Source organism: Streptomyces sp. NPDC093094 (genome assembly GCF_044754345.1).
Taxonomy (GTDB): domain Bacteria; phylum Actinomycetota; class Actinomycetes; order Streptomycetales; family Streptomycetaceae; genus Streptomyces.
In genome coordinates, this window is record NZ_JBIVOX010000003.1 from 166,197 (window position 1) to 221,329 (window position 55,133).

53 protein-coding genes and 1 pseudogene are annotated in these 55,133 nt (G+C 73.2%); 27 read left to right on the top strand and 27 right to left on the bottom strand.

Annotated features, from left to right (window positions below; genetic code table 11):
• Positions 1-14 precede the first annotated feature (14 nt).
• On the bottom strand, positions 15-311 hold the full coding sequence (locus tag ACIQGV_RS06795; protein WP_402491491.1) for a hypothetical protein: 297 nt from the start codon (positions 309-311) through the stop codon (positions 15-17).
• 119 nt (positions 312-430) lie between these two features.
• On the opposite strand from ACIQGV_RS06795, the gene ACIQGV_RS06800 reads away from it, so the two are divergent.
• The gene (locus ACIQGV_RS06800; RefSeq protein WP_402491493.1) at positions 431-1,366 is read left to right on the top strand and encodes an oxygenase MpaB family protein; all 936 of its coding nucleotides are present in this window, start codon (positions 431-433) and stop codon (positions 1,364-1,366) included.
• Here ACIQGV_RS06800 and ACIQGV_RS06805 read toward each other — a convergent pair.
• On the bottom strand, positions 1,313-1,837 hold the full coding sequence (locus ACIQGV_RS06805) for a PadR family transcriptional regulator (protein WP_402491496.1): 525 nt from the start codon (positions 1,835-1,837) through the stop codon (positions 1,313-1,315). The genes ACIQGV_RS06800 and ACIQGV_RS06805 overlap by 54 nt on opposite strands.
• A 184-nt stretch (positions 1,838-2,021) precedes the next feature.
• Between ACIQGV_RS06805 and ACIQGV_RS06810 the strand changes: the two genes are divergently transcribed.
• The gene (locus tag ACIQGV_RS06810) at positions 2,022-2,777 is read left to right on the top strand and encodes an alpha/beta fold hydrolase (protein ID WP_402491499.1); all 756 of its coding nucleotides are present in this window, start codon (positions 2,022-2,024) and stop codon (positions 2,775-2,777) included.
• 3 nt (positions 2,778-2,780) lie between these two features.
• On the opposite strand, the gene ACIQGV_RS06815 is transcribed toward ACIQGV_RS06810, so the two are convergent.
• The gene (locus tag ACIQGV_RS06815) at positions 2,781-3,380 is read right to left on the bottom strand and encodes a class I SAM-dependent methyltransferase (RefSeq protein ID WP_402491502.1); all 600 of its coding nucleotides are present in this window, start codon (positions 3,378-3,380) and stop codon (positions 2,781-2,783) included.
• 152 nt (positions 3,381-3,532) lie between these two features.
• Between ACIQGV_RS06815 and ACIQGV_RS06820 the strand changes: the two genes are divergently transcribed.
• The 5 genes from ACIQGV_RS06820 to ACIQGV_RS06840 all read left to right on the top strand — a co-directional run bounded on the left by ACIQGV_RS06820 (position 3,533) and on the right by ACIQGV_RS06840 (position 8,687).
• Positions 3,533-4,309, top strand: a complete 777-nt coding sequence (locus tag ACIQGV_RS06820) for an MHYT domain-containing protein (RefSeq protein ID WP_402491505.1) — start codon at positions 3,533-3,535, stop codon at positions 4,307-4,309.
• A gap of 50 nt (positions 4,310-4,359) precedes the next feature.
• The gene (locus ACIQGV_RS06825) at positions 4,360-6,960 is read left to right on the top strand and encodes a nitrate- and nitrite sensing domain-containing protein (RefSeq protein WP_402491508.1); all 2,601 of its coding nucleotides are present in this window, start codon (positions 4,360-4,362) and stop codon (positions 6,958-6,960) included.
• Positions 6,957-7,394: a roadblock/LC7 domain-containing protein gene (locus ACIQGV_RS06830; protein WP_402491511.1), complete on the top strand. Its 438-nt coding sequence runs from the start codon at positions 6,957-6,959 to the stop codon at positions 7,392-7,394. Before ACIQGV_RS06825 ends, ACIQGV_RS06830 begins: the two co-directional genes overlap by 4 nt.
• Before the next feature lie 22 nt (positions 7,395-7,416).
• Complete coding sequence (locus ACIQGV_RS06835; protein WP_402491514.1) at positions 7,417-7,830, top strand: DUF742 domain-containing protein; 414 nt, start codon at positions 7,417-7,419, stop codon at positions 7,828-7,830.
• Positions 7,831-8,081: 251 nt separating this feature from the next.
• Entirely contained in the window at positions 8,082-8,687 is a 606-nt protein-coding gene (locus ACIQGV_RS06840) for a GTP-binding protein (protein ID WP_402491516.1), read from the top strand.
• 14 nt (positions 8,688-8,701) lie between these two features.
• On the opposite strand, the gene ACIQGV_RS06845 is transcribed toward ACIQGV_RS06840, so the two are convergent.
• Positions 8,702-9,130, bottom strand: coding sequence for a PPOX class F420-dependent oxidoreductase (locus tag ACIQGV_RS06845; RefSeq protein ID WP_402491519.1), 429 nt, complete (start codon positions 9,128-9,130; stop codon positions 8,702-8,704).
• Between the two features lie 94 nt (positions 9,131-9,224).
• On the opposite strand from ACIQGV_RS06845, the gene ACIQGV_RS06850 reads away from it, so the two are divergent.
• Both ACIQGV_RS06850 and ACIQGV_RS06855 read left to right on the top strand, forming a co-directional pair.
• Positions 9,225-9,638: a roadblock/LC7 domain-containing protein gene (locus ACIQGV_RS06850; RefSeq protein ID WP_402491522.1), complete on the top strand. Its 414-nt coding sequence runs from the start codon at positions 9,225-9,227 to the stop codon at positions 9,636-9,638.
• Between the two features lie 125 nt (positions 9,639-9,763).
• Positions 9,764-10,666 carry a DUF6397 family protein gene (locus ACIQGV_RS06855; RefSeq protein WP_402491525.1) on the top strand — a complete coding sequence of 301 codons (903 nt, stop codon included), beginning with the start codon at positions 9,764-9,766 and terminating at the stop codon, positions 10,664-10,666.
• On the opposite strand, the gene ACIQGV_RS06860 is transcribed toward ACIQGV_RS06855, so the two are convergent.
• On the bottom strand, positions 10,653-11,519 hold the full coding sequence (locus ACIQGV_RS06860; protein ID WP_402491528.1) for an acyl-CoA thioesterase: 867 nt from the start codon (positions 11,517-11,519) through the stop codon (positions 10,653-10,655). The genes ACIQGV_RS06855 and ACIQGV_RS06860 overlap by 14 nt on opposite strands.
• Positions 11,520-11,538: 19 nt before the next feature.
• Positions 11,539-14,052, bottom strand: a complete 2,514-nt coding sequence (locus tag ACIQGV_RS06865; protein WP_402491531.1) for a DEAD/DEAH box helicase — start codon at positions 14,050-14,052, stop codon at positions 11,539-11,541.
• A 145-nt stretch (positions 14,053-14,197) separates the two neighbouring features.
• On the opposite strand from ACIQGV_RS06865, the gene ACIQGV_RS06870 reads away from it, so the two are divergent.
• A complete protein-coding gene (locus tag ACIQGV_RS06870; protein WP_402491534.1) occupies positions 14,198-14,992 on the top strand; it encodes a metal-dependent hydrolase in 795 nt (264 codons plus the stop codon).
• A 98-nt stretch (positions 14,993-15,090) separates the two neighbouring features.
• On the opposite strand, the gene ACIQGV_RS06875 is transcribed toward ACIQGV_RS06870, so the two are convergent.
• From ACIQGV_RS06875 to ACIQGV_RS06890, 4 genes are all read right to left on the bottom strand, one after another.
• Positions 15,091-15,354 carry a type B 50S ribosomal protein L31 gene (locus ACIQGV_RS06875; protein ID WP_402491537.1) on the bottom strand — a complete coding sequence of 88 codons (264 nt, stop codon included), beginning with the start codon at positions 15,352-15,354 and terminating at the stop codon, positions 15,091-15,093.
• A gap of 54 nt (positions 15,355-15,408) precedes the next feature.
• Entirely contained in the window at positions 15,409-15,876 is a 468-nt protein-coding gene (locus ACIQGV_RS06880; RefSeq protein ID WP_402491540.1) for a DUF5709 domain-containing protein, read from the bottom strand.
• A 543-nt stretch (positions 15,877-16,419) separates the two neighbouring features.
• Positions 16,420-18,447: an ABC transporter ATP-binding protein gene (locus ACIQGV_RS06885; protein ID WP_402491543.1), complete on the bottom strand. Its 2,028-nt coding sequence runs from the start codon at positions 18,445-18,447 to the stop codon at positions 16,420-16,422.
• Positions 18,444-20,276, bottom strand: coding sequence for an ABC transporter transmembrane domain-containing protein (locus tag ACIQGV_RS06890; RefSeq protein ID WP_402491546.1), 1,833 nt, complete (start codon positions 20,274-20,276; stop codon positions 18,444-18,446). The genes ACIQGV_RS06885 and ACIQGV_RS06890 overlap by 4 nt, the downstream gene beginning before the upstream one ends.
• Before the next feature lie 175 nt (positions 20,277-20,451).
• Here ACIQGV_RS06890 and ACIQGV_RS06895 point away from each other — a divergent pair, with 175 nt between their 5' ends.
• Positions 20,452-22,107: a peptide-N4-asparagine amidase gene (locus ACIQGV_RS06895; RefSeq protein WP_402491549.1), complete on the top strand. Its 1,656-nt coding sequence runs from the start codon at positions 20,452-20,454 to the stop codon at positions 22,105-22,107.
• A gap of 106 nt (positions 22,108-22,213) precedes the next feature.
• Here the strand turns inward: ACIQGV_RS06895 and ACIQGV_RS06900 are convergent, their stop codons facing one another.
• Positions 22,214-22,675, bottom strand: a complete 462-nt coding sequence (locus tag ACIQGV_RS06900) for a MarR family winged helix-turn-helix transcriptional regulator (RefSeq protein WP_402491552.1) — start codon at positions 22,673-22,675, stop codon at positions 22,214-22,216.
• Between the two features lie 125 nt (positions 22,676-22,800).
• Between ACIQGV_RS06900 and ACIQGV_RS06905 the strand changes: the two genes are divergently transcribed.
• Together ACIQGV_RS06905 and mltG are read left to right on the top strand one after the other, a co-directional pair.
• On the top strand, positions 22,801-24,609 hold the full coding sequence (locus ACIQGV_RS06905) for an ABC transporter ATP-binding protein (RefSeq protein ID WP_402491555.1): 1,809 nt from the start codon (positions 22,801-22,803) through the stop codon (positions 24,607-24,609).
• Positions 24,610-24,652: 43 nt separating this feature from the next.
• Complete coding sequence (gene mltG, locus ACIQGV_RS06910; protein WP_402491558.1) at positions 24,653-25,495, top strand: endolytic transglycosylase MltG; 843 nt, start codon at positions 24,653-24,655, stop codon at positions 25,493-25,495.
• A 12-nt stretch (positions 25,496-25,507) separates the two neighbouring features.
• On the opposite strand, the gene ACIQGV_RS06915 is transcribed toward mltG, so the two are convergent.
• Positions 25,508-26,587, bottom strand: a complete 1,080-nt coding sequence (locus ACIQGV_RS06915) for an NAD(P)-binding domain-containing protein (protein ID WP_402491561.1) — start codon at positions 26,585-26,587, stop codon at positions 25,508-25,510.
• 115 nt (positions 26,588-26,702) lie between these two features.
• On the opposite strand from ACIQGV_RS06915, the gene ACIQGV_RS06920 reads away from it, so the two are divergent.
• The gene (locus tag ACIQGV_RS06920; RefSeq protein WP_402491564.1) at positions 26,703-27,125 is read left to right on the top strand and encodes a secondary thiamine-phosphate synthase enzyme YjbQ; all 423 of its coding nucleotides are present in this window, start codon (positions 26,703-26,705) and stop codon (positions 27,123-27,125) included.
• A 167-nt stretch (positions 27,126-27,292) separates the two neighbouring features.
• Here ACIQGV_RS06920 and ACIQGV_RS06925 read toward each other — a convergent pair.
• Positions 27,293-27,657: pseudogene (locus ACIQGV_RS06925) on the bottom strand (IS5/IS1182 family transposase); the annotation flags it as partial.
• A gap of 12 nt (positions 27,658-27,669) precedes the next feature.
• Entirely contained in the window at positions 27,670-27,837 is a 168-nt protein-coding gene (locus ACIQGV_RS06930) for a hypothetical protein (RefSeq protein ID WP_402491567.1), read from the bottom strand.
• A 492-nt stretch (positions 27,838-28,329) separates the two neighbouring features.
• On the opposite strand from ACIQGV_RS06930, the gene ACIQGV_RS06935 reads away from it, so the two are divergent.
• The 4 genes from ACIQGV_RS06935 (at position 28,330) to ACIQGV_RS06950 (ending at position 32,620) form a co-directional block, all read left to right on the top strand.
• Positions 28,330-28,821 (top strand): sortase, encoded by a 492-nt coding sequence (locus ACIQGV_RS06935; protein WP_402491570.1) that lies wholly within the window; start codon positions 28,330-28,332, stop codon positions 28,819-28,821.
• A 108-nt stretch (positions 28,822-28,929) separates the two neighbouring features.
• Positions 28,930-29,601, top strand: coding sequence for a class F sortase (locus ACIQGV_RS06940; protein ID WP_402491572.1), 672 nt, complete (start codon positions 28,930-28,932; stop codon positions 29,599-29,601).
• 343 nt (positions 29,602-29,944) lie between these two features.
• The gene (locus tag ACIQGV_RS06945; protein WP_402491576.1) at positions 29,945-30,841 is read left to right on the top strand and encodes an MBL fold metallo-hydrolase; all 897 of its coding nucleotides are present in this window, start codon (positions 29,945-29,947) and stop codon (positions 30,839-30,841) included.
• 294 nt (positions 30,842-31,135) lie between these two features.
• Positions 31,136-32,620 carry an MFS transporter gene (locus ACIQGV_RS06950; protein ID WP_402492401.1) on the top strand — a complete coding sequence of 495 codons (1,485 nt, stop codon included), beginning with the start codon at positions 31,136-31,138 and terminating at the stop codon, positions 32,618-32,620.
• Between the two features lie 27 nt (positions 32,621-32,647).
• Here ACIQGV_RS06950 and ACIQGV_RS06955 read toward each other — a convergent pair whose 3' ends face one another.
• Together ACIQGV_RS06955 and ACIQGV_RS06960 are read right to left on the bottom strand one after the other, a co-directional pair.
• Positions 32,648-33,559 (bottom strand): peptidoglycan-binding protein, encoded by a 912-nt coding sequence (locus ACIQGV_RS06955; RefSeq protein ID WP_402491579.1) that lies wholly within the window; start codon positions 33,557-33,559, stop codon positions 32,648-32,650.
• Positions 33,560-34,301: 742 nt separating this feature from the next.
• On the bottom strand, positions 34,302-34,694 hold the full coding sequence (locus ACIQGV_RS06960; RefSeq protein WP_402491582.1) for a DUF5997 family protein: 393 nt from the start codon (positions 34,692-34,694) through the stop codon (positions 34,302-34,304).
• Between the two features lie 58 nt (positions 34,695-34,752).
• Between ACIQGV_RS06960 and ACIQGV_RS06965 the strand changes: the two genes are divergently transcribed.
• Entirely contained in the window at positions 34,753-35,538 is a 786-nt protein-coding gene (locus tag ACIQGV_RS06965) for a LysR substrate-binding domain-containing protein (RefSeq protein ID WP_402491585.1), read from the top strand.
• A gap of 212 nt (positions 35,539-35,750) precedes the next feature.
• Here the strand turns inward: ACIQGV_RS06965 and ACIQGV_RS06970 are convergent, their stop codons facing one another.
• Complete coding sequence (locus tag ACIQGV_RS06970; protein WP_402491588.1) at positions 35,751-36,227, bottom strand: Lrp/AsnC family transcriptional regulator; 477 nt, start codon at positions 36,225-36,227, stop codon at positions 35,751-35,753.
• A gap of 259 nt (positions 36,228-36,486) precedes the next feature.
• Between ACIQGV_RS06970 and ACIQGV_RS06975 the strand changes: the two genes are divergently transcribed.
• Together ACIQGV_RS06975 and ACIQGV_RS06980 are read left to right on the top strand one after the other, a co-directional pair.
• Positions 36,487-38,001 (top strand): FUSC family protein, encoded by a 1,515-nt coding sequence (locus ACIQGV_RS06975; protein WP_402491591.1) that lies wholly within the window; start codon positions 36,487-36,489, stop codon positions 37,999-38,001.
• A gap of 122 nt (positions 38,002-38,123) precedes the next feature.
• Complete coding sequence (locus ACIQGV_RS06980) at positions 38,124-39,146, top strand: lactonase family protein (RefSeq protein WP_402491593.1); 1,023 nt, start codon at positions 38,124-38,126, stop codon at positions 39,144-39,146.
• Between the two features lie 168 nt (positions 39,147-39,314).
• Here the strand turns inward: ACIQGV_RS06980 and ACIQGV_RS06985 are convergent, their stop codons facing one another.
• The 4 genes from ACIQGV_RS06985 to ACIQGV_RS07000 all read right to left on the bottom strand — a co-directional run bounded on the left by ACIQGV_RS06985 (position 39,315) and on the right by ACIQGV_RS07000 (position 43,201).
• Positions 39,315-40,238: a sirohydrochlorin chelatase gene (locus ACIQGV_RS06985; RefSeq protein WP_402491596.1), complete on the bottom strand. Its 924-nt coding sequence runs from the start codon at positions 40,236-40,238 to the stop codon at positions 39,315-39,317.
• Between the two features lie 138 nt (positions 40,239-40,376).
• Positions 40,377-41,375, bottom strand: a complete 999-nt coding sequence (locus ACIQGV_RS06990; protein ID WP_402491599.1) for an N-acetylglucosamine kinase — start codon at positions 41,373-41,375, stop codon at positions 40,377-40,379.
• On the bottom strand, positions 41,372-42,049 hold the full coding sequence (locus tag ACIQGV_RS06995; RefSeq protein WP_402491601.1) for a uracil-DNA glycosylase: 678 nt from the start codon (positions 42,047-42,049) through the stop codon (positions 41,372-41,374). The genes ACIQGV_RS06990 and ACIQGV_RS06995 overlap by 4 nt, the downstream gene beginning before the upstream one ends.
• Before the next feature lie 66 nt (positions 42,050-42,115).
• Complete coding sequence (locus ACIQGV_RS07000) at positions 42,116-43,201, bottom strand: WD40/YVTN/BNR-like repeat-containing protein (protein WP_402491604.1); 1,086 nt, start codon at positions 43,199-43,201, stop codon at positions 42,116-42,118.
• A 315-nt stretch (positions 43,202-43,516) separates the two neighbouring features.
• On the opposite strand from ACIQGV_RS07000, the gene ACIQGV_RS07005 reads away from it, so the two are divergent.
• Positions 43,517-44,116, top strand: a complete 600-nt coding sequence (locus tag ACIQGV_RS07005; protein ID WP_402491607.1) for a hypothetical protein — start codon at positions 43,517-43,519, stop codon at positions 44,114-44,116.
• A gap of 459 nt (positions 44,117-44,575) precedes the next feature.
• Here the strand turns inward: ACIQGV_RS07005 and ACIQGV_RS07010 are convergent, their stop codons facing one another.
• Entirely contained in the window at positions 44,576-46,255 is a 1,680-nt protein-coding gene (locus ACIQGV_RS07010) for a DNA alkylation response protein (RefSeq protein ID WP_402491610.1), read from the bottom strand.
• A gap of 104 nt (positions 46,256-46,359) precedes the next feature.
• Between ACIQGV_RS07010 and ACIQGV_RS07015 the strand changes: the two genes are divergently transcribed.
• Positions 46,360-47,115, top strand: a complete 756-nt coding sequence (locus ACIQGV_RS07015) for a PaaX family transcriptional regulator C-terminal domain-containing protein (protein WP_402491612.1) — start codon at positions 46,360-46,362, stop codon at positions 47,113-47,115.
• A gap of 105 nt (positions 47,116-47,220) precedes the next feature.
• On the opposite strand, the gene ACIQGV_RS07020 is transcribed toward ACIQGV_RS07015, so the two are convergent.
• Both ACIQGV_RS07020 and ACIQGV_RS07025 read right to left on the bottom strand, forming a co-directional pair.
• Positions 47,221-48,012 carry a pectate lyase gene (locus ACIQGV_RS07020; protein ID WP_402491615.1) on the bottom strand — a complete coding sequence of 264 codons (792 nt, stop codon included), beginning with the start codon at positions 48,010-48,012 and terminating at the stop codon, positions 47,221-47,223.
• A gap of 518 nt (positions 48,013-48,530) precedes the next feature.
• Positions 48,531-49,139 carry a TetR/AcrR family transcriptional regulator gene (locus ACIQGV_RS07025; RefSeq protein ID WP_402491618.1) on the bottom strand — a complete coding sequence of 203 codons (609 nt, stop codon included), beginning with the start codon at positions 49,137-49,139 and terminating at the stop codon, positions 48,531-48,533.
• Between the two features lie 144 nt (positions 49,140-49,283).
• On the opposite strand from ACIQGV_RS07025, the gene ACIQGV_RS07030 reads away from it, so the two are divergent.
• The gene (locus tag ACIQGV_RS07030) at positions 49,284-50,090 is read left to right on the top strand and encodes an alpha/beta fold hydrolase (protein ID WP_402491621.1); all 807 of its coding nucleotides are present in this window, start codon (positions 49,284-49,286) and stop codon (positions 50,088-50,090) included.
• Entirely contained in the window at positions 50,087-50,299 is a 213-nt protein-coding gene (locus ACIQGV_RS07035) for a DUF4287 domain-containing protein (protein WP_402491624.1), read from the top strand. Before ACIQGV_RS07030 ends, ACIQGV_RS07035 begins: the two co-directional genes overlap by 4 nt.
• Before the next feature lie 150 nt (positions 50,300-50,449).
• Here ACIQGV_RS07035 and ACIQGV_RS07040 read toward each other — a convergent pair whose 3' ends face one another.
• The gene (locus ACIQGV_RS07040) at positions 50,450-51,529 is read right to left on the bottom strand and encodes an NADH:flavin oxidoreductase/NADH oxidase (RefSeq protein WP_402491626.1); all 1,080 of its coding nucleotides are present in this window, start codon (positions 51,527-51,529) and stop codon (positions 50,450-50,452) included.
• 98 nt (positions 51,530-51,627) lie between these two features.
• Here ACIQGV_RS07040 and ACIQGV_RS07045 point away from each other — a divergent pair, with 98 nt between their 5' ends.
• A complete protein-coding gene (locus ACIQGV_RS07045) occupies positions 51,628-51,987 on the top strand; it encodes an ArsR/SmtB family transcription factor (protein ID WP_402491628.1) in 360 nt (119 codons plus the stop codon).
• Here ACIQGV_RS07045 and ACIQGV_RS07050 read toward each other — a convergent pair whose 3' ends face one another.
• On the bottom strand, positions 51,988-53,313 hold the full coding sequence (locus ACIQGV_RS07050) for an FAD-dependent oxidoreductase (protein WP_402491631.1): 1,326 nt from the start codon (positions 53,311-53,313) through the stop codon (positions 51,988-51,990).
• 216 nt (positions 53,314-53,529) lie between these two features.
• Here ACIQGV_RS07050 and ACIQGV_RS07055 point away from each other — a divergent pair, with 216 nt between their 5' ends.
• The gene (locus ACIQGV_RS07055; protein WP_402492402.1) at positions 53,530-54,276 is read left to right on the top strand and encodes a DUF6214 family protein; all 747 of its coding nucleotides are present in this window, start codon (positions 53,530-53,532) and stop codon (positions 54,274-54,276) included.
• 18 nt (positions 54,277-54,294) lie between these two features.
• Here the strand turns inward: ACIQGV_RS07055 and ACIQGV_RS07060 are convergent, their stop codons facing one another.
• Complete coding sequence (locus ACIQGV_RS07060; protein WP_402491633.1) at positions 54,295-54,954, bottom strand: DUF305 domain-containing protein; 660 nt, start codon at positions 54,952-54,954, stop codon at positions 54,295-54,297.
• Positions 54,955-55,133: the final 179 nt, after the last annotated feature.

Here is a 55,133-nt window from a genome sequence, read left to right on the forward strand (position 1 = left end):
CGTCACCGGCCGCCTCACGCCGCCGGCAGCCCCAGCAGCGAGCGCGCCACCGTGCCCGGCGACTCGTCGCGTTCCCGCGCGAGCGCTATCACCGCGCGGCACGCCAGCTCGTTCACCCCGAACGACAGCGCCTCCGGCGACACCCACCCGGACGCCTCGTCGATCCGGTCCTGGTCGTCCTCCGCGCAGGCGGTCACATACACCGCCGCCGCCTCGAAGAGGTTGTGCGAGCGTGTGTCCCTGTGACCCTGCCGCTCCGCGCGCGGCGTCGCGAAAAGTCGTGTCCATGCCTTGCGGATCCTGTCGAACATACTGACCGCCTTCCCCCTGTGTCGATTGTGCCGATGTGCTTCAGCCTGCCCCGACGATCATTCATCTACGGCTGCTCGAAGTAGAGTTGAGACCTTGATCGCACCAGAAGGAGAGTACGGTGAAGCGCTACGCGCGGCTGGAGGAGATCCGGCGGATGGACCCGTACGGGGACGCCTCGGAGATCTACCGGCTCAGCTCGGCCTTCGAGTTCCCCTGGGACTACACCCGCGCCCTCGAACTGGCCCTGTACCGCACCTACGCCGTCCCCTCCATCGGCCGGCTGCTGGCCAAGACCGCCGAGCTGACCGACCGCACCCAGAAGCGCTACGACGACACCTCCCTGCTGCTCGACACCGTCGTCGAGCACGGCTTCGGCGACGAGCGGGCCCGCACCGCGATCCGCCGCATCAACCAGATGCACCGCAGCTACGACATCAGCAACGACGACATGCGCTACGTCCTGAGCACCTTCGTCGTGATGCCCAAGCGATGGATCGACGCCTACGGCTGGCGCAGGCTGTCGCGCCACGAGACGGTGGCCTCCGTCGAGCACTACCGCACCCTGGGCCGGCACATGGGCATCAAGGACATCCCCGAGACGTACGAGGAGTTCGAAGCCTGCCTCGACGACTACGAGGCCGCCCACTTCGCCTGGGACGAGAGCGCGCGCGGGGTCTCCGACGCCACCCTCGAACTGATGGTCTCCTGGTATCCGCGCCCCCTGGCGCCGCTGCTGCGCACCGCCACGCTCGCCCTGCTCGACGACTCGCTGCTGCGGGCCTTCCGCTACACACCTCCCTCCGCCGCCACGCGTGCGCTCGTGCGCCGGACGGTACGGCTGCGCGGGCGTGCCGTCAGGCTGCTGCCCCCGCGCCGCGCACCCCATCACGCGCGGCAGAACTGGGAGATCAGGAGCTATCCGGACGGCTACGAGGTGAACGGACTGGGCACCTGGCCGGTTCCCGGACCGGGCGGCTGCCCGGTCCGGCACCCGGACACCTCAGGCGCCCAGCGAGCCGAGGGTGGTGCGCAGCCAGGAGAGTTCGGCCCGTGACGTGGCCCGGGCGATGGTGAGGACCCCGCGCCGGAAGGGATCGTCCAGCTCCTCGGCGGGCAGCGGCCGGTCCCCGTCGTAGAAGAAGCTCGCGGGTTCCTCCAGGAAGGAGAGCCTGCGCCGCAGCACGGCGGCCTGGGCGTCGCTGTCGTCCAGGTGCCGCAGGAAGGCGAGCACCGTGAACCAGCGGTTCTCGTCGGTGATGTCGAGGCGGTCGGGCTCCGCGAGCCGGTGGCGCAGTTCCGCGCGGCCCGTCTCGGTCAGGGACAGGACGTGCCGCGGGGCCGCCCCGGCGCCGGGTTCCGTGGTGCGCCCCAGCAGTCCCGCCCTCTCCAGGCGCTTGATCGCCGGATACAGCGTGCTCTCCGCCACGGGCCGGACGTGTCCGGTCAGCGCCGTGATGCGTTTGCGCAGCTCGTAGCCGTGCAGCGGGGCGTCGTACAGAAATCCGAGGATGGCGAGCTCCAGCATGTCCGCATTCTCGCACCCGCTGTACCTCGGCAGAGCGATATGTCGACAAGGATGTACGACGATGAAGAGGCATATCGGAGCAGCTGTACTTCGACGCATCAATACATCGGTGGCGAAGTACTACGTCACCGATGTATCTTCCTTGTGAGGCGGGGCGGAATGCGCCAGGAAGGGGAGCGGTGCGATGCGGCAGGCGGAGTTCGACGGCAGGGGAAGTCACATCCGGTGGACGGAGGTGCCGGGGGAGGAGCCCGCGCGTGTGTATGTGCACGGGCTGGGATCGATGTCCTCGGTGTACCACGCGCATGTGGCCGCGCGGCCCGAACTCTCGGGGCGGCGCAGCCTGTTCGTGGACCTGCCCGGGCACGGGATCAGCGACCGCCCGGAACGGTTCTCCTACACCCTGGAGGCTCATGCCGACGCCCTCGCGGCGGCCTTGGACGCGGCGGGTCTCGGCGGCGCCGAGCTGATCGCGCACAGCATGGGCGGCGCCGTGGCGATCGTCCTCGCCCGCCGCCGGCCCGACCTCGTCCGCCGGCTCGTGCTCACCGAGGCCAATCTCGACGCCCACCCGCCGCTCACGGCCGGCAGCAGCGGCATCTCCGCCTGGGAGGAGGACGCCTTCGTGGATCACGGCCATGCACGTGTGCTGGAGAAGGTCGGACCGACCTGGGCGGCGACGATGCGGCTGGCCGACCCGCGCGCCCTGCACCGCACGGCGGTGGGTCTCGTGGGCGGATCGACCCCCGTCATGCGCGAGATCCTGGAGGCCGTCCCGGTCGAACGTGTCTACCTCCAGGGCGAACTGAGCGGAGAACTGGAGGGCCGGAAGGCGCTGGAGGCGGCCGGCGTGCACGTGGTGACGGTTCCCGGCGCGGGCCACAACGTCATGTTCGACAACCCGGCGGTGTTCGCGGACGCCGTCGCCGGACGCGTCTGAGACTCAGTCCGCGCGGACCGCCAGCGCCAGGAAACGGGCGTCCTCGTCGACGTACGACGTCATGTGCCAGCCCGAACGCTCCAGCAGAGGACGCAGGTTGGGCTCGGCCCGCAGGTCGCCGGGGGTGATCCGCCTGCCCTGCCGGGCGGCGAGCGCGGCCCGGCCGATCGGGTGGAACAGGGCCAGGGTGCCGCCCGGACGCACCACCCGCGCCAACTCCCGCAGGCCGGACTCCGGTTCGGGCAGATGGGCGATGAGGCCCGCCGCGAACACCGCGTCGAGCGACCGGGAGCGCAGCGGCAGTGCGGCGACGTCGGCGAGCAGCAGCTGCCCGTCCCGGTCCCGTCCGGCCGTCACGGCCGCCTCCAGCATGGCCGGGGTCAGATCGGCTCCCACGACCACTCCCGAGGCCCCCACGGCCGCGCGCAGCGGCGGCAGCGCGCGGCCCGTGCCGCAGCCCGCGTCGAGGACCCGCTCTCCCCCGCGCAGACCGAGCCCGGCGACGGCGGCCGCGTAGGCGGGGCCGTCGTCGGGGAAGCGGCGGTCCCAGTCGGCGGCACGCGCCGTGAAGAACTCCTGGACGTGTGTGTGGTCATCGCTCATGATCCGCATGATCCCGCACCGACGCGGACAGCGTCGCGGTGTGCACGTTCGGGCGCGACGCGATCGTCTCGGAACATCTCCGCATCACATTCCGTCACCTTTCGAAATGCGCCCCCTTTGTGCGCCCGTGCCCCCGCTAGCGTCCCGGGGCCATGGGACACCTGGACCACGCCACTTTCGGCTGGCTGACCCCCGTGCTGTCGTATGCGATGGCCTGCACGGGCGCCGCGCTCGGGCTCCGATGCACCGTGCGCGCCCTCGGTGCCACCGGTCGCTCGCGCCGCAACTGGCTCTTGACCGCGGCCTCCGCCATCGGTACGGGCATCTGGACCATGCACTTCGTGGCCATGCTCGGTTTCGGTGTACACGGCACCGACATCCGCTACGACGTGCCGCTGACCATCCTCAGTCAGCTCGTCGCCATGATCGTCGTCTGCGCCGGGGTGTTCGCCGTCGGCTACGGCCGTGACCGGGGCCGGGTCCGGGCGCTGCTGATCGGCGGCCTGACCACCGGCCTCGGCGTGGCGAGCATGCACTACCTCGGCATGGCGGCGGTGCGGCTGCACGGCGACGTGACCTACGACCCGGTCATGGTGGGACTCTCCGTCCTGATCGCCGTCGTCGCCGCGACGGCCGCGCTGTGGGCGGCGCTGAACATCAGGTCGCCCGCCGCGGTCACCGTCGCATCCCTCGTCATGGGCGCGGCGGTCAGCAGCATGCACTACACCGCCATGTTCGCGGTGCACGTGCGCGTGACGCCCTCCGGTGAAGTGCTGCCCGGGGCCACGGCGATGCAGTTCATCTTCCCCCTCGCCGTCGGCCTCGGGTCCTACCTCTTCCTGACCTCGGCCTTCGTCGCCCTGTCGCCGACGGCGGGGGAGCGCGAGGCGACCGCGTCGGCCCAGCGGCCGGTGGGACTCGCCGGCTGACCGGTCCGCCCTCCCGCGGCACGCCCCGAACCCTTCCGAGTGAGGACGCCATGCGCACACCCCGCACCACCTCCGCCGAAGGCGCCGAGCCGCAGCCCTCACCGCCGACGCGCGGACGCCGCGCCCACGCCGGACTGCCGGCCGACGAAGGCTCCGCGGACTTCTCGGGCGGCGCGGCCCCGCGGGCGGGACGCCGGCCGGCCCGACCGCGCACCGTACGCGCCAAGATCGTCTGCCTGCTGATGGTGCCGGTGGTGTCGCTGCTGGCCCTGTGGGCGTACGCCACGGTGACCACGGCCCAGGACGTCTCCCGGCTGCGGCAGCTGCAACGCGTGGACACGGAGGTGCGCGGCCCCGTCGCGGCCGCGGTCGCCGCGCTCCAGGCCGAGCGCGCCGAGGCCGTGCGCCGAGCGTCGGCCCCGTCCGTGGACCACGGGGACGAACTCGGCCGACTCGCCCGCACCACGGACCGCGCGGTGGCCCGGCTGCGGCTCGGCGACCACAGCACCGTCGCCGACGGCCAGGAACTGCCCGCCGGAGTCGCCCGGCGTCTGGAGACCTTCGTCACCGGCGCGGAGAGGCTGCGCGGGCTGCGCACCGACCTGGAGGAAGGACGCGCCGACTGGCGCGAGACGTACGAGCGCTACACCGGTGCCGTCGCGGACGCCTTCGCCGTCGGCGGCGCGCTCAGCGGCATCCAGGACGCCGAGCTCGGCTCCGACACACGCGTGCTGCTGGAGTTCTCCCGCGCGGGCGAGGCGCTGGCCCGCGAGGACGTCCTGCTGTCGAGCGCGCGCCTGGCCGAAGGGCTCTCCGGTGAGCGGCTGCGCCTGTTCACCGGGTCCGTGGACATCCGCCGCACCCTCACCGAGTCCGCTGCCGCCGATCTGCGCGGCCCGGAACGCGCCGCCTGGCGCGAGCTGGCCGAGAGCGACGCCTACGCGGACGTCACCGCGCTGGAGGACGCGCTCCTCACCGGCGGTCCGAAGGCCCTGGGCGCGGCGCCCGAGGCCGCCTGGATCACGGCCCACGCGCGCGTGCGGGACACCATGCGGACCATCGAACAGGACGCGGCCCGGGACGTGGCGGACAGCGCCGACCCGTTCACCCGCGGACTGCTCACCCCCGCCGGCGCGGCCGTGCTGTTCGGACTCGCGGCCGTCGCCGCCTCCCTGGTCATCTCGGTGCGCATCGGCCGCGGCCTCGTCGTCGAGCTGGTGAGCCTGCGCAACGGCGCACTGGAGATCGCCCGCCGCAAACTCCCCGACGCCATGCGCAGACTGCGGGCGGGCGAGGAGATCGACATCCGCGCGGAGGCCCCGCCCGGACCGCCCGCGGAGGACGAGACGGGACAGGTCGCCGAAGCCCTCGGCACGGTGCACCGGGCCGCCCTGCACGCCGCCGTGGAGCGCGCCGAACTCGCCGGCGGCATCTCCGGCGTCTTCGTCAACCTCGCCCGGCGCAGCCAGGTCCTCGTCCACCGGCAGCTCGGCCTGCTGGACAGCATGGAACGCCGCTCGGACGACCCGAACGAGCTGAGCGACCTCTTCCGCCTCGACCACCTCACCACCCGCATGCGGCGCCACGCCGAGAGCCTCATCATCCTCTCCGGCGCCGCCCCCGGCCGGGCCTGGCGCAAGCCGGTCTCCCTGACGAACGTGATCCGCGCGGCTGTCTCCGAGATCGAGGACTACGCGCGTGTGGAGGTACGGCAGCTCCCCGAGACGTCCGTCGCCGGCGCGGCCGTCGCCGACCTCACGCACCTGCTGGCCGAGCTCGTCGAGAACGCCGCCCAGTTCTCCCCGCCCCACACACGCGTACGCGTCACCGGCGAACCCGTCGGCAACGGCTACGTCGTCGAGATCGAGGACCGCGGCCTCGGCATGGGCAAGGAGACCCTCGCCGAGGCCAACCGGCGCATCGCGCAGTCCGAGGCCCTCGACCTGTTCGACAGCGACCGGCTCGGCCTGTTCGTGGTGAGCCGGCTCGCCGCCCGGCACAGCGTCCGGGTCCACCTCAGGCCCTCGCCCTACGGAGGCACCACGGCGGTCGTCCTGCTGCCTCTCCCCCTGCTGCACACCACGGCGACGGAACGATCCGCCGACGAGACCGCCGACCCACCCCGGCCCGCCGAACGCGAGTACGCGCGCGTCGGCCCCGCGCGGCAGGAAGCCCCTGACGGCGCAGTCATGGCCCACCGCGGCCCCGGCGACCGCGGCCCCGGCGACCGCGGCCCCGGCGACCGCGGCCCCGGCGACCGCGGCCCCGGCGACCGCGGCCCCGGCGACCGCGGCCCCGGTCGTCCGGGTCCGGCCCTGCCGGTGCCCGCCGAGACCATGACCGACACCACGCCGCCGGGGGTGACCGCCCTGCGTCCGCACCGCACGCCCGAACAGCCCGAGCCGTCCGACGACCTGCCGCGCCGGGTCCGCCAGGCATCTCTCGCCCCACAACTGCGCGAGGTCCGTGCCGAGGAACCCGCCCGGCCGTCCGGACCCCGCGCCGACGACCACCGCACACCCGAACTCGTGCGGGACCGCATGGCCGCCTACCGCGACGGCTGGGCCCGAGGCGGCGGCAGGCGGCCCGGCCGCGGCACCACCCCGGCCGGCCGGGCGGCCGACGACAGCAGCGAAGGAGACCCCGCATGACCCAGGACCCGAACCGGAGAACCCCTCAGCGCTCCGGTGAACTCGACTGGCTGCTGGACGACCTGGTGACACGGGTGCGCGAGGTGCGCCACGCCGTGGTGCTCTCCAACGACGGACTCGCCGTGGGCGCCTCCGGCGACCTCCGCCGCGAGGACGCCGAACATCTCGCCGCGGTCTCCTCCGGCTTCCACAGCCTCGCCAAGGGCGTGGGCCGGCACTTCGGCACCGGAGGCGTGCGCCAGACCATGGTGGAGATGGACGACGGCTTCCTGTTCGTGGCCGCCGCGGGCGACGGCTCCTGCCTCGCCCTGCTCACCGCCGTCACGGCGGACATCGGTCTGGTGGCCTACGAGATGGCCCGCCTGGTCCGCCGCGTGGGCGAGCACCTCCACACGCCGCCGCGCTCCGCCGCCCGGCCGCCCGCGGCGGGATGAACGCGCAGAGCGGGCCGTGACGATGACCGACGACGCAGAGGACACCCCACGCGAACAGGGCAGCCAGTGGTACGACGGCGAGGCAGGACCTCTCGTCCGCCCGTACGCCATGACCGGCGGCAGGACCCGGCCCGGACCCACCGGAGTGCGCTTCGACCTGATCGCCCTCGTCACCCTCGGCCCCGGCGCGGCCGGCATCGAGGACGACACCGCGCTCGGGCCGGAACACCGGACCCTGGCGGACCTGTGCCGTCCGGAGACGCAGTCCGTCGCCGAGCTCGCCGCGGGCGCCGACCTGCCCGTGGGGGTCGTCCGGGTGCTCCTCGGCGACCTCCTGGAGATCGGGTGCGTCACCGTCACCCGTCCGGTGCCGCCCGCACAGCTTCCCGACGAGCGGATCCTGCGTGAGGTGATCGCGGGACTGCGGGCCCTGTAGACGAGCTTTCGGAAGCACCCGGGCGCACAACGTCGCCGATCTGTCCAACAACCGTGCAACGAAAGGGCCCGATCCGGTCACATCGGTCATATAGCGGTCCAACCCCGCGAACGGGGCCCGTCCTTGTCATCATGCTGGCTTCGCACCGCCGAGCTCGCACACCCGTACCGAAACCGTGCGCCTGCACCCTGTCCGGGCGCCGGACATCCCCCCACGTCGCCCGTTTCCGGCACTCCCGAGAGAAGTGATCCATGGTCTCCGAACCATCCGACACCACCGGCGACACGACAGCCGCACTGGCGTTGAAGATTCTGGTCGCCGGAGGATTCGGCGTGGGCAAGACCACCCTGGTGGGCGCGGTCAGCGAGATCAGGCCGCTGCGCACCGAGGAACTGCTCAGCCAGGCCGGTCAGCTGGTGGACGACACCGACGGTGTCGACCAGAAGGTCACCACCACCGTGGCCATGGACTTCGGACGCATCACCATCCGCTCCGGGCTGTCCCTCTATCTGTTCGGCACCCCGGGCCAGGACCGCTTCTGGTTCCTGTGGGACGAACTGGCGCAGGGCGCGCTCGGCGCGGTCGTCCTCGCCGACACACGGCGCCTGGAGGACTGCTTCCCCGCGGTCGACTACTTCGAGCACCGGCACATCCCGTTCGTGGTGGCCGTCAACTGCTTCGCCGGATCCCGCACCCACGCCGCCGACGACGTCCTGAACGCCCTCGACCTCGACCGGGGCACACCGGTCGTGCTGTGCGACGCCCGTGACCGCGACTCCGGGAAGGAGGTGCTGATCCGCCTCGTCGAGTACGCCGGGCGGATGCACACCGCCCGGCTGCTCGACTCCGTGAGCTGAGAGCCGCGAACGTCTCAGCCGGAGACGGCCTTCTCGGAGATCACCTTGTCGATCGGCACCCGGACCAGAAGCTCCCCCGGCACGCCGTTGCGCGCACCGAACTCCTCCGCCCGCTCCTCGCCCATGTACCGCGCCCCGAGACGCGCCGCCCAGCGACGCAGGTCCGCCAAGTCCTCCGACACCCTGGCGCGGCCCTGCAGCACCACGAAGCCGAACGGCGGCCGGTCGTCGTCCACGCACAGCGCGACCCGGCCGTCACGCACCAGATTCCGCCCTTTGACGGTGTTTCCGCCGGTGGTGAACACCAGCTCGTCCCCATCGAGCAGGAACCAGACCGGCGCCACATGAGGGCTGCCATCGGCCCGGACGGTGGACAGCTTGCCGGTGCGGGTGCCGTGCGAGACGAACGCCCGCCATTCGTCGTCGGTCATCTTCTGTGCCATGGCCACATCCTCCTTGCCCGCACGCCGCTGGTGGGGAAGGCTGACGGGGAAGTTCCTCCGACGTGGGGGAGACGTCACACGGGGAGACCGGAACATGGCCCAGAACCAGGGACTCGGCTGGCTGCTGGACGATCTGACCGAACGCGTCGACCACGTGAGGCACGCGCTGGTGCTGTCCAACGACGGCCTGGTCGCCGGAGCGAGCACCGGGCTGCGGCGCGAGGACGCGGAGCACCTCGCCGCGGTCGCCTCCGGACTGCACAGTCTCGCCAAGGGCTCCGGACGCCACTTCGGCGCCGGCCAGGTCCGCCAGACGATGGTCGAGTTCGACGACGCGGTCCTCTTCGTCACCGCCGCGGGAACCGGAAGCTGTCTGTGCGTGTTCAGCGGCACCGAGGCGGACATCGGGCAGATCGGGTACGAGATGACGCTGCTCGTCAACCGGGTCGGCGAGCACCTCGGCGTGGACGCCCGGCACCCCGAGCGAACCCCGTCCATAGACCTCTGACCTGCATTTTCTCCCTTGCCTGCAAGGTTTTCCACAGGCTCGCCACGAGATCGGCCGCAGCCGATACGGTCTTTCCACGGGTCACGCGACACAGCGTGAGCCACCGACCACGGGGGAGACCGACCATGTCCCACGACGCCGTCGCACGATCCGACCGGCCTGACCGGCCCGCCTTCGCGCCGAGCCGGGCCGCCCGCGAACTGCACCTCGAGCGCAGCGAGTTCGAGCTCGCCGTGCACCTGGGACGTATCCGTACCGTGCCCGACGAAGGCGGCGGGGGCCGCCGCGTCCCGCACGCCGAGATCGACCGTCTGCGCGCCGAACCGGACTTCCCCGAAGCCCTGCGGGCCGAGGTGCGCGTCGTGGGGACGAGGGCGGGGGCCGCCCTCATGGACGTGTCTCCCGCCCGGTTCACCCGGCTCGCCCGCCTGGGCCTGGTGGTTCCGGTGCGCTTCCGTCTCAACCGCTACCACGCCGTGGTCTGGCTGTATCTCGCCGGCGAACTGGAACAGTTCGCCGCCGACGAGAACAACACCCCGCTCAGGAAGCAGCGGATGCCCGAGAACCTGCGCGGCCAGGTCGAGGCGGGCGTCGACCTCAGGGCCCGCAACTGGCGGGGACGCCACCTCGGGTTCCTGCTGCGTCACGCAGAGGACCCCTGGGAGCGCGCGGGCGTGTTCGCCGCCCTGCTCGGGCCGGCGGAGAGCGATCGGCTGCTGACGGATCCCCACGACCGGTCCCGGGTCGGCAGGTTCCGGCCGGCACCGCCCGCCCATGGCGCACCGGGCTCCCCGGCCGCCCGGATCGCCGAGAGGATCCGGACAGCCGGCGACCAGGACGAGATCGCCTGGCTCAGGTCCGAGCTGACCGCGGCCGTGCAGGAGGCCCGTCGGCACCGGCCCGACGCACCCGCACCCGCACCGCACGGCCCCGGCCTCGTGCGCCGAGGTCTGCTGGGCCGGCTGCGCCGCCGAAGGACGCGGGTCCCCAGGGCCTTGGCATCCCCCGGAACGACTACAGCGCCCTGAACAGCCCTTCCTGGACGACCGAGACGATCAGATCGCCCTTCAGGTCGTAGATCCTGCCGCGGGCCAGCCCACGCCCGCCCGTGGCGATCGGCGACTCCTGGTCGTAGAGGAACCACTCGTCGGCGCGGAACGGCCGGTGGAACCACATCGCGTGGTCCAGCGACGCCATGTCGAAGCCACGCGGTCCCCACAGCGGCTCGACCGGGATGCGCACGGCGTCCAGGAGGGTCATGTCACTGGCGTAGGTCAGCGCGCAGGTGTGCACGAGCGGATCGTCACCCAGCGCTCCCACCGCGCGCATCCACACCGCGCTGCGCGGATCGGCACCCTCGACCTCCTCGTGGGTCCAGCGCAGCCGGTCCACGTAGCGGATGTCGAAGGGCTGACGGCGCGCCATCCGCTCCCACTGCTCGGGCAGCGCGCCCAGATGCTCCCGGATCTCGTCGGCGACCGTCGGAAGCGACTCCGGGTCCGGGACCTTGCGGGCCGGCGGCAGCTGATGCTCGAAGCTCCCTTCCTCAGGCTTGTGAAAGGAGGCGGTCAGATTGAAGATCGTGCGGCCCTGCTGCACGGCGGTGACCCGGCGGGTGGTGAACGACCGCCCGTCCCGGACCCGCTCCACCTGGTACACGATCGGCATCCCCGGCCGGCCCGGCCGCAGGAAGTACGCGTGCAGCGAGTGCACCGGACGGTCGCCCTCGGTGGTCCGCCCGGCGGCGACCAGTGCCTGGCCCGCCACCTGGCCGCCGAAGACCCGCTGGAGGGACTCGTCGGGACTGCGGCCACGGAAGATGTCGACCTCGATCTGCTCCAGGTCGAGCAGGTCGACGAGCCGCTCCGCGGGGTTCGTCATGAGCGTGCCTCTCCTCGGCTCACAGCTGGCCGACATCCGTCACACGGACGACCGCGCGGCCCTCGGCGTCGGAGGCCGCCAGGTCGATCTCCGCGCTGATGCCCCAGTCGTGGTCCCCGTTCGGGTCGTCGAAGATCTGCCGGACCCGCCACAGACTCCTCTGCGGCTCCTCCTCGATGACCAGCAGCTTGGGACCGCGGGCGTCGGGACCGGTGCCGAGATCCTCGTACTCGTCCCAGTACTTGTCCATCGCCTCACCCCAGGCGTCGGCGTCCCAGCCGGCGTCGGCGTCCATCTCGCCCAGCTCCCCGACCTGGTCGAGCGCCGCCAGCTCCACGCGCCGGAACATGGCGTTGCGGACCAGCACCCGGAAGGCACGCGCGTTGGTCGTGACCGGCTTGACCTCGTCCGCCCGTTCCTGGGCCTCCTCGGCGGTCATCTCCTCGGGGTTGGCGAGCTGCTCCCACTCGTCCAGCAGGCTGGAGTCGACCTGGCGGACCATCTCGCCCAGCCACTCGATCAGATCCTGGAGGTCCTCGGACTTCAGGTCGTCGGGGATGGTGTGGTCCAGGGCCTTGTAGGCGCCGGCCAGGTAGCGCAGCACGATGCCCTCGGTGCGGGCCAGCTCGTAGTGGGAGACCAGCTCCGTGAAGGACATCGCCCGCTCGTACATGTCACGGATGACGGACTTCGGCGACAGCGGGTGGTCGCCGACCCAGGGGTGGCTCTTGCGGTACGTGTCGTACGCGTGGGAGAGCAGTTCGTCCAGCGGCTTGGGGTAGGTGACGTCCTGGAGGCGCTCCATGCGCTCCTCGTACTCGACGCCGTCCGACTTCATCGCGGCCACGGCCTCGCCACGCGCCTTGTTCTGCTGGGCGGCGAGGATCTGACGCGGGTCGTCCAGGGTCGACTCCACCACGGACACCATGTCCAGGGCGTACGACGGCGACTCGGGGTCGAGCAGTTCGAACGCGGCCAGCGCGAAGGTGGACAGCGGCTGGTTGAGCGCGAAGTCCTGCTGGAGGTCGACCGTGAGACGGACGATGCGGCCCTCGGCGTCCGGCTCGTCGAGCTTCTCGACGATGCCGCCGTCCAGCAGCGAGCGGTAGATCGCGATGGCCCGCCGGATGTGCCGCAACTGCTGCCTGCGCGGCTCGTGGTTGTCCTCCAGGAGGTGCCGCATCGCCTCGAACGCGTTGCCCGGACGGGCGATGACCGACAGCAGCATCGTGTGGGTGACACGGAAACGCGAGGTGAGGGGCTCCGGCTCGGAGGCGATCAGCTTCTCGAAGGTGTCCTCGCTCCAGGCGACGAACCCCTCGGGGGCCTTCTTGCGCACCACCTTGCGCCGCTTCTTCGGGTCGTCGCCCGCCTTGGCGAGCGCCTTGTCGTTCTCGATGACGTGCTCGGGGGCCTGCGCCACGACGAAGCCCGCCGTGTCGAAACCGGCCCGGCCGGCCCGGCCGGCGATCTGGTGGAACTCACGGGCGCGCAGCGTGCGCACGCGGCTGCCGTCGTACTTGGTCAGGGCGGTGAACAGCACCGTGCGGATCGGCACGTTGACACCGACGCCGAGGGTGTCGGTGCCGCAGATGACCTTCAGCAGACCCGCCTGGGCGAGCTTCTCCACCAGACGCCGGTACTTGGGCAGCATGCCGGCGTGGTGCACGCCGATGCCGTGCCGCACGTAGCGGGAGAGGTTGCGGCCGAACTTGGTGGTGAAGCGGAAGTTGCCGATCAGCTCGGCGATCTGCTCCTTCTCCTCCTTCGAGCACATGTTGATGCTCATCAGCGCCTGCGCCCGCTCGACGGCCTGCGCCTGGGTGAAGTGCACGATGTACACGGGCGCCTGCCGGGTCTGGAGCAGCTCGGTGAGCGTCTCCGTCATCGGCGTCCGCTGGTACTCGTAGGACAGCGGGACCGGGCGCGTCGCCGAGCGGACCACCGAGGTGGGACGGCCGGTGCGCCGGGTGAGGTCCTTCTCGAACATCGAGACGTCACCGAGCGTGGCGGACATCAGGATGAACTGCGCCTGCGGCAGCTCCAGCAGCGGGATCTGCCAGGCCCAGCCGCGGTCCGGCTCGGCGTAGAAGTGGAACTCGTCCATCACGACCTGGCCGACGTCCGCGTTCCTGCCGTCGCGCAGGGCGATCGAGGCGAGCACCTCGGCGGTGCAGCAGATGACGGGCGCGTCCGCGTTGACGGAGGCGTCACCGGTGAGCATGCCGACGTTCTCGGTGCCGAAGAGCTTGCACAGTTCGAAGAACTTCTCCGACACGAGCGCCTTGATCGGGGCCGTGTAGAAGGTGACCTCGTCGCGGGCCAGCGCCGCGAAGTGGGCGCCGGCGGCGATCATGCTCTTGCCGGAGCCGGTCGGCGTCGACACGATCACATTCGCACCGGACACCGCCTCGATCAGCGCCTCCTCCTGATGCGGGTAGAGCGTGAGACCCCGCTCCTGGGTCCACGACTCGAAGGCTTCGTAGAGGGCGTCGGGGTCTGCTGTCGGCGGGAGCTGATCGATGAGGGTCACGAGCCCATCTTGCCTGGCATCGGGCCCGATGCGGGAATCGGATGCCCGCCCGAAGACCGCGACCGCTACGCTGTGCCGCCGACGTGGTGTCAGTCCACGCGGCCTACTGGACAGCGGCACACGAGGAACGGGGCGGGCAACGGCGATGATGGGACCAGCACACTCACTCTCGGGCGCCGCGGCCTGGCTCGGGGTCGGAGCGGCCGCCGCCGCGGCTGGGCACACGATGCCCTGGCCGGTCCTGCTGGTCGGTTCCCTGCTCTGCGCCGGAGCGGCGCTCGCGCCGGATCTCGACCACAAGGCGGCCACCATCTCGCGCGCCTTCGGTCCGCTGTCGCGGGGCTTGTGCGAGATCGTGGACAAGCTCTCCTACGCCGTCTACAAGGCCACGCGCAAGCAGGGCGACTCACGCCGTTCCGGCGGGCACCGCACCCTGACGCACACCTGGCTGTGGGCCGTGCTGATCGGCGCCGGGACCTCCGTGCTGGCCATCACGGGCGGCCGCTGGGCGGTCCTGGCGATCCTCTTCGTGCACATGGTGCTGGCGATCGAGGGCCTGCTGTGGCGGGCGGCCAGGGGGTCCAGCAGCGATGTACTGGTGTGGCTGCTGGCCGCGACCAGCGCGTGGATCCTGGCCGGAGTCCTGGACAAGCCGGGCAACGGCGCGGACTGGCTGTTCACCGAGCCGGGCCAGGAGTACCTGTGGCTGGGCCTGCCGATCGTGCTCGGCGCCCTGGTGCACGACATCGGGGACGCGCTGACGGTGTCGGGGTGCCCGATCCTGTGGCCGATCCCGGTCGGCCGCAAGCGCTGGTACCCGATCGGCCCGCCCAAGGCCATGCGGTTCCGGGCGGGCAGCTGGGTCGAGCTGAAGGTGCTGATGCCGGTGTTCATGGTGCTCGGCGGGGTGGGCGGCGCGGCCGCGCTCAACTTCATCTGACCGGTCCGCTCCGCCCGGCCGCCCGGCTTCGCCGGAGCGCCCTGCTCCGCCGGAGCCGGGCGCTCGACCGTCCGGGCGGTCCTTCGCGACGATGGAGGTCAGGCGGCTCCGCCGGACTCGCCGCCGCCGTAGCGCCGCTCGAAGCGGGCGACCCGGCCCTCGGAGTCGACCGTCCGCGCCTTGCCCGTGTAGAAGGGGTGGCTCTCGGAGGAGATCTCCACGTCGACGACCGGGTAGGTCTCGCCGTCGTCCCACTGGATGGTCTGGTCGCTGTTCGCGGTGGACCGGGTGAGGAAGGCGTATCCGGCGGCCCGGTCACGGAAGACGACGGGGCGGTAGTCGGGGTGCTTGTCCTGCTGCATGCGTGCTCCTGGTACGGCGGGGTTGCGAGGTCGGGCGGCGGTGCGAAGGGGAGGTCAGCCGTACAGAGCCTCCTCGTCGACGATGTGCATGGCCGCCTCCTCGGCGGAGGCCGCCGCACCGTCGATGCCGACGTCCGTGGCGACGAGTGCGCTCTCCTCGTCCTCGTGCGCTCCCTCGTCGGGGGCCACGAGGCGGCCGGATCGGGCCGCGCCCACCTCGTTGTCCAGCAGTTCGCCGTCGGTGTCACGGTCACCGATGCCGTCCCCGTCGGACATGCCCACGTCGGGCACCTCCTCGGCCAGGCGCTGGTCCAGGCTCTCGCCCTCCCGGCGCTCGGCGGCCGTCACGCCGCGGTGCTCCACGGCCCACGGCCTCTCCGGAGGGGACCAGCCCCGGTCGAGGGGGTCGCCGACCCCGTCGTTCTCCAGGGTGTCCTCCGCGTCGAGCAGGCCCGCGTCGTCCTGGATGTCGGACGCGTCGGGCTGGTAGACGTCGTCTCCCCATCCGTCGGCGCTGTTCACGGGTACCTCCAGGTGGTGGGGACGGTGCCGTTCGGGCCTCGGGCCGCGGAGTGTCGGCGCCGCGCGGGGCACACGCCCCAGCCGTCATGGCATCGCCGGGCCGACGGGTGTTCCCGCGGCCGGTGCCGCTTTCCAGAGTTCCACCCTTCGTCGGAACCGCGCAACGGCACGGCGCCGGGGCCGGTCCGGCCCCGGCGCCAGGGCCCGGTGCCCGCCGCCGGGCCGGACAGGCACTGCCCGGCGGCGGCCTGCGACGGCGGCACCGTGCGCGAGCCTTCGGAGGGGGCCGGAGCGACGCTGCTGATCCGCGTGGGCTTCCTGATGTCGGAGTGGCTCCCGGCCCCGGCCGTGGAGCGGCCGGGCCCCGCGGCCGGGCCCCGCGGCCGGGCCCCGCGGCCGGGCCCCGCGGCCGGGCCCCGCGGCCGGGCCCCGCGGCCGGGCCCCGCGGCCGGCCATGGCGTGCCGGCCGATCACGGTGTGCCCGTCGTCCGGAGTCCGCCCCCGGGGTCGGCCGGGTGGGCCTTCCGGCGGGGCCCGGCCCTGTCATCCGTGCCAGGAACGCCACAGCGCCGCGTAGGCGCCGTCCGCCGCGACCAGGTCGTCATGGCTGCCGAGCTCGCTGATGCGGCCGTTCTCGACGACGGCGATGACATCGGCGTCGTGGGCCGTGTGGAGGCGGTGGGCGATGGCGACGACCGTCCGGCCGTCCAGGACCCGGGCCAGGGACCGTTCGAGATGACGCGCCGCGCGCGGGTCGAGCAGCGAGGTCGCCTCGTCCAGGACGAGGGTGTGCGGATCGGCCAGCACCAGCCGGGCGAGGGCGATCTGCTGGGCCTGGGCGGGAGTCAGGGCGTGACCGCCCGAACCCACCTCGGTGTCCAGCCCGCTGTCGAGCGCACGGGCCCAGCCGTCGGCGTCGACCGCGGTGAGGGCCGCCCACAGCTCGTCGTCCACGGCTGCCTCCACGGCTTCGGCCGCCGTCCTTGCCTCGGCCGTCGTGACGGCCCCGGCCGTCTCGACGGTGGAGGCCGCCCCGCCCGCAGAGGCCCCGGCGACGGGAGCCCCGACGGCGGAGGGCGCTGCGGAGGACGGGCTCCCGGGGCCGGCCTTCGCAAAGGCGCCGGCCACGACGGCTCCCTCCCCGGAGGCCGCGTCGGACGAGGCACCCTGCGGTGGCACCGCACCGGCCGGCACGAGGCGCGAGGCCGGGAGGGCCAGCAGGAGGTTGTCGCGCAGGGAGCCCACGAAGACGTGGTGCTCCTGGTTGACGAGGGCCACATGGGACCGGACCTGTTCCGCGGGCATCCGGGACAGCTCGGCGCCGCCCAGGGTGATGCGGCCGGCCCGGGGCGCGTAGATACCGGCGAGCAGTCGGCCCAGCGTGGACTTGCCCGCCCCGGACGGGCCCACGAGGGCCAGCCGGGTGCCGGGAGCTACCGAGAGGGTCACCTTGCGCAGCACGTCGACGCCTTCCAGGTAGCCGAAGTGCACCCGCTCCGCGCGCATGTCCCGCCCCACCGGGGCCACGGCGGCGTCGCCCGCCTCGGGCTCGATGTCCCGCACGCCGACGAGCCGGGCCAGCGAGACCTGGGCCACCTGGAGCTCGTCGTACCAGCGGAGGATCATTCCGACCGGGTCGACCAGCATCTGGGCGATGAGCGCGCCGGTCGTCAGCTGCCCGACGTCGATCCAGCCCTCCAGGACGAAGACCCCGCCGAACATCAGGACGGAGCCGAGCACGGTCACATGCGTGATGTCGACGACGGGGAAGAGCACCGACCGCAGCCACAGCGTGTAGCGCTCCCAGGCCGTCCACTCCTTGACCCGCCGGTCGGACAGGGCCACGCGGCGCTCACCCAGACGGTGTGCCTCGACGGTGTGCCCGGCGTCCACGGTCTCGGTGAGCGCCGCGGCCACGGCGGCGTACCCGGCGGCCTCCGAGCGGTAGGCGGCGGGCGCCCGTCCGAAGTACCAGCGGCAGCCGAGGACGAGCAGCGGCACGGCGACCAGCACGGCCGCGGCGAGCGGCGGCGCCGTCACGACCAGACCGCCCAGCAGCAGCGCCACCCACACCACGCCGATCGCCAGCTGGGGGACGGCCTCGCGCATGGCGTTGGAGAGCCGGTCGATGTCGGTGGTGATCCGGGACAGCAGATCACCCGTCCCGGCCCGCTCCAGGATGCCGGGCGGCAGCCCGACCGAGCGCACCAGGAAGTCCTCGCGCAGATCGGCCAGCATCCGCTCGCCCAGCATCGCCCCGCGCAGCCGTACCTCGCGCACGAAGACGGCCTGCACCAGCAGCGCCGCCACGAACAGCGAGGCCGTGAGCCCGAGATGGAGTTCGCGGGCGCCGTCCGACACCCGTTCCACCAGGTCGCCGAGCAGATAGGGCCCGACCATCGAGGTGATCACGGCGACCGTATTGACCCCGACGAGCAGCAGGAAGGCGCGGCGGTGCCGCTGGAACAGCTCTCTCACATAGGCGCGTACGGTCGCCGGGGCACCGACGGGAAGCGTGTTCGCCGTCGTCGGGGCCGCCGGATCGTACGCCGGTGGCGCCACGCCGATCATGCCGTCTCCTCGATCTCTTCCAGGGCGTCCGTCAGCGCCGCCTGCGCCACGGAACCCGCGGCGATCTCGTCGTCGGTCTCGCGGGTGACCACCGCGCGGTACCGGTGTTCCTTGTGCACGAGTTCGCGGTGCAGGCCCACCGCGGCGACCTGGCCGTCGTGCACGAGGACGACCCGGTCGGCCCGGTCCAGCAGCAGCGGGGAGGAGGTGAACACCACCGTGGTGCGGCCATGGCGCAGTTCGTGCAGCCCCTGCGCGATGCGTGCCTCGGTGTGCGAGTCGACGGCGGAGGTCGGCTCGTCCAGGACGAGGACCTCCGGGTCGGTCACCAGCGACCGGGCGAGCGCGAGGCGCTGGCGCTGGCCGCCGGACAGCGAGCGCCCGCGTTCGGTGATGCGGGCACCCATCGGGTCGACGGTGCCGAGCGAGCCCTGGACCAGTGCGGCCAGCACGTCCTCGCACTGGGCCGCGGCCAGCGCCGCGTGCGGATCGACGTCGCCGGACGCGGGCACGTCGAGCAGTTCCCGCAGCGAGCCGGAGAGCAGCACCGGGTCCTTGTCCTGCACGAGGACGGCCGTGCGCGCGGTGGCCAGCGGCAGGTCGTCCAGCGGCACGCCGCCCAGCAGGACCGACTCCGGTGCCGTGCCGCCCGGTGGGGCCGGGGCGGCCGGTTCGCCCGGGTGTCCGCCCAGTCGCTCCGCCAGGCGGCCGGCGGCGTCCGGGTCGCCGCACACCACGGCGGTGAGCCGCCCGGCGGGGGCGAGGAGACCGGTCGCCGGGTCGTACAGGTCACCGGTCGGCGGCTCGTCGGCGAGGGATCCGCCGCTGTCGGTGGCGCGTTCCAGCGACAGCACACGGGCGGCGCGGCGGGCGGAGGGCCGGGAGAAGGAGTACGCCATGGCGATCTCCTCGAAGTGCCGCAGAGGGTAGGTGAGGATCATGACGGAGCTGTAGACGGTGACCAGTTCACCGACGGTGATCCGGCCCTCCTGGGCCAGGTGCACGCCGTAGCAGACGACCACGATCAGCAGCAGCCCGGGCAGCAGCACCTGGATCGCCGAGATCAGCGACCACATGCGGGCGCTGCGGACGGCGGCGTGCCGTACTTCCTGGGAGGCGCGGCGGTAGCGGTCGAGGAACAGTTCCTCACCGCCGATGCCGCGCAGCACGCGCAGCCCGGCCACGGTGTCCGAGGCGAGTTCGGTGGCATGTCCCGCCTTCTCGCGCTGCTGGTCGGCCCGCCGGGTGGCCCGGGGCAGCAGCGGCAGCACGGCGAGGGCCAGCACGGGCAGTCCGACGGCGACGACCACACCGAGCGCGGGCTGGTACACCACGAGACCGACGCAGACCAGCACGACGGTGAGCGCGGCGGCGGTGAACCGGGACATCGCCTCCACGAACCAGCCGATCTTCTCCACGTCGCCCGTGGAGACGGCGACGACCTCGCCGGCGGCGACCCGTCGGGTGAGCCCGGAGCCGAGCTGTGCGGCCTTGCGGGCCAGGAGTTGCTGGACCCGCGCGGCGGCGGTGATCCAGTTGGTGACGGCGGTGCGGTGCAGGCCGGTGGATCCGACGGCGTTGCCCGCGCAGGCGAGTGCCATCAGCCCGCCGGCGGTGGCCAGCCGGGTGCCCGAGCGCGCGACGACCGCCTCCACGGCCAGGCCGACGCAGAAGGGCAGCGCGGAGACGGACAGGAAGTGCAGCAGGCCCCAGGCCAGCGACTTCAGCTGGCCGCCCAGCTGGTTCCGGCCGAGCCACCAAAGGAATCGGGGCCCCGACGCCGCGTCCGGGACGCCGGGGTCGGGATACGGAAGGTCTTGGATCTGCATGACGTCCCAGTGGCTCGTGTCAGGAGTGCGGGACCGCCGACAGGCGGCAGCAAACCGTGAAAGGTTCGCGTCATCGCGTGGTCGGTGGCAAGCGCTTTTCCCGGCGCCCGACAGGCATCGGCCACTTGGGGAGGCGTCATTGCGGGCGTGCCCGGCTCCCCGTAGAACACCGGCCATGAGAAACCGTCTCATCATGTCCATGCTCACCGGAGCGACCCTCCTGGCCGGCACCCTCCTCGGAGCGCCCCCGGCCCGGGCCGCCGAGACCCCGGCCCGGGCCGCCGACACCCCGGTCCAGGCCCAGGTCCCCGGCGCCCCGGCCGAGTTCGGCACCGACTGGCACGATCCCCTCACCGCCGCCCCGCCCGTGACCGGGCCCGGCGGCAGGACCTGCCGGGTCACGCTCGCCCGGGCCCGGTTCCGTGACTTCACCCCGTACAGGGGCACGTACACCCCGCCCGAGACCTGCGGCGACCGCTGGAGCAAGGTCGTCCTGCGGCTCGACGGCAAGGTGAAGGGACGGCAGTACGACCGGCTCGGCCACCTCCATGTCGGCGGCGTGGAGATCCTGCGCACGTCCACCCCGCAGCCCTCGCCCGACGGCATCGAGTGGTCCGTGGAGAAGGACGTCACCCGTTACAGCGACACCTTCCGTGCCGCCCGGGACGTGGAGATGCTCATCGGCAACGTCGTGGACGACACCTACACCGGCGTCATCGACGTCGAGGTCACCCTCGTCTTCCACACCCGAGGCCCCGCTCCGCGCCGGGTCCCCGACCGGGTGCTGACCCTGGAGGAGACGGCCGACGGCACCACCCTCACCACCCCGCGCAACAGCGAGCGTGTGGTCGCGGAGGTGTACGCCACCGGATCGGGCGGCGGATGCGAGGAGTACTGGTACCTGACCGTGCCGGCCTCCGCGCCCTACTCCTGCAAGGCCGACGGCGGCCCCTACCGCGAGGTGCAGATCCGCGTCGACGGGCGATTGGCCGGAATCGCAGCCCCGTTCCCGACCGTGTGGACGGGCGGCTGGTCGAATCCCTTCCTCTGGTACGTCGTTCCGGGGCCGCGTGCCCTGGACGTCAGGCCGATCGAGTACGACCTCACGCCGTTCGCCGGGCTCCTCAACGACGGCCGCCCGCACCGCGTCGAGGTGTCCGTCACCGGGGTTCCCGAAGGGCGGAGCGGCTGGAGCACGCCGGTGAACGTGCTGGTGTGGCAGGACACCGGCCGCGCCCATGTCCCCGGAGCACTCGTGTCGGCCCGGGCCGACGGCCCCGGCGGCGACTCCTCCTACACGCCCGGACCCGAGCACCGTCTGGACACCGAGGGCCGGCACGCACTGACCGTCGCCGGTCATGTCGACACCTCGCACGGCCGGGTCATGACCACCGTCTCCCGGGTGCTGGCCCACACCTCGGTCCACCGCTGGACCGACGGCGAGGCGGCCGACGGGCTCGACGCCGTGTGGACCGACGCCGAGACACGCACCGTGGACGGGCCGGGGCCGGCCCGTACGACCCGCACCCTGCGGACGTACACGATGGACGGCACGACGACGATCGGTGCCGCGGACCGGCTGCGCACCGTGCTGACGCTCGGCGACCGCGCCACGGTGGTGGAGGCGCGCGGCGGCGTCCGCACCGCCTGGTCACGGCTCGACGACACCTACGCGGGAGACGCCACGTACACGACCGGCGTGCCGCGCGACCAGCGGCACGCGGTCGGCACCACGAGCGAGCGCTACCGGCTGTACGGCTCGGCGGGCTGCCACGACCGCACCCTGACGACGGTTCAGGGCGTGCTCACCCAGGACCGTCTGCGCTGCTGATCCGGCAGGATCAGGGGGCGGGGACGCGGCCGGACGGCCACGGGGCACCCCGAGAAGCGATCGAGGCGCTCCGGGCGTCCCCGCCCCTCGCCGCGGCCGGAGGGCTTCAGCAGCGGCCCTCCGCCGCCCCGTTCACATCCCCGTCGATGAGAGTGTCCAGCAGCCCCCGCAGCAGCGTCCGCTGATCGGCCGTCAGAGGGGCCAGGATCTCCTCCGCGGCCGAGCGCCGCGCCTCGCGCAGTTCGCGCAGGGCCTTGCGGCCCTCGTCGGTGACCTCGATCCGGATCACGCGGCGATTGGCCGGATCGGGCACCCGCCGTACCCTCCCGCTCGCCTCCAGCCCGTCGACCAGGGACGTCACCGCGCGGGGGACGACCTCCAGCCGCTCGGCGAGATCCGCCATCCGGGGCGGCGAACCGAAGTGCGCCAGGGTGCGCAGCAGACGGGACTGGGCCGGAGTGATGCCCAGGTCGCGGCGCTCCAGATGGCGTTTCTGGATGCGGTGCACGCGGCGGGTGAGCCGCAGGAGTTGCTCGGCGAGCAGACCCTCGGGATCGGGGGTGGTCATGCGGGAACAATATCAGGACCTCGTTCATTGTGAGTATAGGTAACAATGAGCTAGGATCCGTCAGCGATCGTCGGCGGCCCTCCGCCCAGGGGGACCACCGGCCCCACCTCACTCCGTAGGAGCCCATGCATCCCGACAGCCGGCCCGCCTGGACCCCGCCTGCCGACACGGGCGAGCAGCCCCGGCAGGTGCGCCGCATCCTGGCCCTCTTCCGCCCCTATCGCGGCCGCCTGGCCGTCGTCGGCCTGCTGGTCGGCGCCGCCTCGCTGGTGTCGGTCGCCACGCCCTTCCTGCTGAAGGCGATCCTCGACACGGCGATCCCCGAGCGCCGCACCGGCCTGCTCACCCTGCTCGCCCTCGGGATGATCCTCAGTGCCGTGCTGACCAGCGTCTTCGGTGTCCTGCAGACGCTGATCTCCACGACGGTCGGCCAGCGCGTCATGCACGATCTGCGCACCGCCGTCTACAGCCGGCTCCAGCGCATGTCGCTGGCCTTCTTCACACGCACGCGCACCGGCGAGGTCCAGTCCCGTATCGCCAACGACATCGGCGGCATGCAGGCCACCGTCACCTCGACGGCCACCTCGCTCGTCTCCAACCTCACCGGCGTGACGGCCACCGTCGTCGCGATGCTCGCCCTCGACTGGCGGCTGACCGTCGTCTCGCTGGTCCTGCTGCCGGTGTTCGTGTGGATCAGCCGAAGAGTGGGCAACGAGCGCAAGAGGATCACCACCCAGCGGCAGAAGCAGATGGCGGCGATGGCCGCCACGGTCACCGAGTCGCTCTCCGTCAGCGGCATCCTGCTGGGCCGCACCATGGGGCGCGCCGAGTCGCTGACGAAGTCCTTCGAGGACGAGTCCGAGCGCCTGGTCGAGCTGGAGGTCCGCTCGAACATGGCGGGCCGCTGGCGGATGGCCGTCATCACCGTCGTCATGGCCGCCATGCCCGCCGTCATCTACTGGACCGCCGGTCTCGCCCTGCACACGGGCGGGCCCGGTGTCTCGCTGGGCACCGTCGTCGCGTTCGTCTCGCTCCAGCAGGGCCTGTTCCGGCCCACCGTGAGCCTGCTCGGCACCGGTGTGCAGATCCAGACCTCGCTGGCGCTCTTCCAGCGCATCTTCGAGTACCTGGATCTGCCGATCGACATCACCGAGCGCGAGAGCCCGGTCCGTCTCGACGACATCAAGGGCGAGGTCCGCTTCGAGGGTGTCGAGTTCCGCTACGACGGCGACGACCGGAGCGGCCCGGTGCTCGACGGCATCGACGTCACCGTCCCCGCCGGCAGCAGCCTCGCGGTGGTCGGCTCCACGGGCGCGGGAAAGTCCACGCTCGGCCATCTGGTGCCCCGGCTCTACGACGTGACGGGCGGCAGGGTCACCCTGGACGGCATCGACGTGCGCGACCTGGACTTCGACACGCTCGCCCGGGCGGTCGGGGTCGTCTCGCAGGAGACGTACCTCTTCCACGCCTCGGTCGCCGACAACCTCCGGTTCGCCAAGCCCGACGCCACCGACGAGGAACTGCACGCGGCGGCGAGGGCGGCGCAGATCCACGACCACATCGCGTCGCTGCCCGACGGCTACGACACCGTCGTCGGAGAACGCGGCCACCGTTTCTCCGGCGGGGAGAAGCAGCGCCTCGCCCTCGCCCGCACGATCCTGCGCGACCCGCCGGTGCTGATCCTCGACGAGGCGACCAGCGCCCTGGACACCCGCACCGAGCGCGCGGTCCAGGAGGCCGTGGACGCGCTGTCGGCCGACCGGACCACGCTCACCATCGCCCATCGGCTGTCCACCGTTCGGAGTGCCGACCAGATCCTGGTCCTGGACGCCGGCCGGGTGGCCGAACGGGGCACGCACGAGGAGCTGCTGGAGCTCGACGGACGGTATGCGGCACTGGTCCGCCGGGACGCCCGACTGGAGCCGACAAGATGAAGATATGCCGGGTTTGGGGAGATATGCGGGTTACCGTGCCCGCATGCAGATGAACACTCCGCCACGGAGCTCGATCCGGCTGACGCGCCGGGGCCGTATCGTCCTGATCGCGACCGGGGCCGTCGTGGCCGGTACCGCCGTGGCGGTGCCGCTGCTGGCGGCCGGCGGCGAGCAGCCCGCCGAACCCACCGCGCTGGTGATCCCCGAGGGCTGGCGGGCGAGCCAGATCTACGCGGCCGTCGACAAGGCCCTCGAACTGCCCCCGGGAGCCACCAGGAAGTCCCTGGCCAAGGCCGGCCTCCAGCTGCCCGGCGACGCCGAGGGCAACCCCGAGGGCTACCTCTTCCCGGCGACCTATCCGCTCCGGGAGAAGGCGACGCCGGAGTCGATGCTGTCGGCCATGGTCGACACGGCGAACAGGAAGTTCAACGGAGCGCCCGTCGCGGCCGGTGCCCAGCGCAACGCGATGAACGTCTACCAGGCCGTCACCATCGCCAGCATCGTCCAGACCGAGGCCGCCTCCGAGGCCGACATGGGCAAGGTGGCCCGCGTGGTCTTCAACCGTCTGGAGCGCGGTATGCCGCTCCAGATGGACTCCACCCTCAGCTACGCCCTCGGCCGCTCCGGCCTCAGGACCACGCCGGCCGACACCCGGCTGGACAGCCCCTACAACTCCTACCAGCGCATGGGCCTGCCGCCCACGCCGATCGCCAACCCCGGCGAGAACGCCATGCGCGCCGCCATCAGCCCGACGCCCGGCGACTGGCTGTACTTCGTCACCGTCAAGCCCGGCGACACGCGGTTCACCGCCGACTACGCCGAGCACCAGCGCAACGTCGCCGAGTCCGCCGCCCGGCAGAAGAAGGGCACCCAGCCCGCGAAGTGACCGGGCGGGGCGTCACGCGGCGGCGGCCGGCTCCCCGGCGAGCAGCCGCCTGATGTCCCGCACGGCCGAGCGCCCGGCGCGGTTGGCGCCGATCGTGCTGGCCGACGGTCCGTACCCGACGAGATGGACCCGGGGGTCGGCGACCGCGCGGGTGCCCTCCACCCGGATCCCGCCCCCCGGTTCCCGCAGCCGCAGCGGCGCGAGATGGTCGATCGCGGCACGGAAGCCGGTCGCCCAGAGAATGACGTCGGCGGCCACCCGCCGGCCGTCGTCCCAGGCCACGCCGTCAGGGGTGATCCGGTCGAACATCGGCCGCCGGTCGAGGACACCGTCCCGCAGCCCCTGCCGGATCGCGTCGTTCAGCGGCAGCCCGGTCACCGACACCACGCTCATCGGCGGCAGCCCCTGCCGCACCCGGTCCTCCACGAGCGCCACCGCCGCCCGGCCCGCGCCCTCGTCGAAGGGACCCTCGCGGAACACGGGCGGCCGCCGGGTCACCCATGTCGTCGCGGCCGCGTACGGGGCGATCTCCAGCAGATGCTGGGTGCCCGAGGCGCCGCCGCCCACCACCACGACCCGCTGCCCGGCGAACTCCTCGGGCCCCGGGTACCGCGCCGTGTGCAACTGCCGTCCCCGGAAGGTCTCCTGGCCGGGGTAGCGCGGCCAGAAGGGGCGGTCCCAGGTGCCGGTCGCGTTGATCAGCGCCCGGGTCGCCCAGGTGCCGGCCGGGCTCTGGACGAGCAGCCTCCCGTCCGCGCCCTCGCGCACCGCGCCGACGTCCACGGGGCGTCGTACCCGCAGGCCGAAGGTCTGCTCGTACGCGGCGAAGTACTCGGAGACCACCTCCGAGGAGGCACGTCCGGGGTCGGCGCCGGTCAGTTCCATGCCCGGCAGCGCGTGCATGCCGTGCACCTTGCCGTACGTGAGCGAGGGCCACCGGAACTGCCAGGCGCCGCCCGGGGCGGGGGAGCGGTCCAGCACCACGAAGTCGCGCCCGGGCCCGAAACCGGTGCGGCGCAGGTGATAGGCGCTGGACAGGCCCGCCTGACCGGCGCCTATGACGACGACCTCGACCTCATGCGTGTTGTTCACGTTTCCACCAACGCGGCGGACCCACCCGGTCTTCCCGCGGCCGAGGAGGCCGTCCCTCCCCGGGCCGAAGAAGCCGTACGGAGCCGGACGCACGCCGATGAGCCAGGATGGGGGCATGCCAGACGCGTTCACCACCCGAGTGCTGCACATCACCTCCGGCTCCGCGGAGCGGATCGTCGACCTCACCGCGGACTGCGAGGACTTCCTGCGGCAGGCCGCCGCGGGCCGTGACGGCCTGCTCAACGTCTTCGTCCCGCACGCCACAGCCGGCATCGCCGTCATCGAGACCGGCGCCGGCAGCGACGACGACCTGCTCGCCACGCTGCACACGCTGCTGCCCGCCGACAACCGCTGGCAGCACCGGCACGGCAGCCCCGGCCACGGCCGTGACCACGTCCTCCCGGCCCTCGTGCCCCCGCACGCCACCCTCCCGGTCGTCGGCGGCCGCCTGGAGCTCGGCACCTGGCAGTCGGTCTGCCTGGTGGACACCAACAAGGACAACCCGGAGCGCACGGTCCGGCTGAGCTTCCTCGGCTGACCGTGATCACCGTCTGAGGGACGTGCCGCCACTTCTTCGTGCCGGGCGGGCTCATTCCCTGAGGCCGGCCCTGGTGCAGGGACTTTGAAGCACTGCAGGGTCGACGGCGCGCACCCGGTGCGGGCACGCCGACGCCGCCTCCCTCGGAAGTCATCTCATCTGGCTGGTCGGCGGCAGCCGGCGAGCCAGGCGACGGACCGCTCCACGGCCCGGCGATGACGGCCCAGACGGGTGGAGGAGCCGGTGCCGCGTCGGGCCGGGCGGTGGGCGATGCCCCGGCTGCGGAGCCGCTTCCGCAGGTGGCGGTGGTCGTGTCCCTTGTCGCCGTGCAGCTTGCCGGGCCTGCGGCGGCGCGGACCGCGACGGCGCGGACCGCGGCGGGGCGGATCGCGACGGGGCGGATCGGCGGGATGCCCCGCACGAGCGGCTCCGGGCCCTGGCTGTCGTGCGTGTTCGCACCCGGGGCGCCCACCGGCAGGGGCAGCCCGGTCCGCTCGGTGATCAAGCGGATCTTCGACCCGCACTTGCCGCGTGCGCCCGTCGATCAGTTTGTCCCGTCGACGCCGGGGCCGTCCGCGCCGACGACGGCGTCCGCTTTGACGGACTGTGAGTCGATCACCCCGGCGGCGGAAGACTGCCCGCCCCGCCCGCGCAGCCAGGCCGGCACCACCGGCAGCAGCGGCCGGACCACGCCCCGCTCCGCGTCCGCCATGTCCGAGGGAGACCGCCGCACACGTCTTGGGTGATCGGCCGCATTCCCGGACCGGCGAACGACACAATCACCTGACGAAGAAGCCGAGTTGAACTCAACCGGCGCGAGCGCGCAGGACTGCCGCAACAGAGTCTCCTGGATCCCGGTCGGCTTCGCGGCCTCTTGGCGGCTCGGGGACAACGGCTGATCGAGCCTTGCTGCCGCCTTCGCCGACGCGCCCGACGCGCCATCAGGTTGCGCAGGCAGCCACGGCGGTTCACATCCAGGACTGATTAACCCGTTCGCTCCCACTCCGCCGCTGCGCTCGGCGCAATGCACGCACTGCTGCGGACCTGCAGAAACGCCGAGAGGTGGTGCGGTTCTGAGTCTGACTGGGTGACAGATACGGCGACATGTCGCATTGCGGTGCCGGCGGGCCGGCGGTTGGCTCGGGCAGGCAGCACACCACAGGCGCCGCGCAGACAGCCCGGACGCTGCTCACCTGGAGGAACCATGCGCATCGCACGTGCCGGTCTCAGGACCGCCCTGGTCGTCAGCGCTCTCGCACTGTCCGCGCCGATTGCCGCAGCGGCCGGGGAAGGCGACGGCGACGTCCGTATCAGTCCTGAAAAGGCGTCACCGGGCACCACGGTCACCGTCACCACCACCGCATGCGGCAACGAGGTCTACGGCAAGGGCGAGTCGGTCGCGGGCGGGAAGTTCCACCTTTTCAAGGGCGACCGCGAGGGCGTCCTCGAAGGTGAGTTCCAGATTCCCGAGGACGCCGAACCCGGCACCGACACCGTCACGCTCAAGTGCCCGCCACGGACCAAGGTCACGGCCGACTACGACATCGCCGGCCGCCCCAGCGGCGCGCTCGACGCCGGCTTCGGCCCTGCCGACGGCAACAGCGGCCAGCTCGCCGTCGGTGGCCTGCTGCTCGGCGCGGCGGTCGCCGGCGCGGTCGTCAAGACGCGCCGCCGCCCTTCAGGGACCCAAGCCTGACGCCGCGTACGCCCCACGGGCCCCCGGCCACCACAACGGTCCGGGGCCCGCGAGGGTTCCCCCTCACGTCGCCGCCCGCGATCCGCCGCCCAGCAAAGGCCCGCACCCATGCACGAATGTCCCAGTGCGAGCGACGCCGGCGCACCGTCGTCCGGCGCCCCCTCGTTCAGACTGCTCGCCTACGCGGCGATCGCCGGGGCCCTGCTGATGTCCAACGGGCTGCGTGACGACCACCCCCCGCAGCCTTCGTCCGCCCATGCCGTGCCCCCGTCCGCACAGCCGGCGCCCCGCCACGCGCCCGAGCCTTCAGCCGAAGTGCCCCTGCCGCCGTCGGACCCGGTACGGCTCCGGATTCCGGACATCGGCGTGGACGCACCCATGATGCCCCTGGAGCTGGACGGCGAGGGGACGCTGCAGACGCCACCCGCCGACAACCCCGGCATGGCCGGGTGGTACGCCGACGGCACGGCTCCCGGCGCAGTGGGGACGGCAGTGACGGCCGGGCACGTGGACACCCCGCTCGGGCCCGGTGTCTTCCACCGGCTCGGGGCTCTCGAACAGGGCGCCACCGTCGAGGTCGTACGCGAAGACCGCCGCACGGCCGTCTTCACCGTCGACGCGGTGGAGGTCCACGACAAGGCGGACTTCCCCGACGACAAGGTCTACGGCAATTCCGGTCGGCCGGAACTGCGGGTGATCACCTGCGGCGGCAGATACGTCAAGGGCACCGGCTATCAGGGCAACGTCGTCGTCTACGCGACGCTCGCAGGGGAGAAGTGAACGGCCGGCCCGGAGCAACCGGGTGCGAGCAGTCCCCGCGGGCGCGGGGACGACCGGTCGACCATGCCGGGGCCGGCGTGGACCGGCGGGCGATCCCGCGGAGTGGCCGGCGGCCGGCGCAGAAAGATCGTCGGGCCTCCGTTCCGGCCCGCGCGGATGTGGCCTGCCGGTCCGTCGCATCCGGCCAGTACCGTGGCGGTTGCCTCGACGGAGACCGGTGGACACCGGCAAGGACAACCCGGAGCGCACGGTCCGGCTGAGCTTCCTGGGCTTCCTGGGCTGAGCTTCCGGGGCGGGGCGGGGCAGGGCGGGGACGGCGGGCCGGACGGGGACGGGGGCGGAGATGGCATCGTGGAGCGCGGGACGCACGGTGGTGGAGTACGGCGCGGTCGGCGTGCTCGTCGGCGACGCGGCGGGCGCCTACCCGCACGGCAACTCGCTGCTCGTCCGCGGCACGGCCGAGTCCCTCGTCGTCGACCCCTCCCTGGCCCTCGTCGGAGCGCCGCCGCCCGCGGACCTCGTCCTGGTCAGTCACGCGCACGAGGACCACATCGCCGGACTCGGCGGCTACGAGTCGCCCGTCCTCGTCCACGAGGGGGACCTCGGCGCGCTGCGCTCCCGCGCGGTCATGGTCGCGGGGATCGGCCTTCCGCCCGGCGAGGCCGCCGCGGTCGACCGCATGATGCGGGACGAGTTCCAGGTCCGGGGACGCCCGGACGCGACGGGGTTCGAGGACGGCAGGGTGTTCGACCTCGGCGGGCGCACGGTGACCGTCGTGCACCTCCCCGGCCACACCCCGGGCCACAGCGGCTTCCTGATCGAGCCGGACGGTTTCCTGTTCGTGGCCGACATCGACCTGACGTCGTTCGGCCCCTACTACGGAGACCTCGGCAGCAGCCTCGTCGACTTCGAGGCGTCGATGCGCCGGTGCCGGGACATCGACGCCCGCTGGTACGGAACGTTCCACCAGAAGGGCGTGATCGAGGGGGCGGCGGAGTTCCGGCGCAGGCTCGACGCGTTCGCCGGTGTGGTGGCGAGGCGGGACGCCGCGCTGCTCGCGTTCCTCGGCGAGCCCCGCACCGTCGAGGAGATCACCGGACACCGGCTGGTCTACCGGCCCCACGTCGAGGGCCCCCATGTGGGGCCGGTGGAACGCAGAACGGCCGTGCAGCACCTGGACCGGCTCATCGGCGCGGGCCGGGTCGCGGAGGTGGAGCAGGGGCGGTTCCGGGCGGCATAGGGCCGAGCGGGTCCACGCGGGACGGCAGAGGGAGCCGTGCACGACCGCTCAGGGCCACGGAGGACCATGCGGGACCGCCGCGTGGACCGCGCAAGCCGGGAGCCGCCGTCCGGGTTCCGGCGGCGCGATGATCGAGTGGTGATCGCCTGAGGGCGGGCGTACGGTCGAACGGTGGACCAGCGGTGGAGATCTCCACCGGACCCTCGTGACGAGGGCGTGACGCCCATGAGCACTCCCCAGCCGAGCCCCGCAGAGCGCACCGCCACTCCTGAACAGGGTGGCGGCGGCAACGCGATGGCCCTGTTGGTCATCGCGTCCTGCCAGCTGATGGTGGTCCTGGACATCACCATCGTGAACATCGCACTGCCGGACATCCAGCGCGACCTGGACTTCTCCACCACCAGCCTGTCGTGGGTGGTCAACGCCTACACCCTCACCTTCGGCGGCCTGCTGCTGCTCGGCGGCCGGGCCGGCGACATCCTGGGCCGGCGGCGTGTGTTCATCTTCGGCGTGCTGCTGTTCGTCCTCGCCTCCCTGCTCGGCGGGCTCGCCCAGAACTCCGGGCAACTGCTCGGCGCACGCGCCCTGCAGGGCGTCGGCGGCGCCATCGCGTCACCCACCTCCCTGGCACTGATCAGCACCACCTTCCGCGAAGGCCCGGAACGCAACCGGGCGTTCGGGGTGTTCGCCGCGGTCTCGGCGGGCGGCGGCGCGATCGGGCTGCTGATGGGAGGGATCCTCGTCGAATGGCTGGACTGGCGCTGGGTGCTGTTCGTCAACGTCCCGATCGGACTGCTGATCGCCCTCGCCACACCGCGCTACATCAAGGAGTCCGAGCGCCACCCGGGGCACTTCGACATCGCGGGCGCGCTGACCTCCACCGCGGGCATGGTGCTGCTGGTGTACGGCTTCATCAGGGCCGCGCAGGACGGCTGGCGGGACCCCCTCACCCTGGCGTCCTTCGGCGGGGCCGTCGTCGTCCTCGTCGCGTTCGTCCTGATCGAGCGCCGGTCGTCGCAGCCGATCACGCCGCTGCACATGTTCGCCGACCGCAACCGCGCGGGCACGTACGGGATCATGCTGTGCCTCGCGGCGGCGATCTTCGGGATGTTCTTCTTCCTCACGCTGTTCGTGCAGAACGTGCTGGACTTCAGCCCGCTCGCGGCCGGGTTCGCGTTCCTGCCGGTCAGCGCGGTCATCGCGGTCGGCGCCGGACTGGCCTCGCGGTTCCTGCCCGTCTACGGGCCCAAGCCCTTCATGGTGGTGGGCGCCATCCTCGCGGCGGCCGGTCTCGCCTGGCTGACCCTGACCGACGTCCACTCCACCTACGCGGGCAGCGTCCTGGGCCCGATGCTGGTGTTCAGCCTGGGCATGGGCATGGAGTTCGTGTCGCTGACCCTGATGGCGCTGTCCAATGTGGAGACCCGTGAGACGGGCGCGGCGTCCGGCCTGCTGAACGCCACCCAGCAGGTCGGCGGGTCGCTGGGCCTGTCCATCCTCGTCACCATGTTCGGCACGGCCAGCGCCAACGAGGCCGACGAGCAGATCCCGCTCTTCCTGGAACAGGCCAACCCGGCCGAGCGTCTGCGCTTCCAGCGCACCGGGGAACTCCCACCGCCGTTCTCCGACGAGATCCTCACCGCCGGTGTGTCCGCGGCGTTCGTCATGGCGGCGATCTTCACGGCGGTGGCGGCGATCATCGCCCTGGTCGTCATCCAGGTGCGCCCCTCGGACCTGGAACGGCTGCAGGGCAACGGCGTGGGTCCCGGCCCCGGCTGACCGCCGGAGCCGAGGGGTGCGGTCGGGTCAGGAGAACAGCAGCCGCCAGGTCAGCGGCCCGGGCGAGCCGTCCGCGTCGCCGCGCAGCTCCGGCCGAGACTTCTGGAAGTCCCGTACGTTGAGCCGGTCGGCCTCGCCCCAGGAACGGCTGGGCCCGACCCGGTAGTGGTGGCCGAAACCCCGCTTGACCAGTTGCTTCCCGAGGACGAGCACATGGTCGTTGACCTCGCCCGGCTGGAAGAACTTGCGCCCCGGGAACTCGGGCGCCTTCGGCCTGGCGGCCTCCGCCGGCGGCGGTTCCTCCAGATCCAGATCCTCCCGGGCGATCTCCAGGAGCCGGCCGAAGTCGATCGAGCCGGGGTCCCCGTGGTCGTTCTCGGGGACATGCATGTGCCCGCACACGCCCTGGAAGTTCTGCCACTGCGCGCCGCTCATGCGCTGCCCGCCGCCCTTGCCGAACGACTTCGGGTACGACGGCCAGGAGCCCGGCCCGCTGAGCGGCACACCGTGCTCCTCGTGCATCCAGGACAGGAACCGCGCGATGCCGTCGACCGCCCACTGCGGGGCCTTCGGCCAGAAGACATGGGTGTGGCCAGCGTCCTTCCACTTGGCATGGGTCTTCGGGTCGCAGGTGCCGACCAGTTCCACCTGGCAGACGTTCAGGGTGTTCGTCTCGACGCCGCCCCGGAGGTTGGCCAGGGCCCGGGAGGAGACCTCGATGTCGAAGTGCTGGAACCACCTGAGCCGCTTGGCCTCGAAGTCGGGCACCGCGGTCAGGTTCGGCGCGGAGGCACCGCCGCCGTACCCCGGCAGTGTTCGGCCCTCGGTGGTGTGCAGGACGACGACGTCGACCTCCATCGGATCACCGGGGAAGTCGTCCTGGTACCAGTTCGCGCGACTGGAGCCGGGATAGCGCTGGGGACCGGTTTTCACGCTCATGCGCAGCCTTTCCGGGTCATGAGGACCCCGGCAGCTCCGAGCGCGGCCCGGGCCTCACCTGATGATGGCTCAGACAGGGTCCCGACCTGGGGGTATGACAGAATGTGACGCACTTGGACGGCACCTGATCGCTGTGCGACCGGGGTCAGACGAACCGCTCGCCCGGCACCGGCCCGGGCGGGTTCGGGGCCGTGCGGCCGCCCCGCAGCCGGGTTCCGTGTGCCGTCGCGGCCAGGGCGGCCGACGCCTCGCCGGAGCCGGCCGGCGTCCAGTCCTCGTCCTCGCGTGCGGGCGGCCGCGGGCGCAGCCCGGCCGCCTCGGGCGGCGGCCGCAGCCCGCGCAGGCCGGTGACGCGGGGCGGGGTGCCGGCGCGACGGACGTGGTGCGCTCCGGCATCCAGGTCTGCCGCCGCCGCACGGACGGCCGCCGCGGGACCTCGGGGCCGGCCGGAAAGGCGCGGCGGTGCCGGGCGGGGCCGAGGCCACGGGACACCGGGCGTCGCGGACCGGCGGACAGCGGTCCGGCGGACAGCGGTCCGGCCAGGGCTCGGACCCGCCCTCGTGCCGGGCGGGCGGCTCGACCGTCTCAGCGCGCCGCGGCCCTCGCGCTCGTACGCCGAGACCGGCTCACGCACCCCTGCCGGTGGATCTCCTTCCCCGGCGATCCGGGGGCGAAGCGGCCCGGCCGGACGCCGGCACCGGATGCCGGGGCGGCGGCTCGGCCGCTCCGGCACCTCGGTCGTTCAGGAGCCCTGCTGCGCGCGTTCCGCGTCGCGCTGCTTCAGGCGGGCCGCCTCCTTGCGGACCTCCGCCTGCGTGGCGCGTTCCTTCTGCAGCCACTCGGGCATCTCGGTCCTGATCGCCTCGATCTGCTCGGTGGTGAGCGCCTCGGTGACGCCGCTGCGGGCGAGGCCCGCGATCGACACGCCCAGCTTCGACGCGACCACGGGGCGCGGATGCGGGCCGTTCTGTCGCAGCTCGCGCAGCCACGCGGGCGGGTTCGCCTGCAGCTCGTTCAGCTCGGCGCGCGAGACGACGCCCTCCTGGAACTCGGCGGGCGTGGCGGGGAGGTACACACCCAGCTTCTTCGCCGCGGTCGCGGGCTTCATCGTCTGGGCGGTCTGGTGCGACTTCATGCGGACCAGCCTATCCGCCGGGTGCGGGACCGCCGACCACAGCCGGTAACCTGGCGGGGTGACAGGCTCGGAAGCACCCCTCTCGTTCCGGCTCGCGTTCGTCCCCGGGGCGACACCCGGCAAGTGGGTCCGGACCTGGGAGGAACGTCTGCCCGACGTCCCGCTCGCCCTCGTACCCGTGACCGCCGAGGAGGCGCCCGGTGCGCTGCGCGCGGGCGAGGCCGACGCCGGGATCGTCCGGCTGCCCGTGGACCGTACGGTCTTCAGCGCGATCCCGCTCTACACCGAGGCGACCGTCGTCGTCGTGCCGAAGGACCATCTGCTGACCGCCGCCGACGAGGTGAGCGTCGACGACCTCGCCGACGACGTCGTCTTCCACCCCCTGGACGACGTCCTCGGCTGGGAGCGGCTGCCGGGCCGGCCCGCCGTCGAGCGGCCCGCGACCACCGCGGACGCGGTCGAGCTGGTCGCGGCGGGGGTCGGCGTGCTGGTGGTCCCGCAGTCCCTGGCCCGGCTGCACCACCGCAAGGACCTCACCTACCGCACCGTGACGGACGCGCCCCGGTCGAGCGTGGCCCTGTCGTGGCCGGAGGACGCCCACACCGACCTCGTCGAGGACTTCATCGGCATCGTCCGCGGCCGCACGGTCAACAGCACGCGCGGACGGCAGCGCCCCGAGGAGGGCGGGCAGCAGAAGCAGGGCACGCAGACCCCGGCCCGCCGCAAGCCGGCCCCCGCGAAGAACCCCCGTGCCCGCACGGGCGGCCAGAACGCCGGGGGCAAGGGCGGCGCGAAGGCATCGGGCCGGAGCGGCGCCCGCGGCAAGCCGCGCCGCCGCTCCTGAGTCCGCGCCCGTCCCCCGAGGGCCCGCACCCGCACCCGCATCCGTGCGTGAGGCCCGGCCTCACTGCTCACCGCCGGTACGCGCCCCGCTCACCCCTGAGCTCACCGCCGGTACGACGTCCGCTGCGCCGTCCCCGTACGGCCGTGTCCGCGTCGGCCCGTCCCGGCGATGACACCGTGACCCGGGCATCGGCCGTGACCGGCCCGGCGGCTCTACTTCGCCGCGGCCCTGCCGACCGACTCCACGAGGGGCAGCAGCCGGTGCGGGACACGCTCGCGCAGGGCGACCTCGCTGCGGGTGCGCACCACGCCGGGCAGGCTGATCAGCTTCTGGATGACGTCCTCCAGATGCTCGTTGTCGCGGGCCACCACCCGGGTGAGGAGGTCGCCGCCGCCGGTGATGGAGAACGCCTCGACGATCTCCGGCACGGACGCCAGGGCGTCACCGACGTCGTCGAGATGGCCCTGGGTGACCTCGATGTGCACGAACGCCAGCACGGGATGCCCGAGCGCGGCGGGGGAGAGCGCCGGGCCGGTGCCGGTGATCACACCGTCCCGCTCCAGCCGGTCCAGGCGTGCCTGGAGCGTCCCGCGGGCCACGCCGAGGATGCGGGCGTACTCGCGGACGCTCGTGCGGGGCTGCTCCAGCAGCAGCCGCAGGATGCGGGTGTCGAGTTCGTCCACGGCCATGACGCACGGTCTCCTCGTCGCGTGTTGATCTTCACCGACTGTATCAACGGCCCTGCGCCGTGCGACCGGGCCGGGCCGTGACCCGTGGTCCGTTGGCCCGGCCGCGGCCGGATCCGAGGACGCTCGACTGTGCCATTGGACCATTGATCCAGAGGCGACTTGAGCCAGTGGCGGGCGTGATGCTGTCATGGTGACGTCGATGGCGCTGCGGATCCCGCGGCGCCTTTTTCATGCCGGTCGTTCGAGGGAGCGTCAAGCAGTGCTGAAGAGGGTGTTCGTGGCTCCGGACCCGGGGCGGACACGGCTGCGCTTCGCCACCAGGGCCGTCCTGGGCGTCGGGCTGGCCGTCCTCGTCTGCGGACTGGCGGGGCACTCCCTCGTCGGCGCGGTGACCGGCGGTCTCGCCGCGCTCCTCGCCCTGTTCACCGTCACGGACGCCGGCATCCGCGCACAGGCCGTGACCACCGCCCTGCTGCCGGCCGTCGGACTGCCGGTGCTCGCGCTCGCGGCCGAGCTCCACGACCGTCCCGTCGCCCGCGACCTCACCTTCCTCGCCGTGGTCGGCGCGGGAGTGTACGCCCGCCGCTGGGGTCCGCGCGGCCACAGCCTCGGCGTGTTCGCGTTCATGACGTACTTCATCGCCCAGTTCCTGCGCGCAGTCCCCGGCCAGCTGCCCGAGCTGTACGCCGCGGTCCTGCTGTCCGTGCTCTGCGCGGCGGCCGTGCGCTTCGGCCTGTGGTGTTACGAGCGCCGGCTGCCCCCGCCGCCCGCCGTCGCCCCGCCCGGCGGCACCGGACTGGCCCGCATCACCACACGGCAGGCCGTCCAGGCCACCGCCGGCGCGGGCTTCGCCCTCGTCGTCGGCCAGCTGGTGTCCGGACAGCGCTGGTACTGGGCCGTCGGCGCCACCTGGTGGATCTTCGTCAACACCACCTCGCGCGGCGAGACCCTGGTCCGCGGCTTCCGCCGCGTCCTCGGCACCGTGATCGGCATCGGACTCGGCCTGCTCGTCGCCGTGCCCGTCGACGGCGACCCCGTGGCCAGCTCCGCGCTCCTCGCCGTCTGCGTCTTCGGCATCTTCTACACGGCCGCCGTGTCGTACACCTGGATGATGCTGTGCGTCACGGTGCTGGCCTCCCTGCTGTACGGCCTGCTCGACGTGCTCGACCCCGCCCTGCTCGCCCTGCGGCTGGCCGAGACCGGTGTCGGAGCCCTCGGCGCGGTCCTCGCCGTGCTGTTCGTCCTGCCCGTCACCACGCACGCCGTCACCGGCGCCTGGATCCAGCGCGCCCTCGCCTGTGTCCACGCCGCCACCGCCGAGGCCGTCGCGCGGCTGGCCGGGGTGCCCGACGCCGACCCCTCGCCGCGCGTGGCCGAGCTGGAGCAGCTGCTCGGACGGGTACGGCTCGCCGTCGCGCCCCTCGTGCACCCGCTGAACCCGATGTTCGTCCGCAAGCGGCGTGCCCGCCGGGTGCTGGCCCTGCTCGACGACTGCGCCCGCGAGATCCGCGGCCTGGCCGTCGTCGCCGCCGACCCCGAGGCATCGCACGACGCCCGCCTCGCCACCGCCTGCCTGCGGGTCCAGTCGTCCGTGGAGGCGCTGACCGACAGCCCGGCCGGCCGGGGCCGCGCGACGAAGGCCGTCGTCCTGCCTGCCCCGCGCCCGGCGGTCACCGAGCCCGCGCTCGCCCACCTGCACGGCCTCGAACTCGCCCTCGCCGAACTCGCGGCGCCGCTGCGGGCGCCGTCGGGCTCGCCGCTGGTCGGAGCGTGACGCGCCGCGAGCCGCCTCCGCCGGAACCCTTGGTCTAGACCGCAACTGCTACCGTCGCCCTCGACGGACAGCGGCGAGCAGTGACGACCAGCGACGGGCAGTCGACCGAAAAGGGGACAGCGGTGGCAGACGGCGGCATGCGGCGGGCGTTCATCGGATCGTTCACGGCGGCGGGCGGCCCGGGGGTGCTCATGGCCGCGGTGGACGCCCACGACGGCTCCCTGGCGGTCCTCGGTGGCGTCAACGGCGTCCCCGACCCCTCCTACCTCGCCCTCGCCCCCGACGGCGGCACGCTCTACGCCGTCAGCGAGACGGCCGACGGCACGGTGGCCGCCTACCGTGTGACCGGCGGTGCACCCGAACCCGTCGGCAAGCCCGTGCCGGTCGGCTCCGGCCCCACACACCTCAGCGTCTTCGACGGACACGTCCTGACCGCCGACTACGGCTCCGGCAGCGTCTCCGTCGTCCCGCTGCGCCCCGACGGCACCCTGGCCCCCGCCTCCGGCGTGCTCCGGCACACCGGCTCCGGTCCCCACACGCCCCGCCAGCAGGGCCCGCACGCCCATCATGTGCAGCCCGACCCGAGCGGCCGCTGGGCCGTCAGCGTCGACCTCGGCACGGACTCGGTCCGCGTGTGCACCCTGACCGGCGGCCGGCTGGACCTGCACCGCGAGGTCGCCCTGCGCCCCGGCTCCGGCCCCCGTCACCTGGCCTTCCACCCCGGCGGCGACCGCGCCTACGTCGTCAACGAGCTGTCCCCCACCATCACCGTCTGCCGCTGGGACGCCGCCGACGGCACCCTCAGACCGCTCACCGAGACACCGGTGCTGCCCGGCGCGCCCGACGGCGACGCCTACCCCTCCGGGATCGTGGTCTCGCCCGACGGCCGGTTCGTGTGGACCGCGGTCCGCGGCGAGGACGTGCTCTGCGTGCTCGCCGTCGAGGGAGAGGGACTCCGCCTCGTGGCCACCGTCCCCTGCGGCGGCCACTGGCCCCGCGCCCTCGCCGAGGCCGGCGGCTTCCTCTACGTCGCCAACGAGCGCTCCGGTGACGTCACCTGGTTCCGCCTCGACCCGGACACCGGCCTGCCCCGCCGCGCGGGCTCGGTACGGGTACCGGCCGCGTCCTGCGTGGTCGTGGCCTGACGGACCCGGCCGACGGCCCCGCCTGCGGATCCGCCCCGCCGGGAGCGCCCCCGCGCCTCTTGCGGGTGCCCGGAGCATGCGCGAAGGGCCCGCTCCCCGGCGGGGGAGCGGGCCCTTCGGCCGTACGGTGTGCCGCCGGATCCGCGGCGCGGTGCGCGGCCGGACCCGTCAGAGGACGGGCGCGCCCTGCGACGCCTGCGGGGCGATGCCCAGCGCGGAGGTGTACTTCGCCAGCGCCAGCTTGCCGATCGCCGGGTACGGGCCGAGCGCCTCGGCGGCGGCGCAGCCCGCCTCCTCGGCGGCCGCGGCGACCAGCGAGGCGTCGATCTCCGGGCCGATCAGGTAGGGCGCCAGCGCCAGCTGCTGCGAGCCGGAGGAGCGCAGCTGCTCGGCGACGGACGCGATCGAGCCCTCCTGGTCCAGCGCGGCCGCCATGACGGGCACGGCCAGTCGCGCGGCGAGCAGCATGCCGGTGATCCCGGCCGCCTGCACGGCCTCGTCACCGCCCACGGACGCCAGGACGATGCCGTCCGCGGCCGTGGCCACGGTGAACAGCCGGGCGCGGTCGGCGCGGGCCAGACCGGCCTCGGACAGCCGCACGTGCAGCGCCTCGGCGAGCAGCGGGTGCGGACCGAGGACGTCCGTCAGCTCGGCGGCGATCCGGCTGTCCATGACGGCCTGGCGGACCTGGCGCAGCAGGGCGCTGTCCGGACCGGCCAGCAGCGGCACGACGACCGCGACAGGACCCTCGGGCTCCTTCGTCTCCACACCCGCGGCGAGCGCCTGCTCGTAGCGGGCGGTGCGCTCGTCGGCCGCGTGCGCGAGCACGGCCTGCAGTGACGCGTACTCCGCGTCGTCCCCGTCGAGGTAACCGATACGGGCGTCGAGGCCGGGAAGCTCGGAGCGGGCGATGCTCACGACCTCCTCGGCGAGGCCGCGGGTGGCGGCGCTGGGCGTGCCCGGAACCGCGAGGACGAGCGCGGGCGCGCCCTCGGGAGCCGCCAGGGGCTCGGGTCGGCGGTGGCGCCCGGGCTGACGGGGGCGCGGCATTCGTACTGGCAGGCCGGACGCGGGCCCAGTGGGGGAGCTCATGGCGCCGCATGTTACTGGTTTCCCCGGTTCCCCTGTTCGGGGAGGGGGCAGGTGAGCGGTATCCGTCCGGTTTTGTCTGATGACTTCTGATGACTTACGCACGGATCGGTCACGCTCCGTACCCGAACGGGCCGTCCCTCAGTCCTGGTTCACCGCCACGACCTGCAGCATTCGCTCGTCGCCCGGCAGGGCGAGCCGCCCCTCGGCGAGCGCCGTCGCGATGCGTACCGCGCCGAGCAGGGGGTCGCCCTCGGCCGGCACCCGGCGCACCTGCGGAAGCCGTTCGGCCAGTTCCTTCGCCAGCGGTTCGAGCAGCGGCGCGCCCATCCGGAACAGGCCGCCGGTGAGGGCGATGACGGCGTCCTCGCCGTCCGGGCAGACGGCCGCCGCGGACTCGGCGATGTGCCCCGCCGCGGCCCGCAGGATCCGCGCGGCGACCGGGTCGTCGTCCGCGCACGCGGACACCTGAGGCGCGAACGAGGCGAGTACGGCGGTCCGGTCGCCGCGCGGATACAGCTTGCCGGGCAGCCCCGGCATCGGCCCGAACACCTCCTCGGCGCGGGACAGCAGCAGAGCGGATCCGCCGTCCCGGCCGTCGTGCGCGCGCAGCGCCGCCTCCAGCCCGGCCCGCCCGATCCACGCGCCGCTGCCGCAGTCGCCGAGCAGGTGGCCCCAGCCGTCCGCCCGGTGCCACCGCGTCAGATCCGTACCGATCGCGATCATGCCCGTGCCGGCGGCGACCACCGCACCGGGACGCGGTCCGAGCGCACCCACGTACGCGGTGACGGCGTCGGCGGCGAGGACGGCCTTCCGGGCGCCGAACTCCCGGCGCAGCGCGCCCGGCAGTTCGGCGCGCAGCGCGTCGCCCAGGGTGCTCAGCCCCGCCGCGCCGACCACGGCGGTGCGCAGCTCGCCCACCCCGGTCTCCACCGTCAGCGAGCGCACCAGCGGAAGCAGTTGTCCCATCAGGTGCTCCGCGTCGATGCCCCGCGGGCCGGTCCGCACGGGGACCGCCGACTCCCGCCGCGCGGACACCGCCCCGTCCGGTGTCCCGACGACGACCCGGAGGCCGGAACCCCCGGAGTCCACGGCCAGAAAGCCCGCGGGACCCCCCGCCGCGCCCCCCGGCCATGTCACGGCAGGCGCCAGTCCACGGGCTGCCCGCCCTGCCGGATCAGCAGGTCGTTGGCCCGGCTGAACGGGCGTGAGCCGAAGAAGCCGCGGTCGGCGGACATCGGGGAGGGATGCGCGGACTCCACCGAGGGCAGGCTGCCGAGGAGCGGCCGCAGATTGCGGGCGTCACGGCCCCACAGGATCGACACCAGGGGCTTGCCGCGTGCGGCGAGCGCGCGTATCGCCTGCTCGGTGACCTCCTCCCAGCCCTTGCCGCGGTGCGCGGCCGGGCTGCGCGGAGCCGTGGTGAGCGCCCTGTTGAGCAGCAGCACCCCCTGCCGGGTCCACGGCGTGAGGTCGCCGTTCGACGGCTGGGGGAGCCCCAGGTCGGTGTTCAGCTCGCGGTAGATGTTGATCAGGCTGCCGGGCAGCGGCCGTACCTCCGGCGCCACCGAGAACGACAGCCCGACCGCGTGCCCCGGAGTCGGGTAGGGGTCCTGTCCCACGATGAGGATCCGGACCTCGTCGAAGGGCTGCTGGAAGGCCCGCAGGACGTTCTGGCCTGCGGGGAGGTAGGTGCGTCCCGCGGCTATCTCCCCGCGGAGGAAGTCGCCCATCTCGGCGATCTTCCCGGCCACGGGTTCCAGGGCCTTGGCCCAGCCCGGTTCGACGATCTCATGCAACGGTCGTGGTGCCACGGCGTCACCCTACTGCCGCGCACGGCACGGCGATCAACCGGTGGCCGAAGGTGTATCGCTGCGGGGTCATCCGACGACCGCGGCCCGCACGCACAGCACATCGGGAAGATGCGAGGCCAGCTGCCGCCAGCTGTCGCCGTCGTCGGCCGAGGCGAACACCTCGCCGTTGCGGTTGCCGAAGTACACGCCCGCCGGGTCGGCGTCGTCGGTGCACAGGGCGTCGCGCAGCACGGTGCCGTAGTGGTCCCCCTCCGGCAGACCCGCCGAGAGCGGCTCCCAGGTCCGGCCGGCGTCCTGCGTGCGGTAGATCCGGCAGCGGCGTCCGGCCGGGACCCGGTCGGAGTCGGCGTTGATCGGGAACACATAGGCGGTGCCGGCGCGGTGCGGGTGGGCGGCCATTGCGAAACCGAACGTCGAGGGCAGGCCCGCGCCGATGTCGGTCCAGTGGGCGCCCGCGTCGTCGCTGCGGTAGACGCCCCAGTGGTTCTGCAGATACAGGCGGTCCGGATCCGCGGCGTCCCGCGCGACCTTGTGCACGCACTGCCCGAACTCGGGGTCGGGATCCGGCAGGAACACCGCGGACACACCGGAGTTGGAGGGGTCCCAGCTCGCGCCCCCGTCGGACGTGCGGAACACCCCGGCCGTGGAGACGGCGACGGTGACGGCCCGGGGGTCCCGCCGGTCCGTGAGGACCGTGTGCAGGCCCTCGCCGCCACCGCCCGGGACCCACTGCGAGCGGGTCGGGTGCTCCCACAGGGGGCGGACCAGCTCGAAGCTCTCGCCGCGGTCGTCCGAGCGGTACAGCGCGGCGGGCTCCGTGCCCGCGTAGATCACGTCCGGTTCGGCCGCCGCCGGGTGCAGCTGCCACACCCGCTCCAGCGAAGCCCCCGTGTCCTGGGGGAACCTGACGGCCGGCCGGGCCGGTTCGGTCCATGTCCGGCCCAGGTCGTCGGAGTGGAAGACGGACGGCCCCCAGTGGGCGCTGTCGCCGCCGGCCAGCAGGCGCGGGGTGTCGCCGCGGGTGTCGATCGCGACCGAGTAGACGGCCTGCGCGTTGAAGTACGGATCTTCGTCGAACTCCCATGCGTCACCGCTCCGTCGTCCGATGAACAGGCCCTTCCGGGTGCCCACGGCCAGCAGTACGTCGGTCATTCCGATCACCTCCGCGACGGCTTCGTCTCAGACACGGGCCAGTCTGCACCTCACCACTGACAGTCACCTCTGGAGCGGGAGTCGTCGCAGGTCAGTCCCTGTCCCAGGGCTCGGAGAGGTGGTCGGGCCGGGGGCCGGGACAGCGGCTGGGCCACGTTCGCGCCCCGGCCGAGGGGTCTTTCGGGAAGCCGGCCGTGCGGCCGCCCGGCCCGTGGCACGGTCGGGGCGTGGGAACCGCCCTGAGCATCGGCGGGCCGCCGCCCGTATGGGAGGCAGGTGGGGATGCTGGTGCGCTGGTGAGGGAGGCGGCCTTCGATGGGCCTGCGGGGTCTGAGGGTTCGACGTGTCCGACGGGTGTGGCTGTGGCGCTGGCGGCGCAATCCGCTCAGACGCCGCTCCGACGTCGTCGAGGCGTGGGTGCTGCTCGGGGCGTGGACGTTCACTGTGCTGTGCGGGGTGTCGGCCGGGGTGGTGGCGGCCGGGTCCGTCGAGCGGGGGATGGCCCGGGAGCGTGCGGAGTGGCGGCCGATGACCGCCCGGCTCACCGAGCGCGCCCCCGGCACCTCCGCCGCGCCGGGGGCGGGGAGCGGCTCCTCGGTGTGGGCGAAGGCCGGCTGGACCGCGCCGGACGGCTCCGCGCACTCCGGACAGACCCGGGTTCCGCCCGGCGCCGCCGCCGGCACCGCGGTCACCGTGTGGACGGACCGTGACGGCCGCCTCGTCGGCCGGCCCGCCACCCCCGACCAGGCCAGGATCCGCGCGGCCCTGGTCGGCGTACTCGCCGGTCTCGGCGCGGCGGCCGTCCCCTTCGCCTTCGGACGCGCCGCCCGCGGGCGCCTGGAGGACCGCCGGATGGACCAGTGGGAGGCGGACTGGTACCGCTTCGACCCTCTGTGGGGCCACCGGACGGGATGACGCCGGGGCTGTGGCGGAGGACCGCGCCGGACGGGACCGAACCGCACGCCCGGCCCCGCCTTCCCGGCCCGCCGCCCGGCCACCGAGGAGACCGGCCCGCCGCCCCGGGCGGCGAAGCGAGACCCGTTGCGCCTTCGCCGGCCGTCGAGGTGCGGAGGGGGGAACCGGCACGCCCCGGCGGCCCGGGGGAGAGCCGGTACGCCCCTCGGCCCGCCGGGCAGGGGACCGGCATGTCCCGGACGGCAGAGGCGGGTCTGCATGCCCGCGGCCCGCCGCCGGGGAGGAGCAGGTCTGCCGTCTGCCGCCCCGGTCGCCGGGGCGAGGCTCCCGCGCCCTTCCGGACCTCGGAAGAGGCCGTCACGCCCCCGCCCGCCGACGAGGGAGTCGGTGTGTCCTTCGGGCGGCCGAGGAGAACCGGTACGCCCCCGGGGCGTCGCGCGGAGGCCGAACCCTCTTTCCTCAGCCCGCGGCGGAGCCCGATCCGTACCCCAGCGCCCGCCCCAGAATCCCCTCCAGGTCCGCCGAATCGGGCAGCGTGCCGAAGGAGTGGCCCCAGTCCCCGCCGAGACGGGTGGCGCAGAAGGCGTCGGCGACGGCGGGGGGCGCGTGGCGGACGAGGAGGGATGCCTGGAGGGCGAGTGCCATGGCCTCGACCAGTCGGCGGGCGCCCGTCTCGGAGGCGGCGGCCAGCCCGTCCTTGAGCCGCACGATCGCCGCGTCCAGCCGGGCGTCCGCCCCCCGGGCGAGGGCGAGTTCGGCGAACAGCGCCTCCGCGGTGCGCCCGTCGCGCGTGAGCGCCCGCAGCACATCGAGGGCGTTGACGTTCCCGGAGCCCTCCCAGACGGACAGCAGGGGAGCCTCGCGGTAGTGCCGGGGCATCCCGGAGTCCTCGACGTAGCCGTTGCCGCCCAGGCACTCCAGGGCCTCCGCGGTGAAGGCGGGACCCCGCTTGGTGACCCAGTACTTGCCGACGGCCGTGGCGATGCGCCGGAACGCCCGCTCGCCCTCGTCCCCGCGCACGGCCCGGTCCGCCGCACCGGCCAGGCGCAGCGTGAGCGTCGTGGCGGCCTCCGACTCCAGCGCCAGGTCGGCCAGCACGTTGCGCATCAGCGGCTGGTCGGCCAGGCGTGCGCCGAACGCGCTGCGGTGGCGCGCGTGATGGCCCGCCTCCACGAGCGTCCTGCGCATCAGCGTCGCCGACGCCATCACACAGTCCAGCCGTGTGCAGTTGACCATCTCGATGATCGTCTTGACGCCCTGTCCCTCCGGCCCGACCAGCCAGGCCACGGTTCCGTCGAACTCGGGCTCGGAGGAGGCGTTGGAACGGTTGCCCAGTTTGTCCTTCAGCCGCTGGATGCGGAAGGTGTTGCGGGTGCCGTCGGGGAGCACCCGCGGCACGAGGAAGCAGGACAGGCCGTCCGGCGCCTGGGCGAGCACCAGGAAGACGTCGCACATCGGCGCCGAGGTGAACCACTTGTGGCCGCGCAGGGTGTAGACGCCCGGCTCCGCGGTCGGCGCGGCCACCGTGGTGTTCGTCCGGACGTCCGAGCCGCCCTGCTTCTCGGTCATCCCCATGCCCGCCAGCAGCCCGCGCTTCTCGGTCGGCACGCGCAGGCCGGGCTCGTACTCCCGGCTGGTCAGCAGAGGCTCGTACAGCTTGGCCAGCTCCGGTTCGCGCCGCAGCGCCGGGACGGCCGCGTACGTCATCGAGGTGGGGCAGCCGTGCCCGGCCTCGCTGTGGTTCCAGACCAGTCCGCCCGCCGTCCGCGCGACATGGGCGCCCGGCCGGGCGTCGGCCCAGGGGGACCCGGCCAGGCCCTCGGCGACGGCGACGCGCATGAGCCGGTGCCAGCTCGGGTGGAACTCCACCTCGTCGACGCGGTTGCCCCACCGGTCGTGGGTGCGCAGCTCCGGCTCGTGCCGGTTCGCCTGCTCGCCCCACTCCTGCGCCTCGGCCCCGCCGGCGAGGAGGCCGAGCCGGCGGACGTCCGCCTCCGCCCAGCCGGCGCCCTCGCGGCGCAGGCCCTCGATCAGGGCCGCGTCCTCGGAGGCGTCGTACGGGGTGAGCGGCGGGGCCTGGTTGGTGACGTCGTGCGTCGCGTACTGCGGCTGCGGTTCCAGCGGGGGTGTCGAGACCATGAAAGGAGTGTTGCACTCTCTCTGCGGTCGCAGCAATGGTGCAACATCGGGTTCCGGCCCCTACAGTACGAGGCCATGCACAGGTACGACACCGGGTCGCGGGGATGACCGCCCCGGCCCGCCCCGGCGCTCCGGAGCCGCGTCCGCTGTCCGCGCGGTCCGTCGTGCTGAGCCTGCTGCTCGGGGCGGACCCTCCCGAGATGGCGGCGAAGGACCTCGCGCGCGTGGTGGCGCCCTTCGGTGTCCAGGGGTCGACGCTGCGGGCCGCACTCAGCCGGATGGCGGCCGCGGGCGATCTGCGCCGTACCGGGACCGGCTACCGGATCGGCGAGCGTCTGCTGGAGCGCCGCCGGCGGCAGGACGACGCCGTCCGGCCGCGCACGCGCGCGTGGGACGGCGACTGGGAGATGGTGGTGGTCACCGCGTCGGGCCGCGGGCCCGCCGAGCGCGCGGAGCTGCGCACCCGGCTGACCGGCCTGCGCCTGGCCGAACTGCGCGAAGGGGTGTGGCTGCGCCCGGCCAACCTCGTGCGGGAGCTGCCCGGCGAACTGGAACGGGTGGCCGAGCGGTACGCGTCCCGGCCCGCGCGGCCGGCGGCCGAGCTGGCGGCGCACCTGTGGCCGCTGGACGCCTGGGCCGCCGAGGCGGAGGCCCTGCTGGCGCATGTCGGCCGGGCCGGCCGGCCCGCCGACCGTCTCACCGCCTACGCGGCGGTCGTCCGCCATCTGCTGGCGGACCCGGTCCTGCCGGAAGCGCTGCTGCCCGCCGGCTGGCCGGGCGCGGCCCTGCGCGCCGCCTACGCCGAGTACCGCCGGGAGCTGGAACGGCAGGTGCACACGCGCGTGGCGCGCGACACCTGAACGGGGCTCCACGCGCGCGTGCCGCACGGGAGCCCCGCTGTGGAGGGGCGGGGCCCCGCGGAGCGCCTGGGGGACGCTCCGCGGGGCCGTCTCGTCCCCGGGGCGTCACCTGTAGGTGATGTCCGAGGCGGAGTACAGGCAGTTCGTGCTGTCCGGGCCGGCTCCGACGGCCGTGTTGTTGTTGTACTTCTGGCACGGGACGACCTTGCGCGAGGAGTCGCTGCGGATCGTGATGCCGCGCAGGGTCGCCACGTCGTTGCGGTTGACGTTGATGCCGACCAGCCGGGCCGTGGAGCCGGTGCCGGTCACGTCGACGGCGCTGAGGTTGACCTTGCGGGTGTACTGCGTGGAGCAGTCGCCGCAGGAGCGGTAGAGCGTCTTGAACTCCTGCACCGCGAAGTTCGAGATGTTCACCGTGCCGCCGCCGTTGTGCTGGAACACCTTGTCGGACGCCTTCTTCGCCCCGCCGCCGACGACGTTGTACGTGGCTCCGCTGCCGCCCTTGAAGGTGGCGGCGTCCTCGCCGACGTCCTCCCACCACACGTTCTGCAGCGTGCAGCTGCCCAGGCAGTGGATGCCGTCGGCGCCGGGCGCCCCGATGATGACGTTCTTCAGCGTCACCCCGTTGGCGAGGGTGAGGATCGGCTGCTGGTCCTCCGCCTGGTCGCCGGTGCCGAGGGCGCCGCTGCCGTACAGACGCAGCATCCCGTAGTCCTTGGAGCCGGTCAGGTTGATGGTCGCGGTGACCGCCTGGCTGCCCGATGCGGACGGCCAGGTGGCGGCGCTCGCCGGAGTGAGCGCCCCGCCAGTCATGAGCATGCCAATCGAGAGTGCGGCCGCGGCCAGTGCCGGGGCCGCCGCACGCCTTCCGGCGCGTGCGTTCCGGGGAGAAGTCATGTCCCGATTCCCTCTTCCGTGGTGGGGGGTCGTCGGATGATCGTCACCTTCGAGTTCACTCGAAGCGTTCATGCTACTGAACGGACCGTAGAGGGTAAGCGCTTTCTGGTCAATGGGTGGCGCGAGAGTCCGCCGCGCCGGCCCCGGGGAAGGTGAATTCGCCGCCACAGGCAGTGGGAGCGCTTCCATGGACCGCCTTGCCCATGTCATCATTCCGGGCGGACGCCCTCCCCTGAAAGGAGGAGAGTCGACAAGAGATCCGCATATGTGAACAACGGTCATCCCGCTGATCCTCCCGGACCTCCCCTTCCCGCCCCGCGGGAGCCGCGACGGGAAGGACGAGGACGTGTCCCGCCAGGCCCGCCGCGCGCTTCCCGCCGCACCGGTGTCACTGGTGCCCGCCCTGCTCGCGGCGCCCCGGCCTCGCGGCCTTCACGCGCGACGGGGCCGTCTGTGCCATCAGCCGGGACGGGGGTGCGCGGCCCCGGACGCCGCCCCGGGGCCGCGCAGGGGCCGGGTCAGCCGTAGGCGGCGAGGAAGGCGCGGACGCCGGCTTCGGCGCAGCGGTCGAGCTCGGCCTCGCTGTGCCGGGCGCCGCCGTGGAACATGGCCTGGTTCACCGGGATCCACAGCAGCAGTCCGGCGAAGTGGTGGGCGGCCAGCATCGGGTCGCCGGTCCTGAGCAGGCCCTGGTCGGTGAGGCGCCGGAAGGTGGCCGCCAGGTTCGTCAGGACCCGTTCGAAGCCCTGCTCGTACCAGGCCGCGCCCAGACCGGGGAAGGCGTCGGCGTTGGCGATGACGAGGCGGCGCAGCTGGATCACCTCGGGCTGGGTGAGGGCTGCCAGGAGCCGGCGGGCGAGACGGGTCAGATTGCCGTCCAGGGCGTCGGCGTCGGCGGGGACGTCGGCCACCAGGTCCACCATCGCCTCGATACGGTCGGTGGTGGCCAGCACGATCTCGGCGAACAGCTTCTCCTTGTCCGCGAAGTGCTTGTAGACGGTCTGTTTGGACACCGCGGCCAGTTTCGCGATGTCGTCCATGCTCGTGCCCGCGTAGCCCTTGTCCAGGAACACCGTGCTCGCCGCGTCCAGGATCGCCTGGTGCTTGAGCGCTGACCGGCTGTCCATCGTCAGCTCCCTCTCCCCGCTCGGCCCCCGCCTTCTCTTTCGGGAGAGAGTACTGGACCGACCAGTACTGGTGTGAGTACTGTACCGTCCAGTTCTGAAAGTGCAGGGCCCGGGCTCTGCGCCGCTCATCGATGGGGGTTTCACATGGACAAGGTGTTGTCCGCCGACGGCACGGTCATCGCTTTCGAACGGCAGGGCTCGGGCCCTGCCGTGGTGCTCGTCGGCGGGGCTTTCATGACCCGCGGCGCTTCGGCCGAACTCGCCTCTCGGCTGGCCGGGCACTTCACGGTGATCACGTACGACCGCCGGGGCCGCGGCGACAGCGGGGACGCTCCTGTGTACGAGGTGCGGCGTGAGATCGAGGACCTCGACGCGCTGATCGCGGGTCCGGGCGGCGGATCGGCCATGGTCTTCGGCATGTCCTCGGGCGCCGTCCTGGCCCTGGAGGCCACCGCCTCCGGCAGTGCCGTGTCGCGCCTCGCGCTGTACGAGCCGCCGTTCGTCACGGACGACAGCCGGCCGCCGCTGCCCGCCGACTACGTGGAGCGTCTGACGGACCTCGTGGGCCGCGAGGCGTACGGGGACGCCGTCGCCCACTTCATGACGGCGGCGGTCGGCGTGCCCGCCGAGGTCGTCGCGGGCATGCGGCAGGCCCCCTTCTGGGCGGACATGGAAGCCGTCGCCCGCACCCTTCCCTACGACGGCCGGATCATGGGCGACACCATGTCCGGCCGTCCCCTGCCGGTCGACCGGTGGGCGTCCGTGACCGTTCCCGTCCTCGTCGGCAGCGGAGACGCGGGCGCGCCGCACATGCTGACCGGTGCGCGGGAACTCGCCGCGGCGGGCGGCAACTTCACCCTGCGGATCTTCCCGGGCGAGGAGCACGCCATCGACGCGAAGGTCCTGGCCCCGGTTCTCGCCGGCTTCTTCGCCGAGGAGCGCACGGCATGAGCGCACCGGTGAAGGGTCCCGCGAGCTATTTCCCCTCGATCGAGAAGAAGTACGGCCGGCCGGTCGCGGAGTGGAAGGAGCTCATCCGCTCCTCGCACCTGACCCGGCACATGGAGCTCGTCGCCTGGCTCAAGTCCGAGCACGGTCTGGGGCACGGCCACGCCAACGCCCTCGTCGCGCACACGCTGGCCGAGGACGGCGTCCGCTGAGCCGCTGACCTGCTGTGTCGCGCGGCCTGTGCCCCCGTCCTGCTGTGTCGCGCGGCTTCGGTCCGCCTCCTGTCCCGTCGCGCGGTCTGCGCCCCGTGGCCGGCTGCCCGGTTCGGAGCCGGGCGGTGCCGTGGCCGGACCCGTCCGGCCTCACACCGACCGGAGGTACTGGTCCGGCACCCGCACCTCGCCGCCCAGTTCGCGGGCCGCGTGCCGGGCCCAGGAGGGGTTGCGCAGCAGCTCGCGGCCGAGCAGGACCGCGTCCGCCTCCCCGTTGGCGACGATCTTCTCGGCCTGCTCGGCCTCGGTGATCAGACCCACCGCGGCGACGGGCAGGCCGGTCTCGGCCTTCACCCGGGCGGCGAAGGGAACCTGGTAGCCGGGACCGGCCGGGATCCGTGCGTCGGAGACGTTGCCGCCGGTGGAGACGTCCAGCAGGTCGACGCCGTGCGCCTGGAGGTCACGGGCGAGGCGGACGGTGTCGTCCGCGGTCCAGCCGCCCTCGTCCAGCCAGTCGGTCGCCGAGACGCGGAAGAACACCGGCTTGTCCTGCGGCCACACCGCGCGCACCGCGTCGACGACCTCCAGCGCGAAACGCGTGCGGTTCTCGTGGGAGCCGCCGTAGGCGTCGGTGCGGTGGTTGGAGTGCGGGGAGAGGAACTCGTGGATCAGGTAGCCGTGGGCGCCGTGGACCTCGACGACCTCGAAGCCCGCGGCGAGGGCCCGCCGGGCGGCGTCGGCGAACTGGCCGACGATTCCCTCGATCTGCTCGACCGTCAGCTCGTCGGGGACGAAGTGCCCCTCGGCGAACGGCACCGCGCTCGGGGCGAGCGGAGTCCACCCGTGCGCGTCCGGGCCGACCGGCGTGCCGCCCTTCCAGGGCCGGTCGGTGGACGCCTTGCGCCCGGCGTGGGCGAGCTGGATCCCCGGCACCGTGCCCTGCGCGGAGAGGAAGCGGGTGATCCGGCGGAACGCCTCCACCTGCGTGTCGTTCCACAGGCCCAGGTCGTACGGCGAGATCCGGCCCTCGGGGGCGACCGCGGTCGCCTCGGTGAGGATCAGGCCCGTGCCGCCGGCCGCGCGGGCCGCGTAGTGGGAGAAGTGCCAGTCGTGCGGCGCGCCTTCCTGAGGGCCGTCCGGTGCGGCCGAGTACTGGCACATCGGGGCCATCCACACGCGGTTCGGGATGGTCAGCTCACGCAGGGTGCAGGGCTCGAAGAGCGCGCTCACGGCGCCTCCATTCGTCACGGGACCGATACCGGATTCGTACGATACTCATCGTAGTACGGTGGATGTCAAACTACGAAGCCCTTCGTACAATGGATCCCATGACCACCACCGCTCCCGCAGGCAGCCGCGACCTCCCCCATCCCGCACGCGAGGAGATCCGGCTCGAAGGGGTGCTGCACGCGCTCTCGGACCCGATGCGGCTCCAGATCGTGCGGGAGCTCGCCGCCGCGGGGGGCGAGGAGCTGACCTGCTCGCAGTTCGAGCTCCCGGTCACCAAGTCCACGACGACGCACCACTTCCGCGTGCTGCGCGAGAGCGGCGTGGTCCGCCAGATCTACCGGGGCACGGCCAAGATGAACGGCCTGCGCAAGGACGACCTCGACGCTCTCTTCCCGGGGCTGGTGGACGCCCTCCTGGCGGCCGCCGCGCGGCAGTCCAGCCGGCTCACCGAGTTCTAGTCACACCGTCCCGCCGCGGGCGGCCTCCAGCAGTGACCGCCAGTCGGGGAGTTTCACCACGGTCCTGCCCAGGGACGCGCCCAGTCGCGCCTCCGCCCGTTCGATCGCCTGCCAGCCCGGCCACTCGACCGGGTCGGCTCCGTACGCGCGCAGCGCCGGCACCGCGTCGTCCGGCACCTGCCTGCGGGCCAGCGCGGGCGCGTCCTGGAGCAGGGACGCCACCGTCTCCTTGGCGCACGGACGGTTCGTTCCGATGACTCCTGTCGGGCCCCGCTTGATCCAGCCCGCCACGTACGTGCCGGGAGCGACCCGCCCCGCGGTGTGCGGAACCGTCCCGGTCGTCCCGTCGAAGGGCAGGCCCTCCAGCGGCACCCCGCGGTAGCCGACCGAGCGCAGCACCAGCTGGGCCTCGATGTCCTCGAACGTGCCGGTTCCCGTCACCGAGCCGTGCCCGTCCGGGACGGTGCGCTCGAAGCGCACCCCGCCCACGCGGCCCCCGGCGTCGAGGAGTTCGGCGGGGCGCAGGAAGAAGCGCGCATGGATGCGCCGGGGTGCGCCGGAGGGCGGCAGAGCGGCCCAGCCGCGCAGGACCTCCACGTTGCGGCGCAGGGCGCCCGGCAGCCCCGACGGGTCCGCGTACGCCGGGTCCAGCGCCAGCTCGGCCGGATCCACCCGGACTTCGGCTCCGGGAAGGCCGCCGAGCTCACGCAGCTCCTTGGTGGTGAAGCGGGCCTGTGACGGGCCGCGCCGCCCCACCATGTGGATGTCGGTCACCTCGCTCGCCGCGAGGGCGGCCAGCGCGGCCTGCGGTATGTCGGTCGGACTCAGCTCGGCCGCGCCGCGGGCCAGGACGCGGGTGACGTCCACGGCGACGTTGCCCACGCCGATGACGACGGCCGACCGCGCGCCGCGGACGAACCCGTCGTCGACGGCGTCCGGATGGGCGCTGTACCAGGACACGAACCGTGTCGCCGACCAGCTCCCCGGCAGTTCCTCGCCGGGGATGCCGAGGCGCCGGTCGGTGGCGGCGCCGACGCAGTACACCACCGCGTGGTACAGCTCCCGCAGTCCGGCCGCGGGCACACCCCCGGCGCCCGCCTGGACGCCGCCGAGGAAGCGGATCCGCTCGTGCTCCAGCACCGTGCGCAGGGTTGTCTGGAGGGACTTGATCTTCTCGTGGTCCGGCGCCACCCCGTACCGCACCAGGCCGTAGGGGCAGGGCAACCGGTCCAGTACGTCGACCAGCACGCCGGGATCCTGCTGGACGAGGGACTGGGCGGTGTAGACCCCGCTGGGTCCGGAACCGACGACGGCGACACGCAGCACGGCGGAACTCCTTGTCCGGCGGTGGAGCAGGAGGTCGCTGACGCCCCCAGCATCGCACCGGCGGGGCCGCTCGGGGAGGGGTGCGGCTGCGCCGTCGGGGTGCCCGGTGTGCGCGCCCTTTCGTATGGAATGTGATCATGAGGTTACGTTGCGTGTGTGCTAGAAGCATCCTTTCTTAATCTTTCTGATCGCCGTTTCGAGGACGGCGTGGTGGCCGTGTGGCCCGCCTGGGAAGTGCGGGAGAGCGGCGGCGTCACCTCCTGGTACCAGGTGCGGCTGGAGTTCGCCGACGGAGCCCGGGTCGAGGCGCTGGCCGTGGCGGCCGCGGGGTGTCTCTCCGTCGAGGACGTCCGGGGCCGGCCCGCACTGTCCCTCGCCGACCTCGCCGTGCTCGCCGACTGGATCGGGGGGCCGCTGGCAGAGGCGTGCGGGATCGAGCTGGGCGCGGAGGGGGCGGGGGAGCGCGTGTACGGCGCCCACACGTACGGCAGCGGCACCCACGGCCGTGACGTGCACGCCGACGACGCGTACGGCGGTGAAGCGGACGGCGGTGGCGGCGAAGGCGACGAGGACGGCGACGAGGACGGGGACAGGGGCGGCGGCACGTGCGGCGGCACGTACGGCGAAGGCGGCACCTGCGGCGAGGCCGGCGCCCGGACGGGCCTCCTCGCCGGACCCCGGACTCCCGGGGGCGAGTTCCCCGAAGAAGGCTTCCCCGGGGGCGAGTTCCCCGAAGGCGGCTTCCCCGGGGGTCCGGTCTCGCGCCGGGCCCGGCCGGCCTGGCCCCGCGGAGCCGAGGGCCGCCGGCTGCTCGCCCAGGAGTACCGTGCCGCCCAGGAGGACGGCTTCGACCCCGTCCTCGCCGTGATGTGCGCGACGGGGCACAGCCGTCGCAGGTCCCTCAGGCTGATCGCCCAGGCCCGTGACGCAGGCTTCCTGACGCCACGTCACATCCGCCGCTGAGGCCGGACCGGACCGGCCTCAGGCCATGTCCCGCATCCGCGTGATCTCGCTCGTCTGCTGAGCCACCACGTCGTCGGCCATCTCCTCGACCTGGATGTTGTTGCCCTGCGCCTTCACTTCCGCGGCCATGGCGATCGCCCCTTCGTGATGGGCGATCATCAGCTTCACGAACAGGGTGTCGAAGGCCGTGCCGCGGGCCGCCCGCAGCTTCGCCAGCTGCGCCTCGGTCGCCATGCCGGGCATCGCGGCGTGGTCGTGCCCGGTTCCCCCGCCGGGCTCGCCGTGCGTCTTCAGCCAGCCCTTCATGGCCCCGATCTCCGGCCCCTGCGCGGCGGCGATGCGCTCGGCGAGCCGCTTCACCCGCGTGGACCCCGCCTGCTCCGGGGCGAGTCCGGTCATCACCAGAGCCTGTGCGTGATGCTCGATCATCCGGCGCACGTACGCCGCGTCCGCCGAGTTGGGGGTGTCGTCCTCGGCCTGCTGCGCCGCCGCGTCCCCGGCCGACAGCGTCCGGTTCTCCTCGCCCGGCAGACCCGGCACCAGCACCGAGGGGCCGCTCGGCGCGGGGGATCCGGCCTTCTCGCCGGAGTCCGTGTCGCAGCCGGCGAGCGTGAGCGCGGCCAGTGCGGCGAGGGACGCCGTCGCGAGGGTTGCGCGAAGCGGGCGGCGGAAGTGCACGACGGCCTCCTGTGGCTGAGGGCGGCCCTCCGGAGGGAGGGATGCGGGAGCACACCTCGTGAGTGTTGCTGACTGTACTAACACGCTTCCGAGCACGACTGATCAAAAACCTGGATTACATATACGTTTCACCCCTGTTGATCTGTGCATGATGAAGACGATACTGCGGGGGTCCGTGA

Coding starts and splice junctions, on each gene's coding strand:
- ACIQGV_RS07030 (WP_402491621.1), top strand. CDS start 49,284: ATGGACAAGGTGTTGTCCGCCGACGGCACGGTCATCGCTTTCGAACGG.
- ACIQGV_RS06940 (WP_402491572.1), top strand. CDS start 28,930: ATGCACGAATGTCCCAGTGCGAGCGACGCCGGCGCACCGTCGTCCGGC.
- ACIQGV_RS06810 (WP_402491499.1), top strand. CDS start 2,022: ATGCGGCAGGCGGAGTTCGACGGCAGGGGAAGTCACATCCGGTGGACG.
- ACIQGV_RS06930 (WP_402491567.1), bottom strand. CDS start 27,837: ATGGCGGACGCGGAGCGGGGCGTGGTCCGGCCGCTGCTGCCGGTGGTG.
- ACIQGV_RS06905 (WP_402491555.1), top strand. CDS start 22,801: ATGCATCCCGACAGCCGGCCCGCCTGGACCCCGCCTGCCGACACGGGC.
- ACIQGV_RS06970 (WP_402491588.1), bottom strand. CDS start 36,227: ATGGCCGTGGACGAACTCGACACCCGCATCCTGCGGCTGCTGCTGGAG.
- ACIQGV_RS06955 (WP_402491579.1), bottom strand. CDS start 33,559: ATGAGCGTGAAAACCGGTCCCCAGCGCTATCCCGGCTCCAGTCGCGCG.
- ACIQGV_RS06895 (WP_402491549.1), top strand. CDS start 20,452: ATGAGAAACCGTCTCATCATGTCCATGCTCACCGGAGCGACCCTCCTG.
- ACIQGV_RS06875 (WP_402491537.1), bottom strand. CDS start 15,354: ATGCAGCAGGACAAGCACCCCGACTACCGCCCCGTCGTCTTCCGTGAC.
- ACIQGV_RS07035 (WP_402491624.1), top strand. CDS start 50,087: ATGAGCGCACCGGTGAAGGGTCCCGCGAGCTATTTCCCCTCGATCGAG.
- ACIQGV_RS07000 (WP_402491604.1), bottom strand. CDS start 43,201: ATGACCGACGTACTGCTGGCCGTGGGCACCCGGAAGGGCCTGTTCATC.
- ACIQGV_RS06830 (WP_402491511.1), top strand. CDS start 6,957: ATGACCCAGGACCCGAACCGGAGAACCCCTCAGCGCTCCGGTGAACTC.
- ACIQGV_RS07025 (WP_402491618.1), bottom strand. CDS start 49,139: ATGGACAGCCGGTCAGCGCTCAAGCACCAGGCGATCCTGGACGCGGCG.
- ACIQGV_RS06835 (WP_402491514.1), top strand. CDS start 7,417: ATGACCGACGACGCAGAGGACACCCCACGCGAACAGGGCAGCCAGTGG.
- ACIQGV_RS06795 (WP_402491491.1), bottom strand. CDS start 311: ATGTTCGACAGGATCCGCAAGGCATGGACACGACTTTTCGCGACGCCG.
- ACIQGV_RS06885 (WP_402491543.1), bottom strand. CDS start 18,447: ATGATCGGCGTGGCGCCACCGGCGTACGATCCGGCGGCCCCGACGACG.
- mltG (WP_402491558.1), top strand. CDS start 24,653: ATGCAGATGAACACTCCGCCACGGAGCTCGATCCGGCTGACGCGCCGG.
- ACIQGV_RS06815 (WP_402491502.1), bottom strand. CDS start 3,380: ATGAGCGATGACCACACACACGTCCAGGAGTTCTTCACGGCGCGTGCC.
- ACIQGV_RS06870 (WP_402491534.1), top strand. CDS start 14,198: ATGATGGGACCAGCACACTCACTCTCGGGCGCCGCGGCCTGGCTCGGG.
- ACIQGV_RS06920 (WP_402491564.1), top strand. CDS start 26,703: ATGCCAGACGCGTTCACCACCCGAGTGCTGCACATCACCTCCGGCTCC.
- ACIQGV_RS06855 (WP_402491525.1), top strand. CDS start 9,764: ATGTCCCACGACGCCGTCGCACGATCCGACCGGCCTGACCGGCCCGCC.
- ACIQGV_RS06840 (WP_402491516.1), top strand. CDS start 8,082: ATGGTCTCCGAACCATCCGACACCACCGGCGACACGACAGCCGCACTG.
- ACIQGV_RS06860 (WP_402491528.1), bottom strand. CDS start 11,519: ATGACGAACCCCGCGGAGCGGCTCGTCGACCTGCTCGACCTGGAGCAG.
- ACIQGV_RS06890 (WP_402491546.1), bottom strand. CDS start 20,276: ATGCAGATCCAAGACCTTCCGTATCCCGACCCCGGCGTCCCGGACGCG.
- ACIQGV_RS06985 (WP_402491596.1), bottom strand. CDS start 40,238: ATGAGCTCCCCCACTGGGCCCGCGTCCGGCCTGCCAGTACGAATGCCG.
- ACIQGV_RS07015 (WP_402491612.1), top strand. CDS start 46,360: ATGACCGCCCCGGCCCGCCCCGGCGCTCCGGAGCCGCGTCCGCTGTCC.
- ACIQGV_RS06845 (WP_402491519.1), bottom strand. CDS start 9,130: ATGGCACAGAAGATGACCGACGACGAATGGCGGGCGTTCGTCTCGCAC.
- ACIQGV_RS06950 (WP_402492401.1), top strand. CDS start 31,136: ATGGCCCTGTTGGTCATCGCGTCCTGCCAGCTGATGGTGGTCCTGGAC.
- ACIQGV_RS06825 (WP_402491508.1), top strand. CDS start 4,360: ATGCGCACACCCCGCACCACCTCCGCCGAAGGCGCCGAGCCGCAGCCC.
- ACIQGV_RS07045 (WP_402491628.1), top strand. CDS start 51,628: ATGACCACCACCGCTCCCGCAGGCAGCCGCGACCTCCCCCATCCCGCA.
- ACIQGV_RS06820 (WP_402491505.1), top strand. CDS start 3,533: ATGGGACACCTGGACCACGCCACTTTCGGCTGGCTGACCCCCGTGCTG.
- ACIQGV_RS06945 (WP_402491576.1), top strand. CDS start 29,945: ATGGCATCGTGGAGCGCGGGACGCACGGTGGTGGAGTACGGCGCGGTC.
- ACIQGV_RS06805 (WP_402491496.1), bottom strand. CDS start 1,837: ATGCTGGAGCTCGCCATCCTCGGATTTCTGTACGACGCCCCGCTGCAC.
- ACIQGV_RS07010 (WP_402491610.1), bottom strand. CDS start 46,255: ATGGTCTCGACACCCCCGCTGGAACCGCAGCCGCAGTACGCGACGCAC.
- ACIQGV_RS06900 (WP_402491552.1), bottom strand. CDS start 22,675: ATGACCACCCCCGATCCCGAGGGTCTGCTCGCCGAGCAACTCCTGCGG.
- ACIQGV_RS07020 (WP_402491615.1), bottom strand. CDS start 48,012: ATGACTTCTCCCCGGAACGCACGCGCCGGAAGGCGTGCGGCGGCCCCG.
- ACIQGV_RS07005 (WP_402491607.1), top strand. CDS start 43,517: ATGGGCCTGCGGGGTCTGAGGGTTCGACGTGTCCGACGGGTGTGGCTG.
- ACIQGV_RS06935 (WP_402491570.1), top strand. CDS start 28,330: ATGCGCATCGCACGTGCCGGTCTCAGGACCGCCCTGGTCGTCAGCGCT.
- ACIQGV_RS06850 (WP_402491522.1), top strand. CDS start 9,225: ATGGCCCAGAACCAGGGACTCGGCTGGCTGCTGGACGATCTGACCGAA.
- ACIQGV_RS06960 (WP_402491582.1), bottom strand. CDS start 34,694: ATGAAGTCGCACCAGACCGCCCAGACGATGAAGCCCGCGACCGCGGCG.